General features: G+C 46.1%; 39 protein-coding genes, 1 pseudogene and 1 CRISPR repeat array (1 of these 41 only partly in view). Of the genes and pseudogenes, 24 read left to right on the forward strand and 16 right to left on the reverse strand.

Annotation, left to right across the window (positions count from 1 at the left end):
• Positions 1-599 (reverse strand): tetratricopeptide repeat protein (locus QUA42_RS04095; protein WP_333135331.1); only part of this gene is annotated, 599 nt, incomplete at its 3' end.
• Between the two features lie 380 nt (positions 600-979).
• Complete coding sequence (alaS, locus tag QUA42_RS04100) at positions 980-3,634, reverse strand: alanine--tRNA ligase (protein WP_333135333.1); 2,655 nt, start codon at positions 3,632-3,634, stop codon at positions 980-982.
• Between the two features lie 1,139 nt (positions 3,635-4,773).
• Here alaS and QUA42_RS04105 point away from each other — a divergent pair.
• Genes QUA42_RS04105 through QUA42_RS04135 form a run of 7 tightly spaced genes read left to right on the forward strand, consistent with a single transcriptional unit; the run spans position 4,774 to position 17,953 of the window.
• Positions 4,774-5,382, forward strand: coding sequence for a hypothetical protein (locus QUA42_RS04105; protein ID WP_333135335.1), 609 nt, complete (start codon positions 4,774-4,776; stop codon positions 5,380-5,382).
• A gap of 6 nt (positions 5,383-5,388) precedes the next feature.
• Positions 5,389-8,106, forward strand: a complete 2,718-nt coding sequence (locus QUA42_RS04110; RefSeq protein WP_333135337.1) for an OmpA family protein — start codon at positions 5,389-5,391, stop codon at positions 8,104-8,106.
• 2 nt (positions 8,107-8,108) lie between these two features.
• A complete protein-coding gene (locus tag QUA42_RS04115; RefSeq protein WP_333135339.1) occupies positions 8,109-8,645 on the forward strand; it encodes a Rab family GTPase in 537 nt (178 codons plus the stop codon).
• The gene (locus tag QUA42_RS04120) at positions 8,642-10,198 is read left to right on the forward strand and encodes a PAS domain-containing sensor histidine kinase (protein ID WP_333135341.1); all 1,557 of its coding nucleotides are present in this window, start codon (positions 8,642-8,644) and stop codon (positions 10,196-10,198) included. Before QUA42_RS04115 ends, QUA42_RS04120 begins: the two co-directional genes overlap by 4 nt.
• Positions 10,199-10,255: 57 nt before the next feature.
• A complete protein-coding gene (locus tag QUA42_RS04125) occupies positions 10,256-13,078 on the forward strand; it encodes an adenylate/guanylate cyclase domain-containing protein (RefSeq protein WP_333135343.1) in 2,823 nt (940 codons plus the stop codon).
• 44 nt (positions 13,079-13,122) lie between these two features.
• The gene (locus QUA42_RS04130) at positions 13,123-16,830 is read left to right on the forward strand and encodes a PAS domain S-box protein (protein WP_333135345.1); all 3,708 of its coding nucleotides are present in this window, start codon (positions 13,123-13,125) and stop codon (positions 16,828-16,830) included.
• 4 nt (positions 16,831-16,834) lie between these two features.
• Positions 16,835-17,953: an ATP-binding protein gene (locus QUA42_RS04135; protein WP_333135347.1), complete on the forward strand. Its 1,119-nt coding sequence runs from the start codon at positions 16,835-16,837 to the stop codon at positions 17,951-17,953.
• Positions 17,954-17,963: 10 nt separating this feature from the next.
• On the opposite strand, the gene QUA42_RS04140 is transcribed toward QUA42_RS04135, so the two are convergent.
• A complete protein-coding gene (locus QUA42_RS04140) occupies positions 17,964-19,160 on the reverse strand; it encodes an FAD-binding oxidoreductase (protein WP_333135349.1) in 1,197 nt (398 codons plus the stop codon).
• A gap of 211 nt (positions 19,161-19,371) precedes the next feature.
• Here QUA42_RS04140 and QUA42_RS04145 point away from each other — a divergent pair, with 211 nt between their 5' ends.
• Positions 19,372-19,650, forward strand: coding sequence for a hypothetical protein (locus QUA42_RS04145; protein ID WP_006635678.1), 279 nt, complete (start codon positions 19,372-19,374; stop codon positions 19,648-19,650).
• Between the two features lie 50 nt (positions 19,651-19,700).
• Positions 19,701-20,240: a DUF2231 domain-containing protein gene (locus QUA42_RS04150; RefSeq protein WP_333135351.1), complete on the forward strand. Its 540-nt coding sequence runs from the start codon at positions 19,701-19,703 to the stop codon at positions 20,238-20,240.
• A 67-nt stretch (positions 20,241-20,307) separates the two neighbouring features.
• Here QUA42_RS04150 and cutA read toward each other — a convergent pair whose 3' ends face one another.
• From cutA to QUA42_RS04165, 3 genes are all read right to left on the reverse strand, one after another.
• Positions 20,308-20,628 (reverse strand): divalent-cation tolerance protein CutA, encoded by a 321-nt coding sequence (cutA, locus tag QUA42_RS04155; RefSeq protein ID WP_333135353.1) that lies wholly within the window; start codon positions 20,626-20,628, stop codon positions 20,308-20,310.
• Positions 20,629-20,937: 309 nt separating this feature from the next.
• A complete protein-coding gene (locus QUA42_RS04160) occupies positions 20,938-21,837 on the reverse strand; it encodes a pentapeptide repeat-containing protein (protein WP_333135356.1) in 900 nt (299 codons plus the stop codon).
• Positions 21,838-22,073: 236 nt separating this feature from the next.
• On the reverse strand, positions 22,074-24,584 hold the full coding sequence (locus tag QUA42_RS04165) for a VIT domain-containing protein (protein ID WP_333135358.1): 2,511 nt from the start codon (positions 24,582-24,584) through the stop codon (positions 22,074-22,076).
• Between the two features lie 344 nt (positions 24,585-24,928).
• Between QUA42_RS04165 and QUA42_RS27645 the strand changes: the two are divergent.
• The 4 genes and pseudogenes from QUA42_RS27645 to QUA42_RS04195 all read left to right on the forward strand — a co-directional run bounded on the left by QUA42_RS27645 (position 24,929) and on the right by QUA42_RS04195 (position 28,685).
• Positions 24,929-25,865: pseudogene (locus QUA42_RS27645) on the forward strand (Rpn family recombination-promoting nuclease/putative transposase).
• Positions 25,862-26,077: a hypothetical protein gene (locus tag QUA42_RS04185; protein ID WP_333135363.1), complete on the forward strand. Its 216-nt coding sequence runs from the start codon at positions 25,862-25,864 to the stop codon at positions 26,075-26,077. The pseudogene QUA42_RS27645 and the gene QUA42_RS04185 overlap by 4 nt, the downstream one beginning before the upstream one ends.
• Positions 26,078-26,141: 64 nt before the next feature.
• Positions 26,142-27,800: a CTP synthase gene (locus QUA42_RS04190; protein ID WP_333135365.1), complete on the forward strand. Its 1,659-nt coding sequence runs from the start codon at positions 26,142-26,144 to the stop codon at positions 27,798-27,800.
• A 462-nt stretch (positions 27,801-28,262) separates the two neighbouring features.
• The gene (locus tag QUA42_RS04195; protein ID WP_015174977.1) at positions 28,263-28,685 is read left to right on the forward strand and encodes a hypothetical protein; all 423 of its coding nucleotides are present in this window, start codon (positions 28,263-28,265) and stop codon (positions 28,683-28,685) included.
• A 152-nt stretch (positions 28,686-28,837) separates the two neighbouring features.
• Here QUA42_RS04195 and QUA42_RS04200 read toward each other — a convergent pair whose 3' ends face one another.
• From QUA42_RS04200 to QUA42_RS04215, 4 genes are all read right to left on the reverse strand, one after another.
• A complete protein-coding gene (locus QUA42_RS04200) occupies positions 28,838-29,725 on the reverse strand; it encodes an ROK family protein (RefSeq protein ID WP_333135367.1) in 888 nt (295 codons plus the stop codon).
• A gap of 224 nt (positions 29,726-29,949) precedes the next feature.
• The gene (locus QUA42_RS04205; protein WP_333135369.1) at positions 29,950-30,657 is read right to left on the reverse strand and encodes a tetratricopeptide repeat protein; all 708 of its coding nucleotides are present in this window, start codon (positions 30,655-30,657) and stop codon (positions 29,950-29,952) included.
• 140 nt (positions 30,658-30,797) lie between these two features.
• Positions 30,798-32,021: a murein transglycosylase A gene (locus tag QUA42_RS04210; protein WP_333135371.1), complete on the reverse strand. Its 1,224-nt coding sequence runs from the start codon at positions 32,019-32,021 to the stop codon at positions 30,798-30,800.
• Positions 32,014-32,271 carry a hypothetical protein gene (locus QUA42_RS04215; RefSeq protein ID WP_333135373.1) on the reverse strand — a complete coding sequence of 86 codons (258 nt, stop codon included), beginning with the start codon at positions 32,269-32,271 and terminating at the stop codon, positions 32,014-32,016. The genes QUA42_RS04210 and QUA42_RS04215 overlap by 8 nt, the downstream gene beginning before the upstream one ends.
• A gap of 314 nt (positions 32,272-32,585) precedes the next feature.
• Between QUA42_RS04215 and QUA42_RS04220 the strand changes: the two genes are divergently transcribed.
• The 3 genes from QUA42_RS04220 to carB all read left to right on the forward strand — a co-directional run bounded on the left by QUA42_RS04220 (position 32,586) and on the right by carB (position 36,900).
• Complete coding sequence (locus QUA42_RS04220; protein ID WP_333135375.1) at positions 32,586-32,744, forward strand: hypothetical protein; 159 nt, start codon at positions 32,586-32,588, stop codon at positions 32,742-32,744.
• Between the two features lie 91 nt (positions 32,745-32,835).
• The gene (locus QUA42_RS04225; protein ID WP_333135377.1) at positions 32,836-33,075 is read left to right on the forward strand and encodes a hypothetical protein; all 240 of its coding nucleotides are present in this window, start codon (positions 32,836-32,838) and stop codon (positions 33,073-33,075) included.
• Between the two features lie 513 nt (positions 33,076-33,588).
• Complete coding sequence (gene carB, locus QUA42_RS04230) at positions 33,589-36,900, forward strand: carbamoyl-phosphate synthase large subunit (protein ID WP_333135510.1); 3,312 nt, start codon at positions 33,589-33,591, stop codon at positions 36,898-36,900.
• Positions 36,901-37,000: 100 nt separating this feature from the next.
• Here the strand turns inward: carB and QUA42_RS04235 are convergent, their stop codons facing one another.
• Complete coding sequence (locus tag QUA42_RS04235) at positions 37,001-37,255, reverse strand: DUF6737 family protein (protein WP_333135379.1); 255 nt, start codon at positions 37,253-37,255, stop codon at positions 37,001-37,003.
• 52 nt (positions 37,256-37,307) lie between these two features.
• Complete coding sequence (locus QUA42_RS04240) at positions 37,308-37,910, reverse strand: Uma2 family endonuclease (protein WP_333135380.1); 603 nt, start codon at positions 37,908-37,910, stop codon at positions 37,308-37,310.
• Positions 37,911-38,157: 247 nt separating this feature from the next.
• Between QUA42_RS04240 and QUA42_RS04245 the strand changes: the two genes are divergently transcribed.
• The 6 genes from QUA42_RS04245 to QUA42_RS04270 all read left to right on the forward strand — a co-directional run bounded on the left by QUA42_RS04245 (position 38,158) and on the right by QUA42_RS04270 (position 45,876).
• Positions 38,158-38,820, forward strand: coding sequence for a VWA domain-containing protein (locus QUA42_RS04245; protein WP_332953856.1), 663 nt, complete (start codon positions 38,158-38,160; stop codon positions 38,818-38,820).
• Between the two features lie 185 nt (positions 38,821-39,005).
• Positions 39,006-39,779, forward strand: coding sequence for a PP2C family serine/threonine-protein phosphatase (locus QUA42_RS04250; RefSeq protein ID WP_333135382.1), 774 nt, complete (start codon positions 39,006-39,008; stop codon positions 39,777-39,779).
• 38 nt (positions 39,780-39,817) lie between these two features.
• Positions 39,818-40,534 (forward strand): hypothetical protein, encoded by a 717-nt coding sequence (locus tag QUA42_RS04255; RefSeq protein ID WP_333135384.1) that lies wholly within the window; start codon positions 39,818-39,820, stop codon positions 40,532-40,534.
• Between the two features lie 150 nt (positions 40,535-40,684).
• Positions 40,685-41,377, forward strand: coding sequence for a hypothetical protein (locus tag QUA42_RS04260; protein ID WP_333135386.1), 693 nt, complete (start codon positions 40,685-40,687; stop codon positions 41,375-41,377).
• 350 nt (positions 41,378-41,727) lie between these two features.
• The gene (locus tag QUA42_RS04265; RefSeq protein ID WP_333135388.1) at positions 41,728-43,494 is read left to right on the forward strand and encodes an NACHT C-terminal helical domain 2-containing protein; all 1,767 of its coding nucleotides are present in this window, start codon (positions 41,728-41,730) and stop codon (positions 43,492-43,494) included.
• A gap of 264 nt (positions 43,495-43,758) precedes the next feature.
• Positions 43,759-45,876 (forward strand): DNA-binding protein, encoded by a 2,118-nt coding sequence (locus tag QUA42_RS04270; RefSeq protein WP_333135390.1) that lies wholly within the window; start codon positions 43,759-43,761, stop codon positions 45,874-45,876.
• Between the two features lie 280 nt (positions 45,877-46,156).
• A CRISPR array of direct repeats spans positions 46,157-50,591; the repeat unit is 37 nt; unit sequence GCCGCAATTAACCTAACTCCCTATCAGGGATTGAAAC.
• 51 nt (positions 50,592-50,642) lie between these two features.
• Here the strand turns inward: QUA42_RS04270 and QUA42_RS04275 are convergent.
• Positions 50,643-51,743, reverse strand: coding sequence for a precorrin-8X methylmutase (locus QUA42_RS04275; RefSeq protein WP_333135392.1), 1,101 nt, complete (start codon positions 51,741-51,743; stop codon positions 50,643-50,645).
• Between the two features lie 161 nt (positions 51,744-51,904).
• Between QUA42_RS04275 and QUA42_RS04280 the strand changes: the two genes are divergently transcribed.
• Together QUA42_RS04280 and QUA42_RS04285 are read left to right on the forward strand one after the other, a co-directional pair.
• Complete coding sequence (locus QUA42_RS04280; RefSeq protein ID WP_333135394.1) at positions 51,905-53,818, forward strand: heavy metal translocating P-type ATPase; 1,914 nt, start codon at positions 51,905-51,907, stop codon at positions 53,816-53,818.
• 313 nt (positions 53,819-54,131) lie between these two features.
• Positions 54,132-56,198: an elongation factor G gene (locus QUA42_RS04285; protein WP_333135396.1), complete on the forward strand. Its 2,067-nt coding sequence runs from the start codon at positions 54,132-54,134 to the stop codon at positions 56,196-56,198.
• 222 nt (positions 56,199-56,420) lie between these two features.
• Here QUA42_RS04285 and QUA42_RS04290 read toward each other — a convergent pair whose 3' ends face one another.
• The 3 genes in view from QUA42_RS04290 to QUA42_RS04300 are tightly spaced (at most 20 nt apart) and all read right to left on the reverse strand, a layout consistent with a single transcriptional unit that may run on beyond the window.
• Positions 56,421-56,822: a HEPN domain-containing protein gene (locus QUA42_RS04290; protein WP_333135398.1), complete on the reverse strand. Its 402-nt coding sequence runs from the start codon at positions 56,820-56,822 to the stop codon at positions 56,421-56,423.
• Positions 56,819-57,487, reverse strand: a complete 669-nt coding sequence (locus tag QUA42_RS04295; RefSeq protein ID WP_333135400.1) for a hypothetical protein — start codon at positions 57,485-57,487, stop codon at positions 56,819-56,821. Before QUA42_RS04295 ends, QUA42_RS04290 begins: the two co-directional genes overlap by 4 nt.
• A gap of 20 nt (positions 57,488-57,507) precedes the next feature.
• A protein-coding gene (locus tag QUA42_RS04300) for a CHAT domain-containing tetratricopeptide repeat protein (protein ID WP_333135402.1) crosses the window boundary here: on the reverse strand, positions 57,508-57,671 show its end. It continues 2,137 nt past the right edge of the window; only the last 164 of its 2,301 coding nucleotides appear in the window; its start codon lies beyond the right edge, outside the window; the stop codon is at positions 57,508-57,510.

A 57,671-nucleotide genomic window follows, 5' to 3' on the forward strand; every position in this document is an offset into this window, starting at 1 on the left:
ATCCCTGCCCATTGTTGGGGAAATGCGTCGCGGGTGTAAACTAATAATGCCAAATCATAACAGGCGATCGCCTTTTCGAGATTCTCGGCTTTGTCTTCCCTGATTCTGTCTTTGTAAGCTATTGCTAAGTTATTTTGAGTCCCTGCCCATTGTTGGGGAAAATCGGCGCGGGTAAGAACTTCTAAAGCCAAATCATAACAGGCGATCGCCTTTTCTATATTCTCGGCTCTGTCTTCCCTGGTTCTGTTATAGTAAGCTGTTGCTAAATTATTTTGAGTCGTCGCCCAATCTTGGGGGGAAGTATACCGGTTAAAAATTTTCATTCCCAGTTTGAAGCCTGCAATGGCAATTTCTATATTACTGCTTTTGCTGCCCAGCGGAAATTGTTGAATCAAGGCACTGAAGTTGAGAATCTTAATAATAATATTTTGAGCTTCGCTGAACTTCACTTTTTCCAGAGTTTTAGTTGCCCACTTCCGCAAAACTCTGGCAAAATCATCATCGATTAGTTTTAGATTCTTTTCCAGGATAACGATTTGTTCTTCTCTAGAGGAGTTGAGGAGAGATTGGATGAGGGCGATTTGTTTTTTATTCTTCATTGCACAACCCATGTTTGGGATATTTTACATTGTTTGTCGGGGTAAGGCAAGTTCGGCAACGGATTTTGTAGCGGATGTAACGGATGGATTTGGGGGTGATTTACGGATTGATTGCGGGGTGATTGCGGAGGCCCCGGCGGTTGGAAACCGCGGCTACACAAACGATGTCCACCTCCGTGGACGAAGTATTTGGAGATGGAAAAATTACATCAAGGCCCCGGCGGTTGGAAACCGCGTCTACACAAACAATGTCCACCTCCGTGGACGAAGATCGTATTTGGAGATGGAAGATTATTGGATGAAATATTCAACCCGCGGAGGCGGGTTTTGTCTGTGTAGACGCGGTTTCAACCGCCGGGTTTCTGCTGCCCGATTTTTTCCTAATTACCCAACCCTTCAACTAACAAATTCCGAGCACTTTCCAACGCTGACTGCAACTTACTTGCATCGCGTCCCCCAGCTTGCGCCAAATTCGGCCGCCCGCCGCCTTTTCCGCCGCAAATTTGAGCAATTCCTCCGATAAACTTGCCAGCTTGCAATCCTTTCTTATTGACTTCAGGACTAAAAGCAGCCACCAAACTTACCTTATCGGGTTCAGGAATTGATGCCAAAACAACCGCAGCATTTCCTAACTTTTGCTGCAATCTTTCCGCCGCAGTTTTCAGCGCTTCTGCATCCACATCTCCTAACTCAGCTACAATGATTTTGAATTCGCCGACAGCCTCCGCCGCACTCAGCAACTGGTCGGATTTCGCGATCGCCAATTCCGACTTGACAGCAGCCAAATGTTTCTGAGTATCCTTCAACTCATTCTGCAAATTAGTAATCCGGTTGGGCAATTCTTCAGGCTTCGCCTTAAATCGATCGCCCAAATCACGCACCACCTTATCCCGCACGTTCAAATAGTCCAAAACAGCTTGACCGGAAACCGCTTCAATCCTGCGAGTTCCCGCCGCTACCCCCGCTTCGGAAACAATCTTAAACAGCCCGATTTCTGCGGTATTGCTGACGTGAGTTCCGCCGCACAATTCCATCGAAACGCCGGGAAAGTCGATCACCCGCACCACGTCGCCGTACTTCTCGCCAAACATCGCAGTTGCGCCTTTTTCCCTCGCTTGGGCGATCGGCATTTCTGCAACGACCGCAGCATGCGCTTCAGCAATCCAACTATTAACTAAATCCTCAATTTTCTGCAACTCTTCTGCTGTGACAGCGCGCGGAGAATTGAAATCAAATCGCAATCTCTCAGAAGATACCAGCGAACCAGCTTGCGAAATCGAATCATCGACAATTTTCCGCAAAGCTGATTGTAATAAGTGAGTTGCTGTGTGGTTTGCCTGAATTCGGCGGCGACCGCTATTGTCAATTTTCGCAGTAATACTATCGCCAACTTTCAGCGTTCCCCGTTCCACCAAGCCGAAATGCACGAAGAAATCCGATTCCTTCTTCACATCATCAACTCTCACCAACAAACCATCACCATTATCTCCGCTTTTCAAATAACCTTTATCCCCAATTTGTCCGCCGGATTCTGCATAAAACGGCGTTTGGTTCAAAACAACTTGTACCTCAGTGCCGGCGGCTGCTTCCTCGACAGATTTGCCGTCAACCAAGATAACTTCCACCTCAGCTAAACTCGACAATTGAGCATAACCGACAAACTCAGTTCCTTGGATTGTTTCAGCCAACTTATCCAAAGAACCCTGCACGGTTAAATCGATTGTTTGGCGAGCATCTTTAGCGCGAGTTTGCTGTTCCTTCATCGCCCTTTCAAATCCGTCCAAATCCACAGTTATTCCCTGTTCCTCAGCAATTTCTTGTGTCAGTTCTAAGGGGAAACCGTAGGTATCGTAAAGAGTGAAAGCATCTTGACCGCTGATTTGTGGGTTTGCTTGCTGTTTTGTGCGATCGACAATTTCCTCCAGCAGCTTCTCTCCGCGTTCCAAAGTCTTGAGAAACTGCGCTTCTTCCCTTGCCAATTCCGCCTTAATTTGACCTTCCCGCGATCGCACGTTCGGATAAGCAGCTTCCGAAAGGGCGATCGCACTTTCAGCCACCCGCACCGTAAATTCGCCCTGAATTCCAATCAGCCGCCCGTGGCGCACCACGCGGCGAATCAACCGGCGCAAAATGTAACCCCGACCAACATTCGACGCGCGAATTTCGTCCGCAATCATGTGCACCACAGCCCGAATGTGATCGCCAATTACTTTCAGCGAAACCTTGACTTTTTCATCGCTATTGTGGTAATCAATTCCAGCAATTTCCGCCGCCGATTGAACGATCGGAAAAATCAAATCTGTTTCGTAATTATTGGGGACTTTCTGGAGGATTTGCGCCATCCGTTCCAGTCCCATGCCAGTATCAATATTTTGATTTTGCAGCGGTGTTAAATTGCCCTCTGCATCTTTATTGTACTGCATGAAAACCAGGTTGTAGAATTCGATAAACCTGGTATCATCTTCGAGGTCAATATTGTCGCCTCTCTCTGGGTGAAAATCATAGTAAATCTCGGAACACGGGCCGCAGGGGCCAGTCGGGCCGGATTGCCAGAAATTGTCCTCTTCTCCCATGCGCTGAATGCGATCGCCCGGAATGCCAATTTCATCGCGCCAAATCGCAAAAGCTTCGTCATCTTCTCGGAAAACGCTAACAACCAAATTGGACGCTGGTAAACCGAAAACTTCCGTGGAAAGTTCCCACGCCCAGGCGATCGCCTGTTTCTTGAAATAATCCCCGAAACTGAAGTTACCCAACATTTCAAAAAACGTGTGGTGGCGGGCGGTGCGGCCGACGTTTTCGATGTCGTTGGTGCGGATGCACTTTTGAGAAGTCGTGGCGCGCGGTGATTCGGCGGTGCGCTGTCCGAGAAATATCGGCTTGAATTGTAGCATTCCGGCGATCGTCAGCAACACCGTCGGATCTTCGGGCACCAAAGAAGCACTCGGCAATATCTTATGTCCCCGCTGAGCATAAAAGTCGAGGAAGGTTTGGCGGATTTGGCTGCCACTGAGAAACTTAGGAGAAATAGACATGACAAGAACTGTTAAGTATGTAAAGATGTAGCAACAATAGAATTTATAGGACTTACGCACGGGTGTCCAGAAACCCGGTTTTTTAACCAAAATACTTGCTTAAAATCCTCAATTTCGGTAGAAAAACCCGGTTTCTTTGTTCGGAGTGCGTGAGTCCTAACTGACATCTATGTGGATATTCATATCATTATACTTAGTAATGTAAAGACCTATCAAGTTTTGCAAATAGTGCTTTACTCCTCCGAAAGGCCATGCTAACTTAATAATAGACACCAGGACAGGAAGAGAAAGGAGGTCGCTATATTTAGAAAGAAAGTTCGAGGATATAGACATGGTGTCTCCGGTCTAGATTCCCAGGCGCAGCAGAAATTAACCGAACACAACTTGGAATAGTGGCGAACTGCCGATCGAGCAGTCAAGCCAAACCGCAGTCGAGTCAGACTTATTGTGGTTGCGGATTAAAAGTAAAGCTGCACAAGTTGTAAACCCTAGTAAGTAACAGTTCTCAAACAGTTCTCAATCGGAAACAAATCTCGTTTGTTAGAAAAAACAAAACTCTCCTATTATTGGGTCTGATCGCTGTCGATCGGGCCCTACGCTTTTTTATAGGGCGATCGCAGGAGAACAGGCTTCGAGTGAGAGAGAGGGGCAGAGTTCGGCTGTAGAAGTGCTTTCTGCTCAAACGCTACATCCCTCGGAGCCGATCGGCGAGCGATCTGTGCAGCTTTTGAGTTATATATTATATATAATAGGACGTGGACGCCCGCCCCCGCCCGCTTTTTGCCGGGGATCAAGCGCTGTGGTATGAGGCACTGTCAAGATGCGATATCATTGAAGATGTCAGTACAAGACATTAAAATCTACCCCGCTGTGCTGTATAGCAGCAAAATCTACGCTTCTATGAGCTTGCTGCAAGCCAAGGATAGCAAATCGCCATTTTTGGTGACAAGACCAGGCTCAAAAATTTGAATCTCAGGATATTTAGAGTTAAGACTCTAAAAAATTCCATCCCCGACGCAGGGGTGAGAGTTCAAAAAATAAAAGCCCGCCCACTCAAAAAAGCTAGTGCCACCAACAACGGTAGTAAATCACTAGCACAGTTCTTAAACTCACAATCTCCGGAGATTATAGGTACAAGCATGGCCGAAATAACTAAAGAAGAAATGCGCGAACGGCTGGGAAATATCGACCAGATTCGCGATATAATTTTTGGAGCGCAGCTTAGAGAATACGATAATCGCTTCGATAAAATAGATTCCGACTTGTCGATGATGCAGCAAGATATGCAAGCTCGCATCGAACAAGTAAAAACAGTTCTTTCGGGAGAAATGAGGGCTGCAGTTGATTCGTTAGAAAAGAAAGTTAAATCGCTCACCTCAAACACCCAAGAAGAAAGCGCAGACATCCGTCAGCAAGTCGATCGTGTTAACCGAAAATTCTCCAGCAGCATTGAAGCCCTCGACGAGGCTATAGACAATCAAACCCGTTCGCTTCGCGACGAACTCTCCCAAAGCAGAGAGCGACTATCTGAAGAAACCCGCACTTTGAAAACACAGGTTTTTGAAGAGCTCGATCGTCGCTTTTCTATGCTCAGAGATGTTAAAGTTTCTAGAGACGACATGGCAGAAATTCTCTTTGAACTCGGCATGAGGCTCAAAGGAACAGAATTTGTGCCCGAACTTAAAGGCGTTGCTGATAATAAGTTAAATAACGAATTTCTGTTGCCGGAGCGCCACCATCACGGATAATAACGCATGGCTTTACCGAAAGAAAATCCGGCTGACGAAAATGAGTTAGAGGGTTTTGTTTCTCAACCTGACGAGTCTGCTGCCGATGCAGCAACCCAGCTAGAACCCTTGCTGAATCTTTTAGTCGATCTCAAAATTATTGCTGGTTCAAACCAGCAAAATGCAGAGCCCGAAGATGACAGCAGCGACGAAAAAAATCAAGCTGGGGCCCTCGGCGGGTTGATGGATTTGTTAGGTATTTCTGAGGAAGCGCCAGAGGAAGTTGCAGCGAGTGTACCCGAAACTGGATCTCGCCAACCGGAGTCTGGCGATTCCCCGCCTGTTGCAGACGAGTTCAAAAGTTTGCTATTCGCTACTCACAAACTCAACACTTCAGAACTGGAAAAAGGCTATTCCTCAGCTAAAACTATAGATGTTTCCGCGATCGCCCAGCCGGATTTGGAGGAGGAATCAAAGCCTGTCGAGGAATTGTCTAACTTGACAATGAAAGATTCTCTACCGGAAGTACAGGCTCAAGAATCCCAGAAGTTCGATCGGCATTTACAGGATGTTTCCGCTTCCGAAACCGAGTCAAAATCCTCGGAAATTCCCGATAATCCCATAGTTTCCACAGTATCAGGGCCACCAAAAACTGCATATTTAGATCCGGTGGTTGCTTCGCTTCAATCGATGCCAAACTTGGTAGAACAGCCGACACCGATATCGCAGCCAGGAGAAATATTAGGCCAAATTAAACAGGATTTAAATGAAGCCGACAGCGCTATGGAAAGGCTGCAAAATCTGATGTTTGGCTCGCAAATATCGGATATCGAGCAAGTGAAAAATCTGCTGGCAGAAAACGATTTGCCGGGGGTGCGTCACCTGATGGCAACAATCGACGATAAATTAGAAAAATTGGAGCACCAAATCTACGAGCCCCAAGAGTTGATTGAGTTGATGCTGCCTTGGATCGCAGAAATTCTCAGCCGCAAAATTGCCGATTCCAGAGAAGAAGTTGTCAAGGCGATCGTCCCAATTATTGACGAAGTGATTAGGGCAAAAACTCACGAAAACAAGTCGGCAATGAGTGCGGCAATAGCTGAGCTGCTTCCCGACGCACTTGCTCAACAAATAGTGAATTCGCCAGCGGATATTGCCAAGGCGATCGCCCCAGAAATCGGTCTGGCAATTAAAGAGCAAATTCGCCTCGACCAAGAGTCGATCGCCCAGGCGATCGCCCCCGAAATGGGCAAAGCGATTACAGCCCAAATAAAACTCGAACGCGACTCTATGGTGGATGCGCTCTATCCCGTAATTGGCAGTACAATTGCCCGATACATGGCAGAAGCTATCAAGACAATCAATGAAAAAGTGTCAAATGCCATCAGCGTTGAAGGATTCCAGAGAAAAATTCGCTCCAAAGTACAAGGAGTTTCCGAAGCTGAATTAATCCTCCAAGAATCAGTACCCTTCACCGTCCAAGCAGCATTCTTAATTCACAAAGCATCAGGCTTAATAATTTCTGAAGTTCAAAACTCAGAAAGCTACCAGTTAGAATCAGAAATGGTAGCAGGAATGCTCACAGCTATTCGCAGCTTTGTTAACGAGTGCATCGTGCAGCCGGGAGAATCTTCCGAACTAAATCAAATTGAATACGGCAACTCAAAAATTTTGCTAGAAGTAGCGGGATATTGCTACATAGCCGTAGTGATTAAAGGAGAACCGCCAAACTTGTTCATCCAAAAAATACGACAAACCGTTAGTAATCTCATCCTTAATTATGGTCAAGTAATTCACGAGTTTAACGGCGATCCGGGTACTATACCGGACTCGCTGCACCCGTGTATAAAAACTTTATTCGACCCGCTACAAACGGAAAAATCAACAAAACCCCCGATCGCCCTAGTGGGTATCGGTTTAGCCGCCCTGAGCTTAATCTTAGTACCTTGGGGAATTTATCAGTACCGTAGCAGCGTTGAGCGCCGCCTCGAAGCAAATGCCATTGCAGCTTTAGCATCCACTCCCGAATTAGCAGTTTACCGCTTAGATGTTGCAGTGGATGGCAAAACTTTAAAGCTAAGCGGTAAGTTGCCAAATCAAGAATTGCGAGTACAAGCAGAAAAAATAGCCGCATCAACTGCACCCAAATTGCAATTAGATAATAGAATTATAGCTGTAGATGTTCCCCCAGATCCAGTTTTGACGGCGGCTGAGGTGCAGCGGATTACCGCCGTTTTGAACCAGAGAGAGGGCGTTTCTATTTCTACGCGGTATGGCGATCGCAAACTTACAGTAGAGGGCCGAGTTAGAGACGGTGCAGACGCACAGAAAATAGCTCAGTCCCTGAAGCAAATTCCCGGTGTTCAGTCGGTCATCAGTACGATTAAATTAGAGCCGCTGAAGATTACAACCCGCATCTACTTCGAGCAAGGAACGACAAAATTAGACTTAACAGATGAAGAAATCATCGCCAGTGTCAAAAAATTCATGGATCAATATCCTCAAAAACAGATTAAGATAATTGGGCACAGCGATCGAAGTGGAGAACTTGCTACAAATCAACAGTTGTCGCTCAGGCGTGCCGCAGCAGTGCGAGATGCTTTAGTGCGACAAGGTGCTGACCCAAAGCGCCTCCAAACGGTTGGCATCCCCCATCCTCCTGCCGACGTGGAACCCAATCAACCGCGAATTTTAAGCAGATGCGTGCTATTTGAACCCCTAACTAAGACCATAAACACTAAATAATTATGTCAGTTACTATAGCTAAAAAAATGTGTATGATCGGCGATTTTGGCGTGGGCAAAACGAGCCTGATCCGCCGTTTTGTCGATCGGCAATTCAGCGACCAATACCTCTCCACCGTGGGAGTAAAAATTTCTCGCAAAAACGTAGAATTAGAAGGCGTAAAACAGCGGGAAAACGTGACTGCACAGTTGCTGATTTGGGACTTAGAAGGGCATACAAAATTCAAAGGAATAGCACCGACTTACTTGCAGGGAGCTAGCGGCGTTTTAATCGTTGCCGATGTCAGCCGCTCGGAAACAGTTGAGCGAATCTCCGAACACATTCAGCTTTTTTCTTCAGTCAATCCTAAAGGATCAATTATCGTCGCTTTGAACAAAGTAGACTTGATTGAGGAGGAAAAATTGGCGCTGCTAGTGGAACTGTCCCATTCGATAGGTCAAGACAAAGTAATAGCAGTGTGCACGACATCTGCTAAAACAGGCAAAGACGTTGACGAAATTTTCTACAAACTAGCTTACACAATGGTAGAACAAGTATGAACCCCCTGTTAAGAAAACTGTTAGGCCCGCGACAAACACAGTATTTTGTAGTTAATCACCATTTCATCATTCAGGCAACCTCCGCCGAAGTGCAGCATTATGCCGATACTCCGGGCGAGGCGATACCCGGTGCAGATGCGCGCCTAAGTTTTCCCGAACTGATTGGCATTGAAAATATCCTCATGTCTATCATTATGGGACGGTTGCCGGGTTTTGAAGTCAAAGGTATCGCTCGGTTTGCCGACCCGAACCGCCCTTTATACTTTGATATGTTGGCTATCAAATATGAAGAAGAACAAGAAGATGTGCCAAGTAAATTGCTAATTTTGATTGAAGATACCACCGAAAAGATGGTAATGAAGCAATCCTTGATTCAGAGGGCGAATGAAGCTAATCTTTTGGTTAGTGCCTTAGCAGCTTCTAAAGATTATATAGATAAAGTTATTCGTTCGATGGGCGATGCTTTGTTGGTGACAACAACATTAGGAACTATCAAAACAATCAATCAATCTGCACAATGGTTATTTGGGTATAGCGAAGCAGAATTGATCGGCAACCCCTTGTCTTTAATAGTAGTAGAAGAAACATTAATTTACCAAGCTCGCCACCGCTATATTTTGTCTCAAAAAGAGCTGCGTAGAGAACTAGAAATAGTCTGCACTACAAAAGCAGGAGAAGAAATTTGGGTAGAATTTTCCTGTTCGGCAATTCAGACAGAATTAGAGGGACTTTACGATTTCATTTATATAGGTAGGGACATCACAGAACGCAAACAACAAGAAATAGAAATTCGTCGCTCTTTAGCAAAAGAGCAAGAACTCAGACAGGTAAAATCTCGTTTTTTCTCGATGATTGCTCACGAATTCGGCAATCCTTTAAGTACAGTATTATTTGCTACTAAAATCCTCCAAGACTACGGCGACGATATCACCCACGCGGAAAAACAACAATACCTGCAACACGTTAAATCAGCATCTCAACAGATGGCTCAGCTATTAGATGACGTGCGGTTGCTAAGCAGCGCCGAAGCAGGAAAACTCGAATTTTATCCCGCACCAGTTGACTTAAAAAAATTTTGCAGCGAGTTAGTAGAATCAATTAAAATTAGTTCTGGGAAAAATCATACAATTAACTTTATTTATCAAGAATTAGTTACGCCCGCGAAACAAAATGATACCGACTCGCAGGAAACGCAACAGTGGCCCGCACTAGATCCAAAATTGCTGCGGCACATCTTGACAAATTTGCTGTCAAATGCTGTCAAATATTCGCCCCTCGATAGCCATATTTATTTTGAATTAAATTGTCACAATAATGAAGAAGCTACATTTAAAATTAAAGACGCAGGTATTGGCATTCCTCTCGAAGACCAAGAACAACTCTTTGAATCTTATTATCGAGCCAAAAATGTCGGAAAAATACCCGGTACAGGACTGGGTTTATCCATAGTCAAGCAGTGTGTAGACTTGCACGGAGGTCAAATCGAATTTTCCAGTGAGATAGGGCTAGGCACTACCTTTATAGTCAGAATTCCATTTGAGAAACAGAGATAAATAAATTAATTTTATATAATTAGATCCAGAGGGCGCCTTCAATACTAAAAACCTCACATGAAAACCTTGTTAAAAAAACTGTTAGTTCCCCACAACTTGGAGTACCTAGCACTGGATAAAAACTTTTTAATCCAAGAAATCTCTCTGAAAGTGCAGCGGTTTGCCGACTGTCCCGAGGAAGTAGTCGCCGGCAACGATGTCCGCATTCCCTTTCCCGAATTAGTGGGAACTGAAGAAATTTTAATCGATATTTTTGATAAACGTTTGCCAAATTTTGAATTAAAAGCGATGACGCGACTATTAGAAAATGGTTCGCGGCTTTATTTTGATATGTATATAGTCGAGTTCACCAATGACGAGAATTATCAGAGATTAATTATATTTTTTCAAGACGTAAGCGACAGGATGGCTTTAGAACAAACTCTAGTGCAAGCTACCAATGAAATGGATATTTTATTGAGTACCTTAGCGGCTACTAATAATTATGTTGAAAAAATTATTACTTCAATGGCCGAAGTTTTGTTGGTAACAACAGCCTCGGGAAAAATTAAAAAAGTCAATCAAGCCGCTCAAGATTTGTTCAGTTACAGCGAATCAGAATTAGTAGGCCAGCAAATAGACGCTCTTGCGGCTTTTGGCTCCTCTTTGCAAGCACTCAGCCATGAGCCTCAACACTTGCAAACTAACACCGAAGTAATTTGCACGGCAAAAACCGGAGAAAAGCTAACAGTTTCGTTTTCCTGTACGGCGATTTCGACTGACATTAAAGGTTTTTCTGGCTCTGGGCCCGCCCTTCAAGATTTCGTGTACATTGGCCGCGATGTCACAGATAGACAGCGCGCCCGCAAGCGACAAATAACTCAGTACGTCACCACTCGCATCCTGTCGGCATCCGAAACAATCAAAAAAGCTATAGCAGCTATTCTCCCCGTAATTTGTGACAGCTTGGGATGGGATACTGCCGAACTTTGGATGCCCGAATCTGGGGAAAAACTGCTGTCAGAAACTAAGAGAATAACTGCGGTTTCCGACCCCAATTTGCTTCGCTGCGTCGCCAGTTGGACAAAACGCTCAGTTTCTATCCCCAAATTTGCCGAATTTACCGAACAAATGACTTGTGCGTTTGGCGAAGGATTACCCGGTTTCGTTTGGGCTAGCGGTTCCTCTCAGTGGATTGCCGATGTCGCAAAAAGCGACAGTTGTATGCGCCGCGAAATCGCTGCTGAAGAAGGGCTGCACGGAGCTTTTGGTTTTCCAATTGTGGGCGACTACGACCCGGACAATTCTGCAAAGTCTGTGTTGGGGGTGATGATTTTATTCAGCCGCGAAGTGCAGTGTTTTGATGAAGAATTGCTCCAGATAATGGCAACCATCGGCAGCCAACTGGGTCAATTTATCAAGCGTAAGCAAGCGGAAATAGCTTTGCGGGAAAGCGAAGAACAACTGCGAGACTTATTTGAAAATGCTACTGATTTAATTCAAAGTATTGGAGCCGACGGCCATTTTTTGTATGTAAATCGGGCTTGGCGGGAAACTCTGGGCTACACCGAAGCAGAAATTGCTCAAATGACCGTTTTTGATATCATTCATCCGAACAGTTCGCCAGAGTCTCTGGATATATTGTATCAAGCTATTACCCAACAGACGGTAAATGAAAATACATTATATCCAGACTCTATTGAACTAACATTTATTACTAAATATCAGGAAAAAATTTTGCTAGAAGGCAGCATAAGCTGTAAATTTGCGGTAGGTTCGCTAGTAGCGATTCGCGCTATTTTGCGAGACATTACTGCTCGAAAAATGGCCGAAGACGCCCTAGCAAAATCTGTGTCCCTGCTGCTAGCAACTTTTGATTCTACTGCGGACGGTATTTTAGCGATTGACAGAAGCGGAAAAATCGTCACTTTCAATCGACAATTTGTGGAAATGTGGGGCATACCTAATGAAGTGATGGCACTGCGAGACGAGGCCACAACGATCGCCTTTGTGCTGAACCAACTTAAAGAACCCCAAGCATTTCAAGAAAGAATACAATCGCTTTACGAGCAGCCAGAAGCCGAAAGTTACGACTTGTTGGAATTTCAAGACGGCAGATTTTTTGAACGCTTTTCGCAACCGCAGCGGCTGGGGAATACAATTATCGGCAGAGTGTGGAGTTACCACGACATTACGGAACGCAAACAAGCAGAAGATGCCCTGCGGGAAGAACAAGAAAAATCAGAAAAGCTGCTGTTAAATATCTTGCCCAAAGCAATAGCAGAACGCCTCAAGCAAAACGAAACTACTATTGCCGAATACTTTCCGGAAGTGACTGTTTTGTTCGCCGACATTGTGGGGTTTACTGCTTTATCTGCCGTCATGAATCCGATCGAACTCGTGGATCTCCTAAATAAGATTTTCTCAGGATTCGACCTTTTGTGCGAACGGCACGGTTTAGAGAAAATCAAGACCATCGGCGACGCATACATGGCAGTAGGAGGGCTGCCTGAACCCAGGGCAGATCACGCAGATGCGATCGCCAAAATTGCCCTAGATATGCAAGCAGAAATAGCCAGATTTAATGCTAAGAATAATAAATATTTTAGCATCCGCATCGGCATTCACAGCGGCGCGGTTGTTGCCGGAGTAATTGGTATAAAGAAGTTTATTTATGATTTATGGGGCGACACGGTAAATATTGCTTCCCGCATGGAATCTCAGGGTTTGCCTTGGCGGATTCAAGTGAGCGAAACTACTTATAAGTTGTTGGAAAATAAATATTTATTTCAGGAGCGAGGAATGATTGAAGTTAAAGGCAAAGGGGTAATGAAAACTTATATTCTCATTGGTCGAAAATCAGGCAGCTCATCAGTCATCAGTCATCTGGCTGATGACTAAAAGTATTGCTAAAGTTAATTAGCAATATTTTTTTACCAAGACTAATGGAACTTGCTAATTTGTCGGCAAATTTACGATCGCCCGACGAAGCTGTCGATCGCCACCCTGTGACGGTTGCGCCCTCAACTTCGCTCGCAGAGGCGATCGCCCTGATGCGTCGGGCGAGCAACCCTTGCCCACTGCCTAATTCACCTGCACTTCCCGACTCAAACGAAACTGTACAAGCATCGATTAGTTGCGTCTTAGTTGTCGATGAAAATCAGCTAGTCGGACTGCTAAGCCCGGAAGATGTGCTGAACTTAGCCGCCGCCGAATACGGATGGCAAGGCATGAAAGTTGCCGAGGCAATGACGCGGAATTTAATTGTCTTACAAGAATCAGAATTTACAGATCTTAATACCGCATTCAAGCTATTTTGTCAATACTCGATCGATTGCTTGCCAATTGTAGATGAACGGGGTCAGCCAGTAGGTATAGTCAGCGAAAAAAGGATTCGCCCAGCAATGTATAGCTGGATCGAGGCACTGCATCAAGAAGTGGCAAAACTCCAGGAACAATGCGAACTGTTAGAGGGCAATTGTGAACTAGAAAAAGCCAGCGATCGCCAAAATGCCGAAAATGCCATGCGGCAGAGCGAGGCGCGCTACCTGGCGATTGTGGAAGACCAAACCGAACTGATTTGCCGCTACCTCCCCAACGGTAAAATAACTTTTGTCAATCAAGCTTACTGCCGTTATTTCGGCCTGCAGCCGTTCGACTTACTCGGCCAATGCTTCATGTCGCTGCTGCCAGAAGCAGACCGAGAAATTTTTCAACAGCAATATACTTCTGTGTCTCCCGACAACCCTATTTTTACCTGCGAGCACCAAGTAATTTTGCCGAGCGGGGAAATTCGCTGGCACCAGTGGATCGATCGGGCGATATTCGACGAGAGCGGACAAATCGTCGAGTATCAAGCTGCTGGCCGGGATGTCACGGATCGCAAACAAGCAGAAATCGCTTTGCAGCAGCTCAATGCAGAGTTAGAACTGCGAGTGCAGCAGCGGACACAATGGTACGAAATGGCAGTATCGGCCGGCAAAGTGGGGGTTTGGGACTGGAATTTGGAAACCGATGAAATCTACATTGCTCCGTCTTTGAAAGCTTTGTTGGGCTATCAAGACACAGAGATTTCTAATCGCATGGAAAATTGGGTGTCTCACGTTCATCCCGACGATCGAGTTGCAGTCGCCGAAGCAGTAAATGCTTATCTAGAGGGTGTGACAGAAATTTATGAAGTAGAACACCGGATGCTGCGTAAAGACGGCAGCACCTGCTGGATACTTGCCCGCGGCAGTGCGATTCGATCGGCTTCTGGCAAGGCCTTCCGCCTGACTGGCACTGACACCGACATTACCGATCGCAAATTGACCGAAGAAAAACTCCAAAACTCCGAAGCTGAACTGCTGGCACTGTTTAACGCCATGACCGATATCGTCCTGGTTTTCGACGCAAGCGGCCGCTACCTCAAAATCGCCCCCACGGCTCCCGAACTGCTGTACAAACCTGCTCCTGAAGTGCTGGGCAAAACCGTCGCCGAAATCTTCCCAGAAGCGGAAGCTAATTTTGCCCTGACCCACATTCGCCAAACATTGGCATCTGGCCAAACCCACAGAATTGAATACAGGATGGAAATTGGCTGCAATTTATTCTGGTTTGATGCCAGTATTTCGCCCCTGGATTGTGATCGGGTGATGTGGGTCGCCCGAGACATTACCGCTCGCAAACAGGCAGAAGCTGCACTGCAAAAGAGCGAGGAAAAGTTTCGCAACTTATTTGACGATGCTCCGATCGCGCTTGGTTTGGCAAGCCTGCGCGACTTCCGCACGATCAAAGTGAATGGAGCTCACCGCCAGATGTTGGGCTACAGCGATTCTGAGTTGGCTAGCATGACTTTTACTGAACTCACGCATCCAGAAGATTTACAAGCAGATGTAGAGGAAGTCAAGCAGTTGATCTGTGGCAAGATTTCTCGCTTCCAAAGGGAAAAACGCTTGATTAAGAAGAATGGCGAGCTGATGTGGGCAAACTTGACGGTGACGCTGATCCGCGATCGCGAGGGCATTCCTCTCTACAGCATGGGGGCGATCGAAGATATCAGTTATCGTAAGCGAGCAGAAATGGAATTTCAGCAGTTAAAAGAACGCCTGCAATTTTTACTGGGTTCTAATCCGGCGGTAATTTTTACAGCCGCACCGATGGAGGACTTTTGTACTACTTACATCAGCGACAACGTTCAGACAATCTTTGGCTACAAACCCCAACAATTGTTAGCAGATTGTAAATTTTGGTCTAGCAGGATTCACCCTGAAGATCGACCACAATTTATAGTAAATTTTTCGGATTTATCCGAAGAAAAAAATTGCATTTGCGAGTATCGTTTTCTACACCAAGACGGAATTTACCGTTGGCTAAGGACGGAACTAAAACTATTGGTTGACAGCAGGGGCATTCCGATCGAAATTATTGGTTATGCCGCTGATATCAGCAATTCTAAATACGCCGAACTCGCAAGGGGGCAGCAGTTCGAGCAAGAACGCCTTGTGGAGGCGATCGCCCGTCGTGTCCGCCAGTCTTTGCAGTTAGAGGAAATTCTCAACACCACGGTTGCCGAACTCCAGCAAGTATTATTAGCCGATCGAGTTTTGGTTTATCAACTTTTACCCAAAAGCGGCGGGCGAGTAATTGCTGAAGCCGTGGCAGAAGGATGCAGCAAACTCGTAGATAGATGTTTTGGCGAAGAGGTTTTTCCGACTGACAGTTATCAGCTTTATTTGCAAGGGCGAATTTGTGCAATTTCCGAATTAGACTCTCCTAGCATTACACCTTGTGTGATGGAGTTTATGAAACAAATTCAAGTGAGGGCAAAGTTAGTAGTGCCGATTATTCAGCACAGCCAACTTTGGGGATTGCTGATAGCCCACCAATGTGAGGGTTCTCGTGATTGGCAAGAATCGGAAATCAATTTATTTCAGCAGTTGGTGAATCAATTGGCGATCGCCATTCAGCAATCTCTACTTTACCAGCAACTGCAAGCTGAACTGAGCGACCGCAAACAAGCAGAAGCAAATTTGAAAAACTCCCTCAGAGAAAAAGAAATTTTGCTCAAAGAAATTCACCACCGCGTCAAAAACAACCTCTGCGTAGTTGCCAGTCTGTTAGAATTGCAATCAAACACAGTTGCCGACACGCAAGTAAGCAAAATGTTTGAAGAAAGTCAGAATCGCCTTTATTCTATGGCTCTGATTCACGAAAAACTGTACCGATCGACTAACCTAGCCCAAATTAATTTTGGCGAATATCTCGAAGATTTGGTAAGTAATTTGTTTCACTCTTACAATATTAGCAACAACCAAATTCAGTTGCAGGTATTAGCTGAGCCAATTTCCCTAAATCTTGAAACTGCTACTCCCTGCGGTTTAATTGCCAATGAATTGGTTTCAAATACCCTGAAACACGCTTTTCCTAATGGCACAACTGGTACAGTTAGTGTAGAATGCTATCAAACTGGAGAGCAAGAAATCAACCTCTTAGTTAAGGACAACGGCATTGGCTTTCCTCAAAACTTAGATTTTCGGAAGACTCATTCGATGGGGTTTCAAGTTGTCTGTACTTTAACCGAGCAGTTAGAAGGAACTATCGAAATATCCCGAGAAGTTGGTACATCTTTTCACTTAAAATTTAACGAGTTAAACTACTTTCAAAGATTGTAACAATATGAGCGTGGTCGAAAAACCCATTCAGATTTTGATTGTCGAAGACGAACTGTTAATTGCTAAAAATTTATCCCCTAAATTAGAAAAATTGGGATATCAAGTCGCCGATATCGTTTCTTCTGGAGCGGATGCCATCCAGCGCGCCCGCGAACTAAGACCAGATTTAATTTTAATGGACATAGTTATCAAAGGCGACATTGACGGCATAGAAACAGCAGCAATAATTAATCAAGAATTAGATATACCAATTATCTATACAACTGCCTATGCTGACGACGAAACTTTGCAGCGAGCCGAAAATACGGGTTCTTACGGCTACCTGCTCAAACCTTTTAAAGAAAGAGAAATGCACGCCACTATCAAGATAGCACTGAGCAAACATCAAGAAGCAGTTATCCTGAAAAAAATAATGGCCTTGGCAGCAGAAAAAAGCGAAAACAGATCGCGGTTTATTTCGATGGCTTACCACGATTTAAATACTCCTTTAACTACTATACAGTTATCGGCTGAAATGCTAGAAGATAGCGACTGGCCTAGAACCCCCGGAACGAAGAATAAAAATGTTGATCGCATTAAAAAAGCAGTCAGTAATATGAGTGGGTTGCTGGAAGATATTTTAATGCTTAGCAAAGCAGAAGCAGGGAAAATTTCCTTAAATTTAAATCCGATTAATGCCACGGATTTATGCAATTCTATTTTAGAAGAGCTGCAACCTATTGTCACCGACAAACACCTAGTACATTTCCGCAGTCACACAAATCCGCTGCACGCCAATCTTGATGCCAAACTACTGCACCACCTTCTGACTAATTTGCTTTCAAACGCTATTAAATATTCTCCAAACGGCGGCAAGGTAAGTTTAGACTTAAGCTGCGAAAACCAACAAATAATTTTGTGCGTTCGAGATGAGGGAATTGGGATGACACCGGAATATCAAGGAAAACTATTTCAGCAGTTTGAACGGGGTGCTAATGTAGGCAATATTAAAGGATCGGGTTTGGGACTCTGCATTGTCAAACACATAGTTGACCTGCACGGCGGTACAATAAGTGTGGAAAGTGTGATCGACAAAGGTACTACATTTATTGTTGCGCTGCCTTTTTTAGTTAGTAGTCAGTAGTCATTAGTCATTAGTCATCTTTCCTTCTTCGTTCTGCGATAAATCGATTGGGAGATAAAAGCGCGATCGCCCTATCTTCTTCTCCCCCCGCCGCATTCGCAAATCGCTCAGCCAAAGCAGGTACAATCACCAAAGGATTGCTGAGACCCGAAAAAACGTGTAATCCAGGGCGATCGGCAATCGGCCCCACTACAGGCAAATTATCCGCGCTGAATGCCACACTACACTCATGCCAAGTTGCAGGTAAACCTGCCAAATCAGGCAAAACCTTGCTGATTCCTGCACGAATTGCCGTTTCGCTGGTTTCGCGATCGACTTTAGCATTCAAATCGCTCAAAGTGCGAGACAATTGCCCGATCCGCAAACTCCCATCATTAAACTGAATTGCACCCGAATCTAAAATCGGCAACTGCAACTCTTTACCCGGTTGATCCCAAAGAAAATCTACCTCATTTCTACTCGATTGTGCTTCCAATTCAAAACGTTTTAATACCGCAGGCATCACCAAAGTCCTGAGTTTCAAATCCACAGGTGCAGTTTCCAAAATCTCCGTGCGAGTAAAATAAACTCCCACAGAAACACCAGCGGCTTTTAGCAAACTCCGACTCCAACCTCCAGCACAAACCACAGCATTTTCACAACGATAAATTCCCTGCGCCGTCTTGACTCCCGAAATCCGATTTCCCTCTTCTATAAACCCAAATACTTCAGCAAATTCTATCGTTCCTCCCAACCGGAGAAACCCTTGACAATAAGCTTTATTTGTGGCAGTCGGCGAAATGTGACCGTGGCGCACAGTCAGAGCTCCGGCGATCGCACTTTTATTGAGCAAAGGTTCCAACTCTCCAGCTTCTGCAACGCTCAAAAGCTGCGGAACGATCGCAAAATGCGCGTAATTAGCCGCTACTTTTTCGGCATCACTGCCCGCATCAATTGTCAGCAACAAATCCAACTCGCGAAACTCAGTATCAGCATCTAATTCCGCCGATAAATTGCGGTGGCGTTCGATACCTTCCCGACACAATTGGCGGGTTAAATCCGTGGTCCCCGACCAATAAGCCAAGCCGCCATAACTAAAACGAGTAGCATTTTGCATGGTAGCATCTCGTTCCAAAAGCAGCACAGCAAAACCTTTTTTTGCCAGTTCGTAACTCAGTGACGCACCCGTAATGCCACCGCCGACAACAATCCAATCGTAACTTTTCATGGGCAACTCAAAGGGAAGGAAAATATCATGCTTAGATTTTAGCTTAGGTTTTTTCTGAACCAATCGAAAAACCTCTACCTACAGGAAGAGGCTGGCTGCGATCGGCATAACTGAAACTTCCACCCCTCGGGAGATGTTGGCGCAGGGAGATTTTTCGTTCAATAGTAGGAATTACAGCCAGCAAAAAATTAGAAATACCAGAGAGGTTTTTATGAGTATCGACAAACCCGGCAAAGATATGGAGCGCACTGTCAATCCGGGCGATCGCATTTCCGACGAACCGCAAACCCTCGAAGAAAAAGCCCAGCAACTGGCGGTAGACCACGTGCCAGACATCACGGGCGATGTTGTTACAGTTCCAACTTATGTGATGGTAGAAGAAGCCGATGGGGAAAAGAAAGCCCTGCACCACGTCAAAGACGCCGATGAAATTTCCGACGTAATTCGTCAGGCCCGCGTTGACGAAAATGGCGAGCGGATTTGGGATTAAGTTCAATCCAATAAAAACGGCTTTGTTGTACAAAAGTTATCGTAGAAATCATGGAAACAAATCCCAGAAATAGTACGCCCTATCCCAATCTTCCGCCGATTCTCGAAAGTCTCGATACAGAGTATCGCGACGCCGGCATTACGAGTACGCTTTCAGTTGCAGGCCATCCCATCCACCCCATCATCGTCATCTTTCCGGTAGCCTTTTTAGTAGGAGCCGCGGGTACGGACATCGGTTATTGGCTCACAAGCGATCCGTTTTGGGCGAGAGCTTCGGTTTGGCTGATGGGGGTCGGTTTTGCTGCGGGGATTTTGGCAGCAATCACGGGCTTTTTAGATTTTTTCAAAGTTAAAAGAGTGCGCGAGCGCAGTGCCGGTTGGTTGCACATGGGTGGCAATGTGGCGGTTATGGTACTTACCCTGATTAACCTGGTGTTGCGACAAGGTAATCCGGCTGAGCCGATAGTATATACAGGTTTAGCAATATCGATCGTAGTGGCAACCTTGCTGGGCATTACAGGCTGGTTCGGCGGCGAACTAAGTTTTCGCCATAAAATCGGCGTCATCGGCCCTAGCAGTCATAATTCCTAGGTTTCTGACCATTTGTAGTAGGGACTTCAGTCCCTCTTCATTGGATAATTTAGGACTAAAGTCTTGACTATAAACTTAAAGATTGTCCCAGCCAATTGAGATAAGCATCGCTGCCAGCGATAATAGGAATAGCAATAATTTCGGGAACTTCATAGGAATGGAGTTCCTGAACTTTTGTTTTTAAAGCCTTAAATTTAGCCAAATCAGTTTTAATTACCAACTGCCACTCAGACTCGGAATGAATCTCGCCTTGCCAAGTATAAATAGAGCGAATGGGCGACAAACTCACACAAGCAGCCAGCTTGTGTTCAACTAGAGATTTAGCGAGATTCTCCGCCTCCGCTTCCGATGCCACAGTTACCAGCACGACGCCAAAATTAACAGTCATAACGATTTGAGATTTGATTTCAACAGAAAACCTTGAACTTAGTCACTTGTAGGGCAACGGCCCAGGCTACGTCCGGCGTGGATATCTGCCACTTTTAATAATTCTAGGACTTACCCACCGATGCCTAGAAACCGGGTTTTTCAACCAAAATACTTGGTTTAAACCCTCAATCTCGGTAAAAAAACCCGGTTTCTTTGTGCGCGAGTGCGTCCATTGATTTTAAAGCAGTGCGAGCGGGACGCTGGCACTCGCCTATAATTCCATAGTTACCAGATTTGATATTCCCAATTACCAATTCCCCATTACCCATTACCCATTTTTAATTTCCGTAACTTCCCAAGAATTGACTTTGCCAGCCCCAGCTAAAGAAAAATAGCGCCTAGTAGATTCCGGCAAAATAGCTCCCGCCAACAAAGCATTATCTAAATTAGCTCCTATTAACGTCGCCTCGCTCAAATCGGCCGCCATCAAATCTGCTTGACACAACTTTGCCCAATTCAGATTTGCCCCTCTCAAACAACTTCCCCTCAACTTAGCCCCGGTTAAGTTTGCACCCGCCAACTTCACCCCACGCAACTGAGCCGCGCTGAAATTCGCCCCTGCCAAATTCGAGCCTTCCAAATTAGCTCCCATTAGTTTAGCTTCGCTCACGTTAACTCCGCTTAAATCTGCACCGCAGAGATTCACCCCTGTCAACTGCGCTCGCCGCAGACTGACTCCGGTTAATTGAGCTCCAAAAAGTTTTGCACTATTGAGTCTTGCACCGTAAAGGTTAGCCCACTTAAAATTAGCTGCCGTCAAATTAGCGCCCAACAAGTTAACTAATTGCAAGTCGGCGCTGCACAAATTGGCATTCCACAACACAGCACCCCGCAGGTTTGCGCCAGTTAAAGTTGCGCCGCTTAACTTTACTCTGGGCAATTTTGCTTTTACCAAAAAAGCTCCACTCAAATTAGCTTTTGTCAAATCTGCACCAGAGAGTTGGGTTTCACCCATTTTGGCAAAACTCAGATTTGTTCTGTGCATCTGTGCATCTTTGAGTGTTGCTTTGGTGAGAAACGCCCTGCTGAGGTTCGCCCCGGAAAGATTAGCTCGCGAAAGGTTGACTCCGATTAAGATTGCTCCGCTGAGGTCTTTCCCGCTGAGGTCGGCTCCAGTAAAGTCTCGTTGTCCTTTTTCGTAATTGTTGAGCAGTTCACTAACTTCCATAGGGCATCATACCTTCTATGATTGGGGGGTTTCTATCCAGAAATCTTTACTGTTAAGGTTGTTTCAGAAAGGAAACTGTTTCAGCGTTTGCCTCAAACGGTAGAAATTTCATTAACATCACTTTCTGTTTAAAGGCAATCTCTTAATAAAGATTTTATATCTTCCACGCGGTAGCGATCGCGCTTTCGGTATTTTTGAATTAAAAGTTAATGTTTCTTGACAGAGAGACTCCTTGCTTAAGGCTCGACCGTAATTCGCAACTTCAGGCGCAGCGTGCCCTGGAATCCTGCAGGAGGTTGCCAGGAACTCAAGGCCCTCTTGAGAGTTTCTACGGCGTCTGTTGCTTGCAGCGTCGAGGTTTGAGGGTCTATCGCCAATCCGGCAACGCGGCCGTCTTGTACCGATAACTCCCATACCGTTTCACCGCTAACCCCCGCCGGGAGATTAACAGATTGCAGGTATTGAGTCAAAGCGGCGAGTGCCCCGGTATCCAACCCTTCGGCGCTAACTACTTGGAGGCGAGAAACCAAAGGCTTGGGGCGTTGCAACTCACCGTAACCGGGCTGCCGCGGCATAGCAGGAGCTGGACTCACTGGTGCCGAGTTGCGAGTCGAGGTAACGCTGCGAGAGCCACCCCTAGTTTGCTCTGCCCCTCCCGACTCGAAAATACCCTCATAGCTGACACCCTGCGGCAATTCCACAGGCACTTGCACTCGACGACGAGTTCCATCTGGTTCGACTCGCACTTCTTCGCTCACAGCCACAAAAGCCGTGTATTCCGACAGCAACCGATAAGTCAGAGCAGTATTAGTCACAGCTTCCACCAAAGATTTAGTCTCGCCACCAAACATTTGATTCATTAAATCTTTAATGCGCGATCGACCCCAAAGCTGAGCTACCGCCGAATTGCCAAAATCCGTAGCGGTTGCGGCCACTGATGTTGACTCCCGCTGCCGCCCGCCGGATTGAGCAAAATTAACAGGTAAAACTTGCTCGTAAGCTTTGCCGCCGGCAAGAGTGCCGCGGATGCGAAGTTGACCGTTCGTTCGATCGGCCTTTTTGCCAAACAAAACCAGCGGCCCACTCGCAAACAAGTCTGGGGGTGCGATCGGATAAATCTCCGGTTTTTCCCCCATTCCTTCCCAACTAATTTGAATATTAGTCAATACCGGACGATTAATTTCACGAAAAAACTTTTCTGCAGCTTCTGCTGACGGTTCATCTTGACGAATTACCTGAGACGTGCCTCTTCCAACTTCCGCCAAACGGTTAATCAAAAACCGATTCACCGAACCGCCGACACCAAAACTATAAAGTCGATTTCCCGGTTTCAGACTCCGCTGAACCAGAGCCAGCACTTCATTTTCATTACCAATGTAACCGTCAGTAACTAATACAATACTCCGCAGCCTTCCCGTTGCCACCGCCGGAAAATTCATCACTGTTTGAAGGCCGTTAAGCAGTTCAGTACCGCCGTTTGCCTGCAATTTTTCGATATAATTAATTGCTTTGTGTCGATTTTCTGGAGTATTTGCTAAAGGAGTTGTTGAAAGCGCTTGCGCAGTGTTGGCAAAATCAATAATAGTAAAAGTATCGTTGGGATTGAGCCCTTGAATGAAGCGGCGCATCAACTCCTTAGATTTTGCCAGCGGTTCGCCCTGTTGAGAACCGGAAGTATCCATCAGAAACACGACATCTTTGGGTACAATTTCATTAGTTTTGTAGTTTAAAGCCGGAATCAAATAAGTAGCAAAATGACCGCCCCGCTTGTCCGATTGAGTCAAAATAGTTGCCCGAGTATTTTCGCCCGCGACTCGATAGCGCAAAATTAAATCTTTATTGGGAATTGTGTCTGAATTGGCTAATTGGACTTGCACAATATTGCCACTGCGATCTGTTGTAATTTGATGGGAAGTAGAGCGGACATCGCCGATCGCAACTCCGGCATCTATTTCTACCGACACAGCAATATTGTGACCAGATCGCGTTCCTGGAGGCAAGACAGGCGGGTTAATGCGATCGGCACCTGAATGATCGCCCCCCCTTAGCAAGGGGGGATTGGGGGGGGTCGTATTTCCCGAAATATAGCGAGGCCCTACCACCATTGGAAACACAAATTCGTAATCGCCACCGACAAACTTGAGACTTTCGGTGTAGCGAATCGTAACTTCAATTTTTTCTCCGGGTTTGATATTAGCGAGAGACTGAGTAAAAATATTGGATCGTTCTTGTTCCAACAAACCCGCACTCCGCCCTTGCTTTCTGGCTTGTTCGTAAATTTCCAAAGCTTCCTCGCGGCGTTTGATATCAGCTTTAATAATTCGTGAGCCTATTTTAATTTCCATATCGTCCACCGCGGCTTCGTCGGGCAAAGGAAATACATAAACAGCTTCTATAGATTCGGGAAAAGGATTTTCAAACTTCTGAACAACTTCGACGCGGGAGATATTGCCAGCTATTTTGGCTTTAACTTCAGTCTGCTTGAGAGGAAAGACTTGTTCTGAGCTCGTATTGGGAGTTTGGACGAACAAACCGCCGACTGGACAGCGAGTTTCGGGCGATCGTCCGCCATTGCAATTAACATCGTTACTAGCGAGGATTTTCGGCGACACAGACGAATAATTTTCCCCAGAATCTTTTGCCCGCGCTGCATGGGGAGCAAGCCACGCGCCACACTCGATCGCAGCGAGCAATGCCATACCAGTACAAAGCAACCGTTGAGGGGATAGAACGCAGACAAACTTCATAGCTGTTTTTTTTAGCAGACTTGAGGTGCTTTGTGTACCATGACTTTACGATTGCCGAAACGTTCCTGAGTTAGCTTTTTGGGAAAAATGACTGAGCGCGTAGAGCTGATTTTAGATTTTAGATTTTAGATTTTAGATTGACTTGCCTAGGGGCGGACTGGGCGCTGGAACTTTTGTCGAAGTCATGATTGCTCAGGGCGACTGCTGTCGCCGGCTTGCATCCGTATTTGGGTGAGGTCGGTTGGGGCGATCGTCCGCGAGCCCAACCTAGAAGATTGTATGATAGTTAAATAATTAAATAACTCTAAGCTCAACTTCTCAACCTTTAATAAATTGAAAAAGCCATGAAATTTATTAATCCCAAAACCGACTTTGCTTTAAAAAAAAAATTCGGCTCTGCTGAGAGTAAGGACATTTTGATTAGTTTCTTGAATGCCATACTCTACGAAGCACAGCCAGTCATCGAAGACTTAGAAATTATCGATCCCTATTTAGCTCTCAAAATCAAAGGAGTAAAAGATACTTACTTGGATGTTAAAGCTAAGATTGATGGCAACAAAACTGTAATTTGAAATGCAAGTATTGAATGTAGAGTCATTCGAGAAGCGGATTTTATACAATGCTACTAAAGCTTATTCAATGCAGCTAACCACAGGAAGCCGCTACAGCTTGTTAAACCCTGTGATTGATCTGACCATTACAGATTTTCAAATCTTTGAGGATCTAGAAACAGTGATTTCGCGCTTTGTTTTTCAAGAAAAAAGTTTTTCAACCGAATATCTAGCTGATGAATTGGAACTTGTATTTGTTGAAATGCCGAAATTTGACAAAACATTACAGGAGTTAGAAACGCTGACAGATAAGTGGATATATTTCATGAAAAGTGCTCAAATTTTACGGTCGATTCCCGAAGAGTTGGGAAATGTGCCGGAACTCCGGCAGGCTTTTGCAATTGCGAATGAAGCGAATCTCGATCCTGATGAATTGGAAGATTTAGAAAGAGGAGAAATTTTTATTCAAGACTAGCGGGGTGCAATTACCAAGGCTACCAGAATTGGGAGAGAACAAGGCATCGAACAAGATATCGAACAAGGCATCAAACAAGGAAAGTTGGAGTTAGTTGTGCGGCTGTTGGAGCGCCGTGTCGGCCCGTTGTCGTCCCAAATTCAAACTCGCCTCAGTCAGTTATCGGGTGAGCCATTAGAGAATTTAGGAGAGGCAGTTTTAGATTTGACCAGTGTCTCAGATTTGACAGCTAGGTTGCAGACCTATTTTTCATGAAGCAAACAAAAGCCTTCGTGAAGCTGGTTTTCTCAGAAGATCGATCGGCCTTGACAGGTGTCAGCCCAAAGCACACTGATGAACAATCAACAGTTTTGAAATTAGCCCACCAGCTCAAAACCCCTGTAAACCGCCCGATCCAGCTAGTGGGATCCTCCTCCTCTCCCCACCTGTATTTGAAAAATGGTCAAACACTGCTGGACAATTTTTGATTTTAGCTCTTAGATTTGAGTGTTACCTTAACTAGAAACAGAAACATCTAAAGTCGAAAATCCTATGACCAAATTTGTGTTTGTGACTGGCGGCGTGGTTTCCAGCATCGGCAAGGGTATTGTCGGTGCTTCCTTGGGCCGCCTCTTGAAGTCGCGGGACTATTCAGTCTCGATTTTGAAGCTAGACCCCTATATTAACGTTGACCCCGGCACTCTCAGCCCCTTTCAGCACGGAGAAGTTTTCGTGACAGAAGACGGTGCAGAAACAGACCTAGATTTGGGGCACTACGAGCGTTTTACCGATACTTCAATGTCTCGCCTCAATAGCGTCACCACGGGTTCCATTTATCAAGCTGTGATCAACAAAGAACGCCGCGGCGAGTATCAGGGGAGTACGGTGCAGGTGATTCCGCACATCACTAATGAGATTAAAGAGCGAATTCACCGAGTAGCCAAAAATACTAATCCCGATGTCGTGATTACAGAAATCGGCGGAACGGTGGGAGATATTGAATCTTTGCCGTTTTTAGAGGCAATTCGCCAGTTTCGCAAGGATGTCGGCCGGCAAAATGTTGTGTATATGCACGTCACGCTGATACCTTGGATTCCTTCGGCTGGGGAGATGAAAACTAAACCGACTCAGCATTCGGTGAAGGAATTGCGGTCGATCGGCATTCAACCAGATATTTTAGTCTGTCGGTGCGATCGCCCGCTGTCTTTGGGCATGAAACAGAAATTGTCGGAATTCTGCAACGTGCCCGAAGAATGTGTCATCACCGCTCAAGATGCCAAAAGTATCTACGAAGTGCCGCTGATGATGGAACAGGAGGGTTTGGCGGAACAAACCATCAATTTGCTGCAACTCGAACATCGCCAGCCAGATTTGCATCAGTGGCAAACTTTAGTCAACAGGCTTTACAGTCCCAATCACAAAATTGATATTGCTTTAGTTGGCAAATACGTGCGGTTGAACGATGCTTATCTTTCGGTAGTCGAAGCTTTGCGGCACGCGGCAATTGCGATCGGCTGCGACCTGAATTTGCGCTGGATTAACTCAGAAGATTTAGAATCGGGAAACCTCGATAATTATCTCAAAGATATCAACGGCATTCTTGTACCGGGAGGTTTTGGGGTTCGGGGAGTTGACGGCAAAATAGCGGCGATCGAATATGCCAAACACCATAAAATACCCTTTTTGGGATTGTGTTTGGGGATGCAGTGTGCTGTGATTGAATGGGCGCGCAACATCGCCCAACTAGAGGATGCCAACAGCGCTGAATTTGACCCGGATACATCAAATCCGGTAATTAATTTATTGCCAGAACAGCAAGATGTAGTCGATTTGGGCGGTACAATGCGACTGGGTTTGTATCCGTGCCGTGTCAACCCAGACACGCTAGCTTTCAAACTTTATCAGAAAGAAGTGATTTACGAGCGGCACCGCCATCGGTACGAATTTAACAACGCCTACCGCAATCTTTTCTTAGAATCAGGTTATGCCGTCTCCGGTACATCTCCAGACGGCCGATTGGTAGAAATGATCGAATTGCCCAACCATCCTTTTTTCATAGCCAGTCAATTTCACCCCGAATTCCAATCTCGACCTAGCACCCCCCACCCATTGTTTCAAGGGTTTATCCAGGCCGCTAGCATCCAGGGAAAGCAGGATGTTTTAGAAGATGAGGGTCGCGACTTGGTGGCCGGGAAAGTTGTCGCAAACTGATCTGATATCATGTGCGATCGATTAGTTCTGATATATTAGATGTCTGTAGGGGCGGTTCAGAATAGACAATATTCAAATCGCCCCTACAATGGACATTACAAAACCCACCCAACAGACCAATAGGATTTGATAGGGGTCGCACTTACCGGACTAGATATCGGGCAGCATTCTCAACGAGTGAAAAACCTCCCCCCCAACCCCTATGCTAGGGCTGGGGGGATAGTACCACAAGGGAGAAGGCAGAAGGGAGAAGGCAGAAGGTAAAAATGCTAATATTTTTCTTAACTTTTTACGGCTTTCAAGGGTGATACCAGTTTCCCCAAAAAATGCAACTTTAGGCAACTTCCCAACCCCGATAGTCATCTGTCATGCCCAATCTAAAATCTACAATCTAAAATCTAAAATGGTAGGAGTTGTCAAACTATCCTAAAATACCAGGAAACACAGGTTTGAGGAGGCTTTGTGGCTTATTGGAGCAAAATTACTTATGAGAAAAGTACATACATAATTGACCTTGACACTATTAGTGCTTTTTCTAGCGAACTGGATAACAAGCGTCTCACCTTTTGGCTGCCTAATAGCAGTCAGCCGATTATCCTCAATCCCCAAGGCAATTATGAGGCTTACAAGCAAGTTCTCGATTACCTCAAAAAAACCATTGATCGCAATTCTAGAGGTTCGTGGATTAAAATTCATTATGACCGCAAAGAATTTGCGATTGATATGAGTCGAATTAGCTCTTTTGCTTGTGAACAGAACGGTCGGCTAAGCTTTTGCCTGCCTGACAGCGCAACTAATATTATTATCCTCCGCCAAAGCAACCCGGAAACTTATCAAGAAATTCAGGAATACATTAAAAATACGACTGGACAATCTCTGCCATAAAAAAGTCATTAGTCATTGAAGGATGAAGGGAGACTATGTTTAGTAACTCCTCACATTCATTTTATTTTTTTTTGAGCTAAAGTGCTTAGGTTGCCCCCTCATTTTAGATATTAAAAAAGCGCAGTAAAATGCGCTGCTTTTTTAAATTTTAACTATTGAACAAGCTGCCAAGCTAATTTTGCCGCGCCTACCATGCCTGCTTGATTGCCCAATTCAGCAACCAATAACTGCAAATCTTCGCGAGAAGTCGGCAGAACCCGCCGCTCAATTTCTTCTCGAACCTGTGGCAAGAAAAATTCAGCACCTGCACTAATTCCACCGCCGATAATAATAGCTTCCGGCGTCAAAATATAAATAAGACTGACCAAACCGATACCCAAATAGCGCCCGTAATTGTGCCAAAATTCTAAAGCTTTAGCATCTCCCGACTTAGCTAAGTTTGCTAATTCTATAGGTTCCAAACCCGTTTCTCGGCGAATTGCTTGCACCGAAACGTACTGTTCTAAAGAACCACGATTGCCGCTGTTGCATTTCGGGCCGTCGGGATTTATAGTAATCAATCCTAGTTCTCCAGCCGCGCCTTGATGACCTACAAATAGTTTGCCGTCTAGGATAACTGCACCGCCGACTCCTGTACCTAAAGTTATTAAAATTAGGTTTTTAAAGTGCCTTCCTGCGCCCAACCAAGCTTCTCCCAATCCGGCACAGTTGGCATCATTTGCTAATATGGTCGGCAGTCCGGTTTTAGCTTCCACCCAGTCAGCTAGCGGGACATTATGCCAGTTTTTGAGGTTAATTGCTACTCTTGCTATGCGGCCGGCGGCGTCTGCGGGGCCAGGAGTGCCGATGCCGATCGCACTTACAGCATTTTCGACTGGATTCAGTTGTAAAACAGCATCGGTCATTGTAGCTAAAACGGCTTCTGGCGTTGCCTGCTGAGGAGTTGGAACAGTTAAGGATTGATGACAAATGCCGTCTTCGCCGAATCTGCCGAGTTTAATTGCGGTTCCGCCTAAGTCAATGCCGATTACTTGTGTCATTCGATGTGGGTTTTGGATGCAATAATTTGGAACTAATTGTAATAGTATAAACTTATTGTATGTGCGCCTAACACACCTTACAAATTAAGTTGGTACTGAGGAATGAAGTCCTCAAACTTCTCTTTTAAATGTATGATAATTAGCCACACAAACTGCCATTAATTATTAATAGTATCAGGTCGCTCGCTATACCTAGCCAAAATTATGGATGCCAGCGAGTTCGCCTATGGAATTTCGCCTAACTTACGTTGCGCTACCTCTCGGTTGTGCAAAGCATCGCGATAGTCTGGTTGGAGAGCAATTGCCTGGTTATAAGATGCGATCGCCTCTTCAAATCTTCCTAAATTATACTGCTCATTACCTCGATCGCACCACGCCTCAGCATCTACATTAACTTCTGATTCTGCCTCCGCACCCTCAGCGCCTCTGCGGTTCACTTCCCCAGAAAAACCCAAACCATCCCCAACAAACACCGCCTCAATCACCCTCCCATTTGTATCCTCCTCCTCAACCTCCGGCAGCGGAAATCTGGTCAATATCTCCCGCCCTATTTGCCTCGCAACCTCTGACAATTCCCCGCTGCCAATTCTACCTAACAATACCAGCCGCTGCGCCAATTCCTGAAGCGATGCCACCGCATCCGTAGCGGCGGTGTCATCATGTTCGCCCTCTAACAATCTTTTCCCAAACCGTCGCAACCAAGTCGCCAATTCACCATCTTTAAGGCGTTTTGCGATTAAGAATCCCGCTACATCACCGCGACTCCAACCGGCATTCACTCCTTCGAGAATTTCCATGAATTTCGACTCGTATTCCGCGTCAGTTAAGGTTGGGCGGATGGTGGTATTTTCTGAAGGCGGGGAGGGTTTGGTTGGGGTTCCCAATATTCGCTGAATTAGTCGTTTGAAGAATTGCAGAATTTTGTCTAGCATTTGTGGGGTTGGGAGGGTGGGTATTTTATATTTTATAGCAATTTACATAGAGATTGCCGGCGATAATATCTGTAGGGACACGGCACTGCCGTGTCCGGGATTGCGACGCACAGCAAACAATCACATCAAGTAGAATTAATCTACTTTAAAAGCGGATAATACAGTTCTCCTGTTGAGTTGATAAAACCGGCCCGATCGCCCGCTAAATTCCCCGTTCCCATAAATACGTCAACTCTCCCCGCACCTTTGATTGCACCGCCCGTATCCTGATCCAAAACGTACCGATTCACGGCATTTTGTTCTAGTTGTCCCGCCGCATTCGGATAAGGGAGTTTTGTACTAATTAATGCTAGTGCACCGGGGGGCATTAAAGCTTTGTCCGTGGCGATCGACCTTTCGGCAGTTACTGGCACTCCAATGCTTCCTGTGGCTGGAACTCCATTAGTATCCCGGAAGAATACAAAGCTTTCATTTTTGGGCAAATATTTGTTCATATCTGCGGGAAAGTTGGTAAAATATTCCCTTAGTTTTGGCAAATTTAACTCTTCTAAAGTAAACTTTCCGTCTTTAACTAATTCTCGCCCGACACCTGTATAACTGTGACTGGTTTTGCCTGCAAAACCGACGGTCATCACGCTACCATCTGTTAGCTGCAATCTCGCAGAACCTTGGACGTGCACGAGAAATGCCTGGAATCGATCGCGCAACCAAACTAATTCTAATCCTCGCAGCAATCCTTTACTTGCCTGCAAAGCATCTTCGCCTTCTAATTGCAATCTTGTCGGGTGAGGTTTCGGCCAAGATGCCATGTTTGGCGGCATCCGGTACAGGGGATAACGATATTCGGAATTAGGCGTGCGAGATGCTGCGTAAGTCGGCTCGAAATAACCCGTAAATGCGACTGTTCCTTTGCCATCTTTGCCCGTAGATTTGTAAAATACAAATTCGCGCTTGACCGATTCCTGAAGTTGTGCAGGGGTTGTGGAACTGACAACTAATTGGCGGAATCGATCGAGGGAACGCCGAACTCGATCGCGCGTAACTCCTGCGACTGGATAGCGGCTGTAAGCAGTGGCGGCGGCCGATGTATTGAGATAGCGGAGGCTGTTGTCGATCGACTTTAACAGCAATTCCCGATCGCCCGGTTTGCCATTTTCGCCCCAGATTTGAGCGTCAAAGGCGAGATCATCCGACTCGCCAGCTTGCAATTGATTTAGACTAATTGGTTGCAGTGGCGGGGCTGCAACGGCGGGCACCGAAAAAGCGATCGCCAAAATGCAACAGGCGATCGCTAATAGCTGATAGCGAAAAATCTTGCTCAATTTCCAATCTTCCCTACTAAATTGATTATTTTCCTTATTCATCGAATCGTTCGACGCTAGAAGTAAATATCGGTTCTACGCGAATTGCGAGAACGCTGGTAGGCCGAACTACCATGTATTCGCCTTGAATATTTTTGATCGGGACGTTAAGAAATTCTCTTGAATCTTGTTTCGGCACCAGCGTACTGCTGTACCACTTTTGAAAATCTTGCAGCGTTGCGAAACGCACTTCTTCGCGGTGGCCACCATCAAGCAGCAGGTGTACGGAATATTCGCTGGGTGTTCTAGGCATAGGAGATGGAGAGAGTTGTTGGAGGACAATCTAAAATCTAAAATCTAAAATTGATGTGGTTGCCCTCAAGCAGCAGGCGCACGGAATATTCGCACTTGTGTTCTAGGCATATCTTTATTTTAGATTTTTGATTTTAAGCTTTTGGAACGATTCCATATTTTACCTCTTCCTCGGCGCATTCCCTCATCTAGTAGGTTGGGTGGAGGGAGAGGGACAGACGGGGAGAAGCGGAGGGTGGGAGAGACCGGAGAGTTGCTGCTGGAAAATCTCAATCTAAAATCTAAAATCTAAAATCGATTGACGGCGGCCCCCCATTGCGGCTACGCTGTGAAATTAAGGCTGCTTTCCTCAAAGAGGAAGCAGCCCGCGTCGCTCAAAAATCTAGTTGCACTGCCCAAAGCTGCTACCAACAGCAATGGACAGCTAACCGCCAAACTGATAGCAGCAGTCTGGAGGCTAATGGAGAATTTTAACACTCTCTGTAGCCGCCCTGCTCTGTGTTAACGTGCGGGGCGGCTGGGTTTTTGGGTTTTCCTAGAAAACCAAAAACCAGGAGACCATATTATGTCACAGGAATTCGTACCTGACGATAACTTGTCCGCGCGTCCAAATTCCGACTCAGCAGTATCCGAACAGGAAGTCGTGCGGATAACGGTTGTCGGTTCCCGCGCAGGCGTGTTAGAAACCATCCACACCTTGTACCGACTGGGATTTGCCGCCGTCGGGGATTGGAGTCCGCCACAGCGAGGTGCAAAGCCGGGACAAGTTATAAGCGTACTCATTCGCCGATCGCGCAAAGCTTAAAAATAGGCTGAAATACGCTAGGGACACGGCATTGCCGTGTCCTCCATCGCCGCGGCTACATAGCTGGATCTGTGATGGTGACATCCTCGGAGGGCGATGGCGTCCCGCTCCGCAAGCTACGGAAAATTTCATCATCCAACCCGGTTAATTCTACCCGTTCCCCACAGTCAGGACACGCCTTGGCTGAAGTCTCTACAATGATTAATCAGGCGGAATACAGGGATTGTGTATTTTAGAACACGATTTGACCGCAACACTTAAAATAGTCTTGATTTACCGATCGACTGCACCCTTTTCTCATCAATATTTCTGGTTAGCTGGGGGTGTCTGTCAGCCGGAGTTGCGAGGTTCTGCTTCCAAAAGGCTGAGAATGGTGCACAATTTCAAATTAACAACAAAACTTGCACTATTTTGAGTAAGCTTTGGGGGGAACAGCTCAGAAAGCCTGTTCCTAAGACTGAGGCAAAATATCAAATTAATCCTCCACCTTGTCCAATTACTAATTACGAACCTATGCCCCGTCGTCAAGACTTAAAAAAAATTCTTCTCATTGGTTCCGGCCCAATTGTTATCGGTCAAGCGTGCGAATTTGACTATTCAGGGACACAAGCTTGCAAAGCGTTGCGAGAAGAAGGTTTTGAAGTAGTGTTGGTGAATTCCAACCCTGCAACAATTATGACCGATCCGGAAACTGCCGATCGCATTTACATCGAACCTCTAACGCCAGTCATCCTAGAACAAATCATCGCTAAAGAAAGACCTCAAGCAATTTTACCGACAATGGGCGGTCAAACAGCGCTAAATTTAGCAGTTGCCGTCGCTAAAAATGGCGTTTTAGAAAAGTACAATGTCGAGTTAATTGGTGCTAAGTTGCCAGCAATTGAAATGGCTGAAGATCGGCTATTATTTAAGGAAGCGATGGCACGAATTGGGGTCGCCGTTTGCCCTTCTGGAATTGCCAACACTCTCGACGAAGCCAAAGCAATTGCTCACCAAATCGGCAGTTATCCGTTAATTATTCGTCCTGCTTTTACCATGGGAGGTACGGGAGGCGGCATTTCTTACAATCAAGAAGAGTTTGAAGAAATGGCACAAGGCGGGATTGATGCCAGTCCAGTATCGCAAATTTTGATCGAACAATCTTTGATTGGTTGGAAAGAGTACGAACTCGAAGTAATGCGGGATTTGGCAGATAATGTGGTGATTATTTGTTCGATCGAGAATCTCGACCCGATGGGCGTCCACACCGGCGATTCTATCACCGTAGCCCCGGCACAAACTCTCACAGACAAAGAATATCAGCGTCTGCGCGATGCTTCGGTGAAAATTATCCGCGAAATCGGAGTTGAAACCGGCGGTTCCAATATTCAATTTGCCGTTAATCCTGTCAACGGAGATTTCATCGTTATTGAAATGAATCCTCGGGTTTCCCGTTCCTCCGCCTTAGCCTCGAAAGCAACTGGTTTCCCCATTGCAAAAATGGCGGCAAAATTAGCGGTAGGTTACACCCTAGACGAAATTTCCAACGATATCACCAAAAAAACTCCGGCGTCTTTTGAGCCGACAATTGACTATGTGGTGACGAAGATTCCCCGATTTGCCTTTGAAAAGTTTCCCGGTTCCGAACCGACTCTGACAACGCAAATGAAGTCAGTAGGAGAGGTAATGGCGATCGGGCGCAGCTTCAACGAATCCTTCCAAAAAGCTCTGCGGGGATTGGAAACAGGCCGCGCAGGTTTCGGGTGCGACAAACCGGAAAAGTTGCCGAGTTTGGAACAAATTCGCGCCGGATTGCGGACGCCAAATCCCGAACGCATTTTTACAGTTCGCCACGCGATGATGATGGGAATGTCGGTGGAAGATATCTTCGAGTTCACAGGAATCGACCCTTGGTTTTTGGATAAAATGCAGGAATTGCTGGAAACTGAGAAGTTCTTGAAACGAACGCGGTTGGAAGAGTTGACAAAAGAGACAATGTTTGAAGTAAAGCAGTTGGGTTTTAGCGATCGCCAAATTGCTTACGCCACCAAAACACCGGAAGATCAAGTCCGCGCTTACCGCAAACAGTTAGGCATAATTCCGGTTTACAAAACAGTCGATACCTGTGCCGCTGAATTTGAAGCGTTTACACCGTATTATTATTCCACCTACGAAGCCGGAGCGGCAATTTGGGAATTGGGCGATGAAGAAAAGAAAGTTTCGCCTGTAGGCCACAGTCTCGCGCCGGAGTCGGAAGTTTTGCCTTCTACCAAACGAAAAGTGATGATTTTAGGTGGCGGGCCGAACCGGATCGGACAGGGAATTGAGTTTGATTACTGCTGCTGTCACGCTTCCTATTCCCTAGGAGAAGACGGCTTTGAGACAATTATGGTCAACTCGAACCCGGAGACGGTTTCGACGGATTACGATACGAGCGATCGCCTGTATTTTGAACCGCTAACAAAAGAAGATGTTCTCAACATCATCGAAGCCGAAAATCCAGAGGGAGTAATTATTCAGTTTGGCGGCCAAACGCCGCTGAAATTAGCGGTTCCTTTACAAACATCTCTGGAAAATCACCCCGATGTACAAACAAAAATCTGGGGAACTTCGCCGGATTCCATTGATACTGCTGAAGACAGGGAGCGATTTGAAAAGATTCTGCGGGAATTGGATATTCAGCAAGCTGCTAACGGTTTAGCCCGCAGTTTTGAGGATGCTTTAATAGTAGCTCAACGGATCGGTTATCCGGTAGTGGTGCGACCGAGTTACGTATTAGGCGGACGAGCCATGGAAATTGTTTATTCCGATACGGAATTGGAACGTTACATGACCTATGCCGTGCTGGTAGAACCGGATCATCCGATTTTAATTGATAAGTTTTTGGAGAATGCGATCGAGGTTGATGTAGATGCGATCGCCGATGTTACTGGCAATGTGACGATCGGCGGTATTATGGAACACATCGAGGAAGCCGGAATCCACTCCGGCGACTCTGCTTGTTCTATCCCTTACCAAACGCTTTCTGACGCAGCTTTGGCAACAATCCGCCGCTGGACTGTAGAATTAGCAAAATCCCTGAAAGTAATCGGGTTGATGAATATTCAATTTGCTGTTCAAGGAGAACAAGTTTTCATCTTGGAAGCTAATCCGCGAGCTTCTCGAACAGTGCCTTTTGTGTCCAAGGCGATCGGAGTTCCCTTAGCAAAAATTGCCTCGCGAGTCATGTCTGGCAAAACTCTAGAAGCTTTGGGTTTTACTGAAGAGATTATACCCACTCATGTTTCGGTAAAAGAAGCTGTATTGCCCTTTGCTAAGTTCCCGGGCGCTGATACCTTGTTAGGGCCAGAAATGCGATCGACTGGCGAAGTAATGGGAATTGACACCGATTTTGGCAAAGCCTTTGCCAAAGCTCAACTCGGCGCGGGACAAATGATGCCGCTGTTGGGAACCGTGCTGGTTTCGATGAGCGATCGGGACAAACTAGCAGTTGTACCCGTTGTCAAGGAATTCTTAGAATTGGGTTTCAGAGTAGTCGCAACTCACGGAACACGCAAAGTTTTGCGAGAGCAAGGTTTAGAGGTAGATTTGGAATTAAAACTGCACGAAGGGCGGCCGAATTTGTTGGATTCGATCAAGAATGAGAAAATTCAACTAATTATTACCACACCTTCCGGCGAAGAATCGCGGGCCGACGGAATCTTTATCCGCCGCACAGCTTTGACTTACAAAATCCCGATTATTACGACAATAGCCGGTGCCAAAGCGACAGCAGCGGGAATTCGATCGCTCAAATCCCACCCGATGGAAGTAAAAGCAATTCAAGACTATTACCCGCAACCCTAGACTGCGAAACACTCGAAGGTAGGGTGTGCACCGCGCACCTTACCCACAATATAGGGTGCACACTACCAAAACCTAAACCTAAGGTGTGCACCACCAAAACCTAATCTGCATCGGAATCCAAAACTCCGTTAGACAGCATCAACCTCGGCCAAACTAACAAGAAAAAACCCATCCAGGCTAATAAAGGAATCGCGACTAAAACAGTTATCCAAACAGTTTTCAATAAAAACCAACTACCGCTAATCAGGCTAGTACCAGTTAAAAGAATCGACCAAGGCTGACACCACCAAGGTTTGTAACTCCAAGGACTAATAGCTTTTTGATCGGAAAGTTTTTTTTCAGAAACAGATTTCATATTTTCAGTGATTTTTTATGTAGAATAGTCTGGCTAGCTGGATTAACTGAAGTTAAACATTCATCACCTCTTCTGCGGTCAGCGCTAATTCGGGAAAAGTCGGCGATACAATTCGTTCGCTGCCTTTAAACGCGCTTCTTTGATAGTTGCCCTCTGCATCCAAAAGGTGAACAAATACAGTTGGCACTTTGGGATTTCCCAGAAATTCCCTGCTACCAATTGCTAAATAATCGACTATCCAATATTCTACAATTCCCAAACGCCGATATTCGTCCAATTTGTCTATATAATCGTCCTCCCAATTTGTTGATGTTACTTCCACTGCCAGTTGAATTGGTTCTCGTAAGGCAGAATAAGCAGAACGGTTCGACCGCCACAAGTCGCGATCTATTACGCTGACATCCGGTCTCCGCCCTTGTTCGATGCCCGCTTTACTTACAGTTCTGATAACGGCGGTATTGTTGACTACATAATTTAAACTTAGCCGTTTAACTTGATCTTTAAATGAGTCCGACGTAAAATCAGCAACATCATCATGATTTCTTGTCGCATTCATCTCTAGAATTTCTCCATTTACCAGTTCATAGCGTCCATCTTCTGGACATTCTACAAGGAATTGGTCAAAGGTTAATTTCTGTGTGGCTGTTGCAATCATAAGATTTATCGTTATTTGGCACTAATACTATTAGTCTATATTACCACAGGCAGGAAGAAATTTGTTTTTTTGACGGCAGACATCCAATTCTCAAATCTAAAATAATATACAATCAAAAATCTACAATCGATTCACGTAAATGGTAAAATGCGATCGCCCTAGCAATTTGCACTTAAATTTGTTACTGACTTGATACAGTAAAGTAACAAACCTAGAAATCGAGCCACTCCCAGGTCAACCCCGAACCATGAGACTAGACGAAGCCGTAGAATTTGCCGAAAACCCAGAGCCGCGCTGTCCCTGCGTCCTCCTGCTGGACACCTCCGGCTCCATGCAAGGCGCACCCATAGATGCCTTGAATGAGGGGCTGGAAATTTTTAGGAATGACCTAATTAAAGACGAACTAGCTAAAAAGCGAGTCGAAGTCGCGATTATTTCATTTGACAATCATATCAAAGTCGTGCAAGACTTCGTGACCGCCGACCAGTTCGAGACACCACTGCTGACAGCTCAAGGACAAACCCACATGGGCGCTGGCATTCAGCTAGCATTAGATACTATTGCGGCTCGCAAATCCGAATACCGCAACAACGGCATTACCTACTACCGCCCGTGGGTATTTATGATTACTGACGGCGAACCTCAAGGTGAATCAGACGATGTTGTGGAAATAGCAGCACAGCGGATTAAAGAGGAAGAAACTAACAAGCGCGTGGCATTTTTTGCAGTCGGAGTGGAAGGTGCTAATATCACCCGTCTGGCGCAAATTGTCGAGCGCACGCCTGTAAAATTGAGAGGACTAGACTTTAGAGAGATGTTCATCTGGCTGTCGGCTAGTATGCAGAGAGTTTCTCACTCAAAAATTGATGAACAAGTAGCACTGCCGCCACCCGGATGGGGAACTGTTTAGGTATTAGTCATTGCTCATTGATCATTGGTCATTAGTAAGTGACCAGCGGTAAGGTGCGGTGTGCATGGAGCCCTACATCATAAGTAAGGTGTGCTGTGCATCGCCCTACCTAATTAGGGATAAATAAACCCGTCCAGACTTTGCATAGTTGTGAATTTACGAAGTTTTGAGTTAAAGAGTTATTAATGCAGAATTCATCCTTTAATTGGCAAGTTGTAGCGGCATCGGTGATAGGTACGAGCCACGAAAAAAGATCGCAGCCTTGTCAAGATGCCCACTGCTGGCGTCTCTTGCCAAACGGTGTTTTAGCGGCAGCGGTTGCCGATGGCGCGGGATCTGCAGCACTCGCAGAAATTGGGGCGAAAATTGCTGTGGAAGCGGTTGTTGAAACGATTTGCCAGCAACAGGAAAAGCTGCCTCAAAATGACGACGAATGGCAGGTATTCTTGACAGCATCACTGCAAGTCGCGCGGGCGCAGGTGGAAGCAGAAGCGGCAGTGCGGGCAGTGGCGCCGAGAGATTTAGCCTGCACTTTAATTGCGGTTGTTGCTACGCCAGAATTAATCGCAGTTGCTCAAATCGGTGACGGTGCGGCGGTAGCAGGTGACAGTGCAGGAAATGCGATCGCCCTGACTGTACCTCCCTGTGGCGAATACATCAACGAAACCGTGTTTTTGATTTCGCCGAATGCGATCGAAACAGCGCAATTTCAGGTACTGCGGGAAAAACTGCGGCACTTAGCAGTTTTTTCGGACGGCTTGCAAATGCTAGCTCTCAAAATCCCAGAAGGCACGCCACACGGGCCGTTTTTTGCGCCTTTGTTTCGGTTTTCTGGTGAGTGGAAAGAAGAGGAAGATGCGAAACAGCAGTTAGAGTCATTTTTGCGATCGCCCCGCGTTTCCGAACGCACCGATGATGACTTAACATTATTGTTAGCAACTTTTTCTAGCCCTGTCTAATCTGTTTAAATCCACGAATAAAGTGTGGTTACAAAATAATGATAGATCAACCAATTAGTGCAATATACTTGTTGCGAGAAACCTTTGCTAAGATGGGATCTATATACGCTCCTCTGTTGATAATCAACTCTCCCACTTTGATAATTATGCTGCTGAATAATTTTGGTTTGGGTTCAGCAGCTATTCCTTTGAATATTATCTACTTGTTCGTGCTAATTCCCTTCTTGTCGGGAGCTATGATTTTCTACAGTTACCGAAGTTTGACAGGAAATCAAGTAACTGTGAGTGAGGCTTTTAATCAAGCAAACAGGAGATTGCTGCAACTCATCTTGGCTTATTTTATTCCTGTAGTTCTTATTTTAGCAGGGATTATAGGGATTATGTTGTTCCATTTGTTTTTGCCAGGCTGGCTTCTACTCATAATAGAAATTCCCGGATGTTATATATTATCTCGTTTAATGTTTTCATCTTACGTTACTGTTATTAATAACTTTACTGTACAGGATAGTCTTAACAGCAGTTGGAAATTAACTCAAGGGCGCTGGTGGTTGTTATTTCGCTCTAATTTTCTGATATCTATTGTGGCTCTTGTGCCAGCAATATTGATTTCTGGACTAATCGGTTCAAGATTGGGAAATTCGCTAGCATCTCAGATGGTGAGTAACCTACTGGGATTCTTAGTCGTACCGTTGATGACTGTTTATATGGTTTTATTGTACAAGGAGCTGCGGGAATCGGCAGCAACTATTGAATAGGCATCTACTCAAATAAAGTCAAGGGCTGGCAGGATACCTGCCCCACAAAAATTTTGGTAGATGTCTAATGAGCGGTGAAAATTTGGTGCGGTTCTATAATAAAATCGAGGTGTCAACAATTCTGCTTTAGTTTGTACAGTAGGTCGTCGTTTGCAAGCACAAGATATTAAGGATAAGCTCAACTCCCTAATTAGCGCAGCAGATCCAATTGATCCGAGTTTGGCGAGAAGATTGGATGAAATCAATCGCTGGGTGAAAGATGTTAAACCCGGTTCGCTAACGGCTAAAAAATTTGTGATGGCTTTTTTGCTGCAGCTTATCCGAGATTCTCAGGTTTGGCTGACAGTTCAATCTCTACCTTCGGAAAGAGAACAGCAAGCCGCGTTTGAGTTAATGACTCCGGGGGAAAGGTATTGGTACAGCTATCTATTTCCTAAATGGCTGAGCGAAAACGATCGCAAATTTTACATCTGGAAACAAAAACTCAAGGCCGGCCAATTCGATCCGGGAGATGATATCGTGATTCGTGCGATCGCAGCCCGAATTGTCGATCGCCAAGGCACTGTTTTGTATCGATATGTTGCAGATCTTTCTATGGCAACCGATTCGATCGTTAGCAGCCGCCAACAGCAGCCCCTCTGCATTCAAGTCACAACTCTTTCGGATGAATTCTCTGAACAAAAATATCAGAATTGGCAACAAACTCTTCAAGATTGGGGGATTGACAGAGGATTATTTTTAAGTTATGATAAAAACGATGCAAATTTCCTGAATCAGTTAGTTAACATTGCATTATATAATAGTGATAATTTGCCCGCCGGTCGTTACCTCAAGTTCCCGTAAATCAAGCATATCTGCTGCTGAGAATAGTTCGACTGCTCCAAACTCTGTGAAAAAAAATTTGACTAACTCACATATTGCACAATTTTAGACAATGCCAAAAACCTAAGCCCCAGCCTGCTTCGGGAAAAGGGAAAACAGACCAAGATTTTTCCTCCCCTTTTCTGTTCCCGAGACGGGTCTGCGAGACGGTGGCAACAGGTGCTTGATAGGAAAGCTAAGCAATGGGAAGATTTACCGCAGCAATCACTCTTATCAAATAATTAGCAACTCTGCCTAAATTGAATTGAGATTTGATTAACTCGCGGTGGACTTGTTGGAAATAAAATCAAATTACATCAAAATCAAATACTATGACTGTACAAGGTACGAGCATCGTTGAAAATAACTTGCAAAAAGTCTGGGAAGAACTGGAAGCAGCCAGAAAAATGCAGGAAGAATGGATGAATTACGGGGTAGATTTTGTAGATTTGTATGTTGAAGATGCGGGCGGTGATTGGTTGGAAAAGTGGGGTAAATGTGAAGAAGAATTAGAGCGAATTAAACATAAAAATGTAGATATTGAAGCAGTCAAAGCAGCGCTCGACATTCCCAGCTTTCAGCAGACAAAACTGCTGGAAATTGCCTTAAATTGCCGTAACTCTACCAGCTATTACTCCGATCGCCCGGAGGAGTCTCCCGCTTGGCAAGACGTTAAGTACAAACGGCTGTCACTCTTAGGCGGAGCGATTTTCGGTGCTGTTGTTACCGATTACCTGTACCGCGAATATCCAGAACTCGATCCAGATGCTATATCAACTTTAAAAACTCGTTTAGCAGACCCGAAAAAACTGGCGGAATTTGCACAAAATTTGAAATTAAACCAACTCGGTTGGCGCGTATGGAATCGGAAAAAAACCGACGAAAGCGAGTACAATAGATTGCTTTCGGAAACTTTTGAGGCTTTGTTTTGCGCGATTTACTTGGAGTTTGAACGGGATTTTTTCCGTGGGGGAAACTGGCTGATCCAGCACTTGATTGAACCAATTGTTAGCCAGCATGGGGATTTAACTCAGCGGCGACAAATAGGGCCAGAAAACGAGGTGAAACGGCGGGAAATCCTGGGTGCGGATATTCTAGATGCGATCGCGATCGACTATTTGTACAACCGCTTTCCCGAACGCCAAGCCAGCCAGCTAACTCGCTGGAAAACTATGTTAGTGGCTAAAAAGATTTTTCCCAAAGACTTTAAGGCAAAATTAGGCAGTCATTACCTAGAGTTGGAGAGCAATTTTTCGCGTACCCGCGACTGGTTGGTGGATAACTTTATCAAAAGCGCAGTTGACGAACTGCTGGAAGAAAGCGACACTCAACCAGAATATGTGATTGACAGTGCCAACCCTGACTCGCTGCCAGAATTAGTCAGCCGAATTACCGACAAAAAGTGGAAAAGTGAATTTGTGAGAGTTGTCAGCCTTTTGCAACCGGCTGACGAACTTTTGCTGCTGATGCAACAAAAATTAGACAGTATGGCGGCTAAAGATGAAACTTTGCAGCAGTTGCTAATCTGGGCAAATCACAAGTGTCAGTTAGTGCAAAGGAATTTCAAACCCGTCGAAATTCGCGCTTTTTATGTAGCCTTAGTTTGCGTCCTAGATTTGGCTTTGACTCGCGTCCTCGATCCGAGTTTGAAGTTTGATAGATCGAAAGTTCGCAAGTTTCGGAATTGTTTGGCAAAAGCTGGAAAAAATGTAGAATTTGCCGATGTTAACGAGTCTCTGAAATTGGCTTTTGATAATGATGTGGCGGGTACTTTGGTTGGCATTTGGGCGCTGGATATTGAACCAGAACTTAAACAACTGCTGGCACAATTTCAGACTGAGATGCCTGATTTGCCAAACTGGAAAAACTGGCGCAAAGAGTGCGGTTGCAGTTGGCTGGCAAAATTCAAAACTGCGATCGGCTACAATCGAGACTTTTGCCCCCAACAGAAAACTTTGCTGAAACAGTATTACTATGCCCACAACTTGCTGGTGGAATGCCTCAACAGCGATAATTGTCAGGTGACACCGGCCGTCAGACAAAAAATTGAGGATAAAATGTTGTTATTGTCGGTGGATTTGAAGCTGGTTCACATTTAATTTGGATAGCGCGGAGGGGCGGGAGGCCCATCCCACTAATGGATGGACGGGCGGGAGGCCCATCCCACCAATGGAAACAGGGCTTACCCACTCCCACCCAAGAAACCGGGTTTTTTACCGAATCTGCGGGCTGCAACGCGTCTTTTGGTGAAAAACCCGGTTTCTCTTCACCGGTGTCTAAGTCATAACAAAGGTAAGATTTAATGGGCAAGTCAAGTTTATTGAGTCATGGCTTCCAAATCCTGTATCCCATAACGGAATTCTATGCAGTTGCAGCGCCAATTTAGCGGACAACTGATTGCGATCGACACCAAAACCGCGATCGCCAGTGGGGGTGAAGGTCGCATCTACCCGATCGCCCAAGACTCGTCCCTTGTAGCAAAAATCTACCACAAACCGACAGACGAAGACGGCGACAAACTCACAGTCATGTTCAGTATGCCGCCGGATGCGCCGATCGCGGAACCCGGGCACGCTTCCATTGCTTGGCCGATCGATTTGCTGCATACTGTGGGCGGGCGAGAAAAAATTGTCGGTTTTGTGATGCCGCGCGTCAACAAAGTGATGCCGGTACACACTTTCTACACTCCCAAAACCAGGCGCGAACAAAAACCGCTATTTAGCTATCTTTACCTCCACCGTACCGCCAGAAATCTCGCCTCGGCTGTAAATGCCCTCCACGTCAGGGGTTACGTCATCGGCGACGTAAACGAGTCGAACATTCTCGTGACGGATACGGCGTTGGTAACACTGGTAGACACGGATTCGTTTCAAGTCCGCGATCCTTATACAGGTTACGTTTATCGGTGTCCCGTGGGGAAACCCGAGTTTACGCCGCCGGAGTTGCAGGGGCAGACTTTCCGCGATATCGATCGAGCTCCAGAGCACGATTTGTTCGGTTTAGCGGTATTAATTTTTCAATTGCTGATGGAAGGTACGCACCCGTTTGCGGGAGTTTATCTCGGTAGCGATGAACCACCGTCTTTGGAAGCGAGAATTCGATCGGGCCATTTCCCCACAGGTACGAAACGGATTCCCTACCGCCCGATGCCCGCTGCGCCTCCTTTCGAGATGCTGCATCCGCGACTGCGGCAGATGTTTATCCGCTGTTTTGAGGAAGGGCACGGCAATCCTGCGGCGCGCCCGGATGCGAAAACTTGGGTGAATGCGATTCGGGAAGCCGAAGATGCTTTGGTTACTTGCAGCAGAAATAGTCAGCATAAATACGGAAATCATCTCAGTCGCTGCCCTTGGTGCGATCGGGCAAAATTCCTGAAAGGGCGCGATCCGTTTCCTTCGCGGCAAGCAATCAGCAACGGATTGCACTTGCAACCCGCGAAAATCAAGCGTAAAAAGCCCCAACCACCGCCCGTCGTGAGGGAGCCCGCAATGCGCCGGCAACAGCCCGCCACGGGGCTGCCCCGCCCCCTCGGTCAGTACGCAGTGCCCTTGCTACCGATGCCGATGTCTCCTCGGAGTCGAACTCCTGCGCCTCGGGTTCCCGTGGGCAAGTTTGAGCGCATTGTTCAGGATGCTGCTTGGGGAGGTGTTTGGGGCAGTTTGTGTTTGGCGGCGATCGGGGGGATTTATTCGGTAATAGCTGAGGGCGGCGGCGCTATTTTGGGGGCGATTTTTGTTGGTACTATTTGGGGCTGTTTTTTTGGGATGATGTGGGGCGTTTTTACTTTGCCACCGAATCAGATTTGGCGGAAGTGGGGCGGAGTTTTTGTGGGGGCGGCTTGGGGGGCTTTTTTGTTGGCGGCGATCGGCGGTGCGGTGTTTGGGGCAATTAATAGCACTCCGGGGATCGGGGAGAGGATTTTGGCTGGGGCGGGAGTTGGTGCTGTCTGGGGCTGTGTTTGGGCGAGTTTTCGGCCTCCTCTGGCGCTGCCGGCGGGGAGGGTGTGGGGCCGGCGGGGAGGGTCTTTGGGGGCTGTCTGGGGCTCGTTTATGGGGACTCTGGCTGGTGTTTTTTTGGGGGCTGGGCTGGTGGTGTGGCAGCAATACGGTGTCCAGATGCGGCCGGTGAATGAGTTTGCGGGTTTGCTGCTGGGTGTGGCGATCGTGGCGGCTGGTGTGGGTTCTGTTGGGGGTGTGGTTTCTGGGGGTTTGTTGGGTTTTTGCGGGTTTGCGCCGAAGCTGCCGATTTCGTTTCAGCCTTCGGGCTTGAAGGGTGGGGCTTTGGGGGCGATTTGGGGCAGTTTTTTGGGGACTTTTGCGGGTGCTGTGTTGGGGGCGGTGGTGTCTGCGATGTTTCCGGCTGTTAGCGCTGGCGTGCCGGTGGAGTTGGGGCCTGTGGCGGGGGCGATCGTGGGGGCTGGTTTGGGGGCGATTTGGGGCGTGGTTTCGGGTACTGTTTGGGGGGCGTTGGGCAAGTGGTGATCGGGTTGATGTCTGTTTTTTGGGTTGAAAATGCGTCTATGAGTAGCTGTAAAAATCGAGGTGTTAAATTTTGGGGCTATAATGTAGATCCTGTAAGGGTTAGAGGCCCTTCAACCAATAATATGGCAGACGCAATCGCTGAAATCTATGCAGGATAAGGGTTTTAGGGCTGTCTAAAAAGTTGAGTATTGACAAGTCGAAGGCTGAAATGGTACTTTTGTTTTAGCTAGACGCAAATGAACCTTGAAAACTAAATACAGCAAGACTTCTGGAACGGGCGGCCGCAATTAACCTAACTCCCTATCAGGGATTGAAACGCAGGCGATCGAGTTGCTTTTAAATACGACCACACTTGCCGCAATTAACCTAACTCCCTATCAGGGATTGAAACAACGATGATTCTGATGATTAATTTATTTTTAGCAGTTCGCCGCAATTAACCTAACTCCCTATCAGGGATTGAAACACGCAAAAGCGGTTGAGCGCATTTTCAACCCTGGAGGCCGCAATTAACCTAACTCCCTATCAGGGATTGAAACATAGTCGCGGAATCCCCGCACTTCGCCAACTTGGCCGCAATTAACCTAACTCCCTATCAGGGATTGAAACGCCTAATATCGCTTACATCTTCCTGAGTCAGTTTAGGCCGCAATTAACCTAACTCCCTATCAGGGATTGAAACAACACAGAAAACACCCAAATTGTGCAGGATCTAGATGCCGCAATTAACCTAACTCCCTATCAGGGATTGAAACTTACGGTGCTTGATATATAAGGTTTTCAAGATTCGTTTGGCCGCAATTAACCTAACTCCCTATCAGGGATTGAAACTTGAGATGCAGCAAGAAAAGTATCAATACCAACACCGCCGCAATTAACCTAACTCCCTATCAGGGATTGAAACAAGCAGGCGTATCCGGGTTAGATCCACATTATCCGCCGCAATTAACCTAACTCCCTATCAGGGATTGAAACCCGCAAAAGGGCGATCGCCGCTGTCAAACTTTCGCGCCGCAATTAACCTAACTCCCTATCAGGGATTGAAACGTCGGACGTAGCGGGTAGAGAACGGCGGCCCCTTATAGTCGCGCCGCAATTAACCTAACTCCCTATCAGGGATTGAAACCGCAAGAAAACACTCTAGGCTGCAACAAAGAGCCAAGCCGCAATTAACCTAACTCCCTATCAGGGATTGAAACGGAAAACCGTTTTCGATGCCAGCACCGCAAATGGCCGCAATTAACCTAACTCCCTATCAGGGATTGAAACTTGAGCGGCAAAGAATTTATTTACTTTTTCTAGTTCGGGCCGCAATTAACCTAACTCCCTATCAGGGATTGAAACTTTACCGCTGCTGCTTGCTGCCTGTGAGAGGCATGGATTCGCCGCAATTAACCTAACTCCCTATCAGGGATTGAAACGTGTGGGAACGATACTTGCAGGCTTTCACCTCTCTGGCCGCAATTAACCTAACTCCCTATCAGGGATTGAAACCCCGAGCAAAACCGGTTTAATCACCGACGAACAGCCGGCCGCAATTAACCTAACTCCCTATCAGGGATTGAAACTTTCTAGTAGAGGTAAAGTATTATCCGCACGTTTTAAGCCGCAATTAACCTAACTCCCTATCAGGGATTGAAACCAGTGGCGAACTCCTTTAAAGTATTTAAATTATCAGGCCGCAATTAACCTAACTCCCTATCAGGGATTGAAACCAAAACAACTCCCGAAGGCTCTCCTTGACCGGGACCAAGCCGCAATTAACCTAACTCCCTATCAGGGATTGAAACGTCAACAATCAATTTGGATTCCGCCATTCCGTCGAGGCCGCAATTAACCTAACTCCCTATCAGGGATTGAAACACAACGGCCATGATTTTACTCATATTCTCGGCAAGCCGCAATTAACCTAACTCCCTATCAGGGATTGAAACGCAGGTTGTCCCAGATGCTCGTAGGGGGGCTGAAGAGCCGCAATTAACCTAACTCCCTATCAGGGATTGAAACTTTCGCAAACAAGTGGATTAATTTCGTTCAACCACGCCGCAATTAACCTAACTCCCTATCAGGGATTGAAACAATTCAGGGGCTACCGATACAGGGCCGTGAGCCCTGCACCTAAGTGCCGCAATTAACCTAACTCCCTATCAGGGATTGAAACCGTTAGAGGTTCGTTACGAGTTCGTTAAAAGTTTGGCCGCAATTAACCTAACTCCCTATCAGGGATTGAAACCCACTGATCGGCCCATTCCGGTCGCAGCGGCCAACACTGGGCCGCAATTAACCTAACTCCCTATCAGGGATTGAAACAGGCATCAGAACAATAGCACTCGTATCGCATGAAGCTTTGCCGCAATTAACCTAACTCCCTATCAGGGATTGAAACTAGATCAAGCAATTTAACATCATAGCTAGGTAAATCGCCGCAATTAACCTAACTCCCTATCAGGGATTGAAACAAGGCATAGTCCAGAAGGGCTTAAAATACTTGTTGAGCCGCAATTAACCTAACTCCCTATCAGGGATTGAAACCAAGCTTACCCGCTGCCTGTAGTGCTAGATACTCGTTTTCAATGCCGCAATTAACCTAACTCCCTATCAGGGATTGAAACCCTCTTCTACTGCCAAGTTGAGCGTATTTAGCATTGCCGCAATTAACCTAACTCCCTATCAGGGATTGAAACCAGGGTGATGTGATTGAAGCAAATGGCAAGATTCACGCCGCAATTAACCTAACTCCCTATCAGGGATTGAAACGTACAAAAAACTCAAGAAATTGGCGAACTAAACGTTGCACTTGCCGCAATTAACCTAACTCCCTATCAGGGATTGAAACGGGACTGCCAACAGGAATTGGGCAATTCAAGCCGGGCCGCAATTAACCTAACTCCCTATCAGGGATTGAAACCCACCAGAATAGATATCAATTTAGAATCCAGGGGTTAAGCCGCAATTAACCTAACTCCCTATCAGGGATTGAAACCCTGCTGATAGCACCAGGTCATAAGTCGATCGCGCCGCAATTAACCTAACTCCCTATCAGGGATTGAAACAAACTGTATTTAGTGGCCAAAAAGTTTCGGGAGGCCGCAATTAACCTAACTCCCTATCAGGGATTGAAACCAAATCTCATAATTGCTACCCTTCCAATAAATCCCGGCCGCAATTAACCTAACTCCCTATCAGGGATTGAAACATTGAATCCATGTGGTTATTGATGTCGTACTTCGGCGCCGCAATTAACCTAACTCCCTATCAGGGATTGAAACCTTATTTACGGAATTCCCGGCAGCGGCAAAACCAGCCGCAATTAACCTAACTCCCTATCAGGGATTGAAACGAAAATAGTCAATCCCAGATCGTGCGGTTTCTAATGCCGCAATTAACCTAACTCCCTATCAGGGATTGAAACTATTTTCAGCATGGACAGGCAATAAAATTAACAGCCGCAATTAACCTAACTCCCTATCAGGGATTGAAACTGGCGCAAAATAGATCCGCCTCCGGCTGCAGCACCCGAGCCGCAATTAACCTAACTCCCTATCAGGGATTGAAACCTGCTGTAACTTAGAAGGAAATAACCAATGAGAAGCCGCAATTAACCTAACTCCCTATCAGGGATTGAAACCTTTTTCCGCCTCAGACCGGGCGATGAGCATAACAGCCGCAATTAACCTAACTCCCTATCAGGGATTGAAACGAAGATTTCTGTGACGAGCGCAAAATCATCAAAGCCGCAATTAACCTAACTCCCTATCAGGGATTGAAACAGGATTCAATTGGCCGCTGGCTAGGATTTGTGCCGCCGCAATTAACCTAACTCCCTATCAGGGATTGAAACCCGAATTAAATCGGCTTGGTTTGCGTAAGCAATTCGCCGCAATTAACCTAACTCCCTATCAGGGATTGAAACACAGAAGCATTAGTCAAACTTACCAATCAATCGCGCCGCAATTAACCTAACTCCCTATCAGGGATTGAAACTCGATCCAATTACCGGAAAACCCACTGGAATCGGGCCGCAATTAACCTAACTCCCTATCAGGGATTGAAACGCTACGGTAGTTTGTCACGATCGCCCTTTTATTCAAGCCGCAATTAACCTAACTCCCTATCAGGGATTGAAACGAAGTTGTTACCGATGTTCCCGGTCAACTCAGAAACGTTACCGCCGCAATTAACCTAACTCCCTATCAGGGATTGAAACAGCTCGATGCCTAACGGCTCGCTCAACTCCATTAAGCCGCAATTAACCTAACTCCCTATCAGGGATTGAAACTCGACTGCTTTACTACTTAAGCTACCTAAGCAATGCCGCAATTAACCTAACTCCCTATCAGGGATTGAAACACGGACTGGATATGCCCCGCTTGATGCTCAAATTGCGCCGCAATTAACCTAACTCCCTATCAGGGATTGAAACGAGAGGGAGATACTAAATGTGTTGATCAGTATGAGCCGCAATTAACCTAACTCCCTATCAGGGATTGAAACACACTGAAGATTACAGAGAAGCAGTGGCAGCAATGCCGCAATTGCCGCAATTAACCTAACTCCCTATCAGGGATTGAAACAAAAATTATAGTTGCAGAAAAAGACGCAGAAATGCCGCAATTAACCTAACTCCCTATCAGGGATTGAAACAATTCCGGCGAGTGTCGCTACAAACCTTTTGGTGGCCCCAATTAACCTAACTCCCTATCAGGGATTGAAACGAATAAAAGAGTAAAAAACAAATTAAGCCACCATAAACCTAAATTCCATCTTCACTTAAGATGACAGTGACAATTCGGCTTTTCAATCAAAGACTCAACCAAAGCATTCAAAGCAACCGCCGCCAACAACCCGCCGCCAAAAGTCCCGACAGTCGTAATATAAGCAACGCCCGATCGCACTAACCGCCGTTTCGCCACCGGAGAATGACTAAAACCGATCGGCATTCCAATTACCAAAGCCGGTTGCAGTTGCCCACTCTCGATCGCCTCGCAAACCGCCATCAGCACAGACGGCGCATATCCTATCACCAATATACATCCTTTTTCGAGTTTCAACAACTTTTCAAACCACTCACCCTGCTGCCAAAATTCCTGTTCCGCTTCCGCCGCAGCATTGATGTGCGGATCGTCAATTAAAGTTGCAATACTTGTTCCCAAATGCGCCAATCTTGTCCCATCCAAAGCGGCAAAAACAGGCGGCACATCAGCCACAATTTGACACTGATTTTTCAAAGCTTCCCGCGCCGATTTAATCGCCGTTTCGCTCAACTTCACAAACGGCAGCAGCGAACAATCACCGCAGGCTAACACCAGTTTAGAAAGCAAGTCTACCTCAATTTCCGAGCGATCGGCCAAATCCGGCAATAACTGCTGCAACGACTCCCCAAAATCCTCCGGGTGAGTGTGCGCCCCCGCATCCCAAGCCTCCCAAAGTTGTTCCAACTCATCCAACCCCCCCTCAGTTTCCGCCTGCAACAGCCTTAATTGCGCCAGGGCGTCCGCTTGCACCGCTTGACAGGAAATATCCCGTCCCAGCAATCCTTCCAGCGCCGAAGCCGTTTCTCTGAGGCGAACAATTTGCTGAATAACCGACAGATATTGCCGTTGCAGAGTCGCCATCAGCGCGTCTGGGGAAGCATCCGCGTCTGTTTCTAATAGTTTGCGGATGTGAGACAGTTGAAAGCCTTGCTGCTTGAGTGCGACTATTCTTTGCAGTCTTTGCACGTCGCTGCGGGTGTACAGTCTGTAGTTAGAAGTCGATCGCACCGCCGGAGATAGCAGCCCCAAAGCGTGATAATGTCGCACCATCCGAGGGGTAATTGTGCCTTTTACCGCTTCTGTAAGTTGTTTGATTGTCAGGTATTGTTGCATGGGATTTTTTAACCGCAGATATGGGCGGATAAACGCGGATGGACGCAGATGGGTATGCAGCGTTATTGAGTTTTGTAATTTTGTTTGGTTTTACTCTTGACATTGACATTAATGTCAAGGTTTAGGCTACAGGAGTCATTCTACCAAATCAATCTTTACAAATGACTTCTAATTCTTTGTCAATTTCTCGCATCTCCCAGTTAGCAGAAGAACATCCAGATGCTGTGACTGCCGCCCTGTGCGGAATTCTAGTAATCTTGGGTTCGCTAGCCCTGCAATTCGGATGGTTGGGTGTAGCCGTTTTAATCTTACCCACAGCTTATGTTATCGGCGGCTATTCCAGCACCCGCGAAGGCTTAACTACGCTTTTTCAAGAACGCGAATTAGATGTAGATTTGTTAATGATTGTCGCTGCTTTGGGCGCGGCCGGTTTGGGGCTGTGGCGGCAAGAATATCATTTAATTGTTGACGGTGCGGTGTTGATTTTAATCTTTGCAATTAGCGGCGCCCTTGAAGGTTATGCTATGCAGCGGACTGAACGCAGCATCCGCAGTTTGATGAGTCTGACTGCGGATACTGCTAGGGTGGTAATGTACGGCGGGGAACGGGAAGTTGCGATCGACAAATTGGAAATTGGCGATTACATTTTAGTCAAGCCCGGAGAAATCATCCCCACAGATGCGATAATTATTGAAGGCTACAGTGCGATCGACCAAGCCTCGATTACCGGCGAGTCGATGCCGGTGGAAAAAACCAGGGGGGATGAAGTCTATGCAGGTACAATTAACGGTGTCGGCGCGCTGAAACTCGAAGTGCATAAAACTCCCGAAAGCAGCTTGATTCAGCGAGTGATTCGGCTGGTCCAAGAAGCGCAAACAGCAGCGCCGCCTTCTCAAATGTTTGTGGAAAAATTCGAGCGCGGTTATGCCAAATTAATTGTCGTTTTAGGCTTGCTTCTGGCAACTTTGCCGCCTTTTGTTTTGGGCTGGAATTGGGAAGAGACAATCTATCGGGCGCTGATTTTCCTAGTAGTCGCGTCCCCCTGCGCGCTGATGGCTTCGATTATGCCGGCGCTGCTTTCGGGAATTGCTAATGGGGCGAGACAGGGGATTTTGTTTAAAAGTGGCGCGCAATTAGAGATGATTGGTAAAGTAAGGGCGATCGCCTTTGACAAAACCGGAACTCTCACCACCGGAAAACCTGAAGTTATCCAAATTGTACCAGCAGCCGGATATACTGAAACAGAAGTTCTGCAATTGGCAGCAGCCCTAGAAGCTCATTCCGAACACGCGATCGCCTCTGCAATTGTCAGCGCCGCCCAGCAGCAACAATTACAATTGTCAACCGCTACCGACGTACAAGCAAAAATCGGTAAAGGAATTGTCGGCAAAGTCAACAATCAAATAATTGCCATTGGTAAAGCCGAATTTGTCGAAGCAACTTCCGAATTGAGTAAAATCAGCCAGCAGTTGCAAGCCGAAGGTAAAACAGTTGTTTGGGTGGCAAAAGGATCTCAACTTTTAGGAATCATTGCAATAGCAGATACCCTCCGCCCCGAAGCAGCAGCAACGGTAAGACGCTTGCAAAAATTAGGCGTAGAACATATAATTATGCTAACCGGCGACAACGAGCAAACAGCTCAACACATCGCCCGTCAATTAGGCATCAATGAAGTCTACGCCGAACTTTTGCCAGAAGACAAAGTGCAGGCAATTAAACAACTGCAAAGCCAGTATCAAACTGTAGCAATGGTGGGAGACGGCATCAACGACGCCCCCGCCCTCGCTCAAGCTTCCGTCGGCATTGCCATGGGAATTTCCGGTAGCGACGTTGCTTTAGAAACTGCTGATATCGTATTAATGGCAGATAAGTTAGAGCAACTAGCTAAAGCAATTAGTTTAGGCCGGCGCGCTCAAAAAGTTGTCAAACAAAACATTGTTTTTGCACTCAGTTGCATTATGCTGTTATTGGCAGCTAATTTTTTCGGAAATATCACCATGCCTTTCGGCGTCATCGGTCACGAAGGCTCTACAGTTTTGGTAACTTTGAGCGGTTTGCGACTCCTGAGAAATTAGACAGTAAAAACTGCTAAAATCGAGGCAGAGCCTCTAGAAATGCGTTCTCAGGCAGAGCCTGGGAACGAAAGTTTTATCTGCGTTCATCTGCATTAATCTGCCTTCATCTGCGGTTAAAAATTCAAAATATTAAGAAAAACTACAATTTATGTTTGCGTCACTCAAAATACGCTAGCGTCAAAAGTATAGAATCATACCAAAATCTGAAATTGCTCGAAACTGCAATAAAAATTAACCTAGAAAAAGTCTAGAAAATGGTATAGAACAGATTGCACCAAGAGCAATGGAAAACAAGTTTTCTGTTGGAGGCAATATGAACGAAAAAGTCCTTGGGGCCACGCGGAACGTTGCAATTGTTGGCCCTTATTTAAGCGGTAAAACCGCACTGCTCGAAAGTTTGCTATCGGTGACAGGGACAATTACTCGCAAAGGAAATGTCAAAGATGGCAACACAATAGGTGATAGTTCGCCGGAAGCGCGCGATCGCCAAATGAGCGTAGAAGTAAACGCCGCCACCGCTGAATATCAAGGCGTCCGCTTCACATTTCTCGACTGTCCGGGCTCGGTAGAATTTGCCCAAGAAACTTACAATGCGCTGATTGGTGTGGATGCGGCGATAATTGTTTGCGAACCCGTTGCCGATCGCACTTTAACCCTCGCACCCCTGTTTAAATTCCTCGACGATTGGGAAATTCCCCACTTAGTTTTTATCAACAAGATCGATCGGGCTTGCACAGACGAAACCACTTGCGGCAGCAACTTCACCGAAGTGATCGAGGCGCTCAAATCCGTTTCCAGCAGACCGATCGTACCTCACCAATATCCGATCGGCAAAAACGAACAAATCATCGGTTTTATCGACTTAGTAACCGAACAAGCTTACCACTACCATCCGGGCGCCGCCGCAGATCCCGTCCCGCTTCCAGAACACCTCAAAGCACAAGAAAGCGCAGCGCGGCAGCAAATGCTCGAAGAATTGGCGAATTTTGACGACCATTTACTCGAAGAATTGCTCGAAGAAATCAATCCCGACGCCGAAGAAATTACCCGCGATTTAAAGATGGAATTAGGCGCAGATTTAATTGTGCCAGTATTCATCGGCATGGCCGAACAAGATTTCGGCGTGCGGCCTCTGCTGCAAGCTTTGCTGAGGGAAGCGCCGACACCGGAAACTACAGCCGATCGCCGCGGCCTTATACTAAGTGAAAACAAAGTTCTGGCTCAAATCCTCAAAACCTATTACACGCCGCAGGGAGGCAAACTATCGTTAGTGAGAATGTGGCGGGGGACGCTGGCAGACGGAGCAATTTTGAACGGCGTTCGAGTTAACGGTTTGTACCGCTTGACCGGCCAGCAAACGCAAAGTTTGCAGTCTGTCAGCGCCGGGGAAATTGTGGCTTTGGGAAGGCTAGAAGGCGTGAAAACAGGCGATACCCTGGCGATTAACCGATCGGAAGAACTGCCAAAAGCCGAAATCATCCCGCCTGTCTACGCACTGGCGATCGTCCCAGAAAAGCGCAACGATGAAGTTAAGCTGAGCTCCGCTTTAGCTAAATTGCTAGAAGAAGACCCATCTTTAGTCTGGGAACAGCACGGCGACACTCACGAAATTATACTTTGGGGTCAAGGCGAAATCCACCTGAAAGTAGCCTTAGACAGGTTGCGCCGCAAGTATAACTTGCCGATGGTAACTCACTTACCGCAAGTGCCGTACAAAGAAACCATCCGCAAACCAGCATCTTCCATCCACGGGCGCTACAAACACCAAAGCGGCGGACACGGACAGTTTGGCGACGTGTACCTCGACATTCAACCGCAGCCTCGCGGAGAAGGTTTCACCTTTAGCGACAAAATAGTCGGCGGCGTCGTCCCAAAACAGTACATTCCCGGCGTGGAAGTGGGAGTGCGTGAGTATTTGGATCGGGGCCCGCTGGGTTTCCCGGTGGTAGACGTAGCGGTGACGCTGACGAACGGTTCCTATCATTCTGTGGACAGTTCCGAACAAGCTTTCAAGCAAGCGGCGCGTTTGGCAATGCAGGAGGGAATGGCCAAGTGCGAACCGGCATTGCTGGAGCCGATCGCCAAAGTTGAAATTTGCGCTCCGAACGAGTGTACATCAAAGGTGTTGCAATTGGTCAGCGGACACCGCGGCCAAATTCTCGGCTACGAAGGTAAAAAAGACTGGAAGGGATGGGATGCAGTTTCTGCTTATTTGCCGATCGCAGAAATGCAGAATTTGATCGTAGAATTGCGATCGCAGACAATGGGAGTCGGATTTTTTAATTGGGAGTTCGATCGATTGCAAGAAGTGCCGGAACCTTTAGCTAAGCGGGTTTTGCTAACAACTGGCGGCAATGGAAACGGCAACGGTAAAAGTTAGTTAGCTGTCTTAAAAAACCCGGTTTCTTGAAGAAACTGGGTTTTTGCATGAGTTGCCATTAAATTTTATTGGGTTCAATTCCCATTTACCTCACATCTTGCACCATTCTCAAGAACAGGCAAGATGCCTGTTCCACAAAGAGTAAATTTTCTTGTGGAACAGGCATCTTGCCTGTTCACAAAAAGCTTATTGAGAATGGTGCAACATCTCAGATTTACCGGATTATTGAGTTAACTTACTTAACGCTGCAATAATATTCTCGGCTAGCATTAACGCATTTCTCGCTTCTGTTTTTAAGTTAGATATAGTATCTTCATAATCAGCTTTATTCCTCATGTTTCTCAATCGATTTAAATCGTTGCCTATCTCTCTCATTGTCTTGGATTTTGATTTATGGTTTGATTTATGGTGAATAAATTCATCAGCTACATATTTATGGACATTGATACCATAAGTTTTATTGCGCGAGAGTGTGGGATCTTGTTCAATGTCGCGCAAGTAATTCCGTGCTAGGCAAAACGCAGAATAATAGGTTCTACTTACAGCAGAACGCAATTTTGCTTCTTCACTGGTTTCAGCTAGCTCTTTTGCTAAATTAAAGTATTCTGACCAATCGAATTTCATTCCCACCCCAAGTCAATGTTTAGTATATTGTTAGGAATGACAAGACTCGCGTCTAGCCACCAAGTGCGATCGAAATTTTTTAACTTTGCAAAAGCTTCATCGACATCGAGCTTGGTGTAAATGGTAATCCACAGCGATCGCCAGTTAGCAATTTCTGGATCTGTTTTCACTTCCAAGCCTAATCTTTCCGTAGGAAATAGCGCTCGAATGCGATCGTAACCTTCCAGAATCAAAGGTGCGATCGCTTCTTGTTCCATGATGATTTGAAAACTTTCTAGGGGGTTTTCAACCGCGTACAGGCTTTTGATTTTATTAAAAGATGCAATTAAATTGTCAAAGGCTTTAGCTATTTCAGAGGGATTTTCCATTTCTTCAGGCGGCTGAGGAAAGGAAGGGCTTAAATTTGCAGCATCGGTGCTGTAAATGCTGTCACTTGTCGGCTGGTAGCGTTTGTCTTTTGATTTTGCTTCGTACTGATCTTGTAAGTCGAGGCGTTCTGTTCTGTAAATTTCGTTCAGAGTGTTGTTTTGTTGTGCTAATTTTTCTAAAGCCAATATCTCATCAAGACTTATATTCTCTTCCAACTCGCCAAGCTGGACAGATGAACCTAGTTTAGCTAAAGCAGCGCCAAGGGCTTGCAGCCTAATAATATCTGTTTCTTTCATAAGAGTCGAGGGTTTGGAAGTTAGGGATTAACTTTACCAGTAATCGTGAAACCTGCCCAGTGGTAGAGATCGGCATAAGGAGGTTTGTCAGATCCCATTTTAGCATCACGTCTGCGGATTCGGTCAGCTTGGTCTCTCAAGTCTTGACTGCAACCGGAATTGTCTTTCATTATTTCAGACAATT

This window comes from Microcoleus sp. Pol11C2 (assembly GCF_036701505.1).
Taxonomy (GTDB): domain Bacteria; phylum Cyanobacteriota; class Cyanobacteriia; order Cyanobacteriales; family Microcoleaceae; genus Microcoleus.

What these genes read in the sequence shown, in the direction of transcription:
- QUA42_RS04225 (WP_333135377.1), top strand. Translation starts at nt 32,836, where the DNA reads ATGTCACAGGAATTCGTACCTGACGATAACTTGTCCGCGCGTCCAAAT.
- QUA42_RS04265 (WP_333135388.1), top strand. Translation starts at nt 41,728, where the DNA reads ATGACTGTACAAGGTACGAGCATCGTTGAAAATAACTTGCAAAAAGTC.
- QUA42_RS04205 (WP_333135369.1), bottom strand. Translation starts at nt 30,657, where the DNA reads ATGCTAGACAAAATTCTGCAATTCTTCAAACGACTAATTCAGCGAATA.
- QUA42_RS04135 (WP_333135347.1), top strand. Translation starts at nt 16,835, where the DNA reads ATGAGCGTGGTCGAAAAACCCATTCAGATTTTGATTGTCGAAGACGAA.
- QUA42_RS04185 (WP_333135363.1), top strand. Translation starts at nt 25,862, where the DNA reads ATGAAGCAAACAAAAGCCTTCGTGAAGCTGGTTTTCTCAGAAGATCGA.
- QUA42_RS04125 (WP_333135343.1), top strand. Translation starts at nt 10,256, where the DNA reads ATGAAAACCTTGTTAAAAAAACTGTTAGTTCCCCACAACTTGGAGTAC.
- QUA42_RS04280 (WP_333135394.1), top strand. Translation starts at nt 51,905, where the DNA reads ATGACTTCTAATTCTTTGTCAATTTCTCGCATCTCCCAGTTAGCAGAA.
- alaS (WP_333135333.1), bottom strand. Translation starts at nt 3,634, where the DNA reads ATGTCTATTTCTCCTAAGTTTCTCAGTGGCAGCCAAATCCGCCAAACC.
- QUA42_RS04105 (WP_333135335.1), top strand. Translation starts at nt 4,774, where the DNA reads ATGGCCGAAATAACTAAAGAAGAAATGCGCGAACGGCTGGGAAATATC.
- QUA42_RS04150 (WP_333135351.1), top strand. Translation starts at nt 19,701, where the DNA reads ATGGAAACAAATCCCAGAAATAGTACGCCCTATCCCAATCTTCCGCCG.
- QUA42_RS04255 (WP_333135384.1), top strand. Translation starts at nt 39,818, where the DNA reads ATGATAGATCAACCAATTAGTGCAATATACTTGTTGCGAGAAACCTTT.
- QUA42_RS04295 (WP_333135400.1), bottom strand. Translation starts at nt 57,487, where the DNA reads ATGAAAGAAACAGATATTATTAGGCTGCAAGCCCTTGGCGCTGCTTTA.
- QUA42_RS04130 (WP_333135345.1), top strand. Translation starts at nt 13,123, where the DNA reads ATGGAACTTGCTAATTTGTCGGCAAATTTACGATCGCCCGACGAAGCT.
- QUA42_RS04190 (WP_333135365.1), top strand. Translation starts at nt 26,142, where the DNA reads ATGACCAAATTTGTGTTTGTGACTGGCGGCGTGGTTTCCAGCATCGGC.
- QUA42_RS04145 (WP_006635678.1), top strand. Translation starts at nt 19,372, where the DNA reads ATGAGTATCGACAAACCCGGCAAAGATATGGAGCGCACTGTCAATCCG.
- cutA (WP_333135353.1), bottom strand. Translation starts at nt 20,628, where the DNA reads ATGACTGTTAATTTTGGCGTCGTGCTGGTAACTGTGGCATCGGAAGCG.
- QUA42_RS04210 (WP_333135371.1), bottom strand. Translation starts at nt 32,021, where the DNA reads ATGAATAAGGAAAATAATCAATTTAGTAGGGAAGATTGGAAATTGAGC.
- QUA42_RS04235 (WP_333135379.1), bottom strand. Translation starts at nt 37,255, where the DNA reads ATGAAATCTGTTTCTGAAAAAAAACTTTCCGATCAAAAAGCTATTAGT.
- QUA42_RS04245 (WP_332953856.1), top strand. Translation starts at nt 38,158, where the DNA reads ATGAGACTAGACGAAGCCGTAGAATTTGCCGAAAACCCAGAGCCGCGC.
- carB (WP_333135510.1), top strand. Translation starts at nt 33,589, where the DNA reads ATGCCCCGTCGTCAAGACTTAAAAAAAATTCTTCTCATTGGTTCCGGC.
- QUA42_RS04110 (WP_333135337.1), top strand. Translation starts at nt 5,389, where the DNA reads ATGGCTTTACCGAAAGAAAATCCGGCTGACGAAAATGAGTTAGAGGGT.
- QUA42_RS04270 (WP_333135390.1), top strand. Translation starts at nt 43,759, where the DNA reads ATGCAGTTGCAGCGCCAATTTAGCGGACAACTGATTGCGATCGACACC.
- QUA42_RS04200 (WP_333135367.1), bottom strand. Translation starts at nt 29,725, where the DNA reads ATGACACAAGTAATCGGCATTGACTTAGGCGGAACCGCAATTAAACTC.
- QUA42_RS04240 (WP_333135380.1), bottom strand. Translation starts at nt 37,910, where the DNA reads ATGATTGCAACAGCCACACAGAAATTAACCTTTGACCAATTCCTTGTA.
- QUA42_RS04165 (WP_333135358.1), bottom strand. Translation starts at nt 24,584, where the DNA reads ATGAAGTTTGTCTGCGTTCTATCCCCTCAACGGTTGCTTTGTACTGGT.
- QUA42_RS04250 (WP_333135382.1), top strand. Translation starts at nt 39,006, where the DNA reads ATGCAGAATTCATCCTTTAATTGGCAAGTTGTAGCGGCATCGGTGATA.
- QUA42_RS04215 (WP_333135373.1), bottom strand. Translation starts at nt 32,271, where the DNA reads ATGCCTAGAACACCCAGCGAATATTCCGTACACCTGCTGCTTGATGGT.
- QUA42_RS04140 (WP_333135349.1), bottom strand. Translation starts at nt 19,160, where the DNA reads ATGAAAAGTTACGATTGGATTGTTGTCGGCGGTGGCATTACGGGTGCG.
- QUA42_RS04290 (WP_333135398.1), bottom strand. Translation starts at nt 56,822, where the DNA reads ATGAAATTCGATTGGTCAGAATACTTTAATTTAGCAAAAGAGCTAGCT.
- QUA42_RS04275 (WP_333135392.1), bottom strand. Translation starts at nt 51,743, where the DNA reads ATGCAACAATACCTGACAATCAAACAACTTACAGAAGCGGTAAAAGGC.
- QUA42_RS04160 (WP_333135356.1), bottom strand. Translation starts at nt 21,837, where the DNA reads ATGGAAGTTAGTGAACTGCTCAACAATTACGAAAAAGGACAACGAGAC.
- QUA42_RS04120 (WP_333135341.1), top strand. Translation starts at nt 8,642, where the DNA reads ATGAACCCCCTGTTAAGAAAACTGTTAGGCCCGCGACAAACACAGTAT.
- QUA42_RS04285 (WP_333135396.1), top strand. Translation starts at nt 54,132, where the DNA reads ATGAACGAAAAAGTCCTTGGGGCCACGCGGAACGTTGCAATTGTTGGC.
- QUA42_RS04115 (WP_333135339.1), top strand. Translation starts at nt 8,109, where the DNA reads ATGTCAGTTACTATAGCTAAAAAAATGTGTATGATCGGCGATTTTGGC.